Annotated in this window: 55 protein-coding genes and 1 tRNA gene (2 of these 56 running past the window's edge); 29 read left to right on the top strand and 27 right to left on the bottom strand. The window is 62.6% G+C overall.

Translation table 11 applies throughout. From position 1 onward, the window contains the following. On the top strand, positions 1–62 hold the final stretch of the coding sequence (locus GVL52_RS18995; protein ID WP_160009980.1) for an HAD family hydrolase. Its footprint begins 643 nt before the window's first position; only the last 62 of its 705 coding nucleotides appear in the window; the start codon falls outside the window, past its left edge; its stop codon occupies positions 60–62. Between the two features lie 7 nt (positions 63–69). Here the strand turns inward: GVL52_RS18995 and GVL52_RS18990 are convergent, their stop codons facing one another. Both GVL52_RS18990 and GVL52_RS18985 read right to left on the bottom strand, forming a co-directional pair. After that, the gene (locus GVL52_RS18990; RefSeq protein WP_160009978.1) at positions 70–564 is read right to left on the bottom strand and encodes a hypothetical protein; all 495 of its coding nucleotides are present in this window, start codon (positions 562–564) and stop codon (positions 70–72) included. After that, positions 561–1190 carry a DNA-3-methyladenine glycosylase I gene (locus GVL52_RS18985; protein ID WP_160009976.1) on the bottom strand — a complete coding sequence of 210 codons (630 nt, stop codon included), beginning with the start codon at positions 1188–1190 and terminating at the stop codon, positions 561–563. Before GVL52_RS18985 ends, GVL52_RS18990 begins: the two co-directional genes overlap by 4 nt. 210 nt (positions 1191–1400) lie before the next feature. Between GVL52_RS18985 and GVL52_RS18980 the strand changes: the two genes are divergently transcribed. Together GVL52_RS18980 and GVL52_RS18975 are read left to right on the top strand one after the other, a co-directional pair. Beyond that, positions 1401–2141: a L,D-transpeptidase gene (locus tag GVL52_RS18980; RefSeq protein WP_160009974.1), complete on the top strand. Its 741-nt coding sequence runs from the start codon at positions 1401–1403 to the stop codon at positions 2139–2141. Positions 2142–2263: 122 nt separating this feature from the next. Next, positions 2264–2935: a L,D-transpeptidase gene (locus tag GVL52_RS18975; protein ID WP_160009972.1), complete on the top strand. Its 672-nt coding sequence runs from the start codon at positions 2264–2266 to the stop codon at positions 2933–2935. A 117-nt stretch (positions 2936–3052) separates the two neighbouring features. Here GVL52_RS18975 and GVL52_RS18970 read toward each other — a convergent pair whose 3' ends face one another. From GVL52_RS18970 to GVL52_RS18955, 4 genes are all read right to left on the bottom strand, one after another. Continuing rightward, positions 3053–3490, bottom strand: coding sequence for a hypothetical protein (locus GVL52_RS18970; protein WP_160009970.1), 438 nt, complete (start codon positions 3488–3490; stop codon positions 3053–3055). A gap of 37 nt (positions 3491–3527) precedes the next feature. Then, positions 3528–4841 (bottom strand): glycolate oxidase subunit GlcF, encoded by a 1314-nt coding sequence (glcF, locus tag GVL52_RS18965; RefSeq protein WP_160009968.1) that lies wholly within the window; start codon positions 4839–4841, stop codon positions 3528–3530. 266 nt (positions 4842–5107) lie between these two features. Then, a complete protein-coding gene (gene glcE, locus GVL52_RS18960) occupies positions 5108–6307 on the bottom strand; it encodes a glycolate oxidase subunit GlcE (RefSeq protein WP_160009966.1) in 1200 nt (399 codons plus the stop codon). Between the two features lie 2 nt (positions 6308–6309). Continuing rightward, positions 6310–7743 carry an FAD-linked oxidase C-terminal domain-containing protein gene (locus GVL52_RS18955; protein WP_160009964.1) on the bottom strand — a complete coding sequence of 478 codons (1434 nt, stop codon included), beginning with the start codon at positions 7741–7743 and terminating at the stop codon, positions 6310–6312. Positions 7744–7888: 145 nt separating this feature from the next. On the opposite strand from GVL52_RS18955, the gene GVL52_RS18950 reads away from it, so the two are divergent. Beyond that, complete coding sequence (locus GVL52_RS18950) at positions 7889–8785, top strand: LysR family transcriptional regulator (protein WP_160009962.1); 897 nt, start codon at positions 7889–7891, stop codon at positions 8783–8785. Between the two features lie 192 nt (positions 8786–8977). Here the strand turns inward: GVL52_RS18950 and GVL52_RS18945 are convergent, their stop codons facing one another. Then, complete coding sequence (locus tag GVL52_RS18945) at positions 8978–10135, bottom strand: adenosylhomocysteinase (protein ID WP_160009960.1); 1158 nt, start codon at positions 10133–10135, stop codon at positions 8978–8980. 448 nt (positions 10136–10583) lie between these two features. Between GVL52_RS18945 and GVL52_RS18940 the strand changes: the two genes are divergently transcribed. From GVL52_RS18940 to GVL52_RS18920, 5 genes are all read left to right on the top strand, one after another. After that, entirely contained in the window at positions 10584–11096 is a 513-nt protein-coding gene (locus GVL52_RS18940; protein WP_160009958.1) for an NUDIX hydrolase, read from the top strand. 64 nt (positions 11097–11160) lie between these two features. After that, positions 11161–12660 (top strand): inorganic phosphate transporter, encoded by a 1500-nt coding sequence (locus GVL52_RS18935; protein WP_160009956.1) that lies wholly within the window; start codon positions 11161–11163, stop codon positions 12658–12660. Positions 12661–12683: 23 nt separating this feature from the next. Continuing rightward, positions 12684–13421 (top strand): 16S rRNA (uracil(1498)-N(3))-methyltransferase, encoded by a 738-nt coding sequence (locus GVL52_RS18930; protein ID WP_160009954.1) that lies wholly within the window; start codon positions 12684–12686, stop codon positions 13419–13421. A gap of 148 nt (positions 13422–13569) precedes the next feature. Next, the gene (locus GVL52_RS18925; protein ID WP_160009952.1) at positions 13570–14943 is read left to right on the top strand and encodes a glutamate--cysteine ligase; all 1374 of its coding nucleotides are present in this window, start codon (positions 13570–13572) and stop codon (positions 14941–14943) included. 100 nt (positions 14944–15043) lie between these two features. Beyond that, the gene (locus GVL52_RS18920) at positions 15044–15907 is read left to right on the top strand and encodes a DUF937 domain-containing protein (protein ID WP_160009950.1); all 864 of its coding nucleotides are present in this window, start codon (positions 15044–15046) and stop codon (positions 15905–15907) included. 97 nt (positions 15908–16004) lie between these two features. Here GVL52_RS18920 and GVL52_RS18915 read toward each other — a convergent pair whose 3' ends face one another. Beyond that, positions 16005–16304 carry a DUF1127 domain-containing protein gene (locus GVL52_RS18915; RefSeq protein WP_160009948.1) on the bottom strand — a complete coding sequence of 100 codons (300 nt, stop codon included), beginning with the start codon at positions 16302–16304 and terminating at the stop codon, positions 16005–16007. Between the two features lie 203 nt (positions 16305–16507). Between GVL52_RS18915 and GVL52_RS18910 the strand changes: the two genes are divergently transcribed. Further along, a complete protein-coding gene (locus GVL52_RS18910) occupies positions 16508–17464 on the top strand; it encodes a LysR substrate-binding domain-containing protein (RefSeq protein WP_160009946.1) in 957 nt (318 codons plus the stop codon). Positions 17465–17467: 3 nt separating this feature from the next. Here GVL52_RS18910 and GVL52_RS18905 read toward each other — a convergent pair whose 3' ends face one another. Then, complete coding sequence (locus tag GVL52_RS18905) at positions 17468–18100, bottom strand: TetR/AcrR family transcriptional regulator (protein ID WP_160009944.1); 633 nt, start codon at positions 18098–18100, stop codon at positions 17468–17470. 176 nt (positions 18101–18276) lie between these two features. After that, entirely contained in the window at positions 18277–19773 is a 1497-nt protein-coding gene (katA, locus tag GVL52_RS18900; RefSeq protein WP_160009942.1) for a catalase KatA, read from the bottom strand. A gap of 122 nt (positions 19774–19895) precedes the next feature. Between katA and GVL52_RS18895 the strand changes: the two genes are divergently transcribed. Then, the gene (locus tag GVL52_RS18895; protein ID WP_160009940.1) at positions 19896–20801 is read left to right on the top strand and encodes a hydrogen peroxide-inducible genes activator; all 906 of its coding nucleotides are present in this window, start codon (positions 19896–19898) and stop codon (positions 20799–20801) included. Between the two features lie 9 nt (positions 20802–20810). Here GVL52_RS18895 and GVL52_RS18890 read toward each other — a convergent pair whose 3' ends face one another. Next, entirely contained in the window at positions 20811–21233 is a 423-nt protein-coding gene (locus tag GVL52_RS18890; protein WP_160010142.1) for an MAPEG family protein, read from the bottom strand. A 128-nt stretch (positions 21234–21361) separates the two neighbouring features. After that, positions 21362–22135, bottom strand: coding sequence for an SDR family oxidoreductase (locus GVL52_RS18885; RefSeq protein WP_160009938.1), 774 nt, complete (start codon positions 22133–22135; stop codon positions 21362–21364). A 98-nt stretch (positions 22136–22233) separates the two neighbouring features. On the opposite strand from GVL52_RS18885, the gene GVL52_RS18880 reads away from it, so the two are divergent. Beyond that, positions 22234–23148, top strand: coding sequence for a LysR family transcriptional regulator (locus tag GVL52_RS18880; protein ID WP_160009936.1), 915 nt, complete (start codon positions 22234–22236; stop codon positions 23146–23148). Between the two features lie 3 nt (positions 23149–23151). Here GVL52_RS18880 and GVL52_RS18875 read toward each other — a convergent pair whose 3' ends face one another. The 3 genes from GVL52_RS18875 to GVL52_RS18865 form a co-directional block, all read right to left on the bottom strand. Beyond that, positions 23152–23718, bottom strand: a complete 567-nt coding sequence (locus GVL52_RS18875) for a hypothetical protein (protein WP_244619229.1) — start codon at positions 23716–23718, stop codon at positions 23152–23154. Further along, positions 23718–25202 carry an IMP dehydrogenase gene (guaB, locus tag GVL52_RS18870; protein ID WP_160009934.1) on the bottom strand — a complete coding sequence of 495 codons (1485 nt, stop codon included), beginning with the start codon at positions 25200–25202 and terminating at the stop codon, positions 23718–23720. The genes GVL52_RS18875 and guaB overlap by 1 nt, the downstream gene beginning before the upstream one ends. Before the next feature lie 176 nt (positions 25203–25378). After that, positions 25379–26371, bottom strand: coding sequence for an MBL fold metallo-hydrolase (locus GVL52_RS18865; RefSeq protein WP_160009932.1), 993 nt, complete (start codon positions 26369–26371; stop codon positions 25379–25381). Between the two features lie 252 nt (positions 26372–26623). Between GVL52_RS18865 and GVL52_RS18860 the strand changes: the two genes are divergently transcribed. Beyond that, entirely contained in the window at positions 26624–28048 is a 1425-nt protein-coding gene (locus tag GVL52_RS18860) for an MFS transporter (protein ID WP_160009930.1), read from the top strand. Positions 28049–28052: 4 nt separating this feature from the next. Here the strand turns inward: GVL52_RS18860 and GVL52_RS18855 are convergent, their stop codons facing one another. The 3 genes from GVL52_RS18855 to GVL52_RS18845 form a co-directional block, all read right to left on the bottom strand. Then, the gene (locus tag GVL52_RS18855; protein WP_160009928.1) at positions 28053–28436 is read right to left on the bottom strand and encodes a VOC family protein; all 384 of its coding nucleotides are present in this window, start codon (positions 28434–28436) and stop codon (positions 28053–28055) included. Positions 28437–28517: 81 nt separating this feature from the next. Then, a complete protein-coding gene (locus GVL52_RS18850; RefSeq protein WP_160009926.1) occupies positions 28518–29237 on the bottom strand; it encodes an RlmE family RNA methyltransferase in 720 nt (239 codons plus the stop codon). Positions 29238–29245: 8 nt separating this feature from the next. Further along, a complete protein-coding gene (locus GVL52_RS18845) occupies positions 29246–30844 on the bottom strand; it encodes a Ppx/GppA phosphatase family protein (protein WP_160010138.1) in 1599 nt (532 codons plus the stop codon). 261 nt (positions 30845–31105) lie between these two features. Here GVL52_RS18845 and GVL52_RS18840 point away from each other — a divergent pair. Both GVL52_RS18840 and GVL52_RS18835 read left to right on the top strand, forming a co-directional pair. Further along, a tRNA-Gln gene (locus GVL52_RS18840) sits at positions 31106–31179 on the top strand. A 285-nt stretch (positions 31180–31464) separates the two neighbouring features. Next, positions 31465–32154, top strand: a complete 690-nt coding sequence (locus GVL52_RS18835) for a helix-turn-helix transcriptional regulator (protein ID WP_160009924.1) — start codon at positions 31465–31467, stop codon at positions 32152–32154. A 100-nt stretch (positions 32155–32254) separates the two neighbouring features. Here the strand turns inward: GVL52_RS18835 and GVL52_RS18830 are convergent, their stop codons facing one another. From GVL52_RS18830 to GVL52_RS18810, 5 genes are all read right to left on the bottom strand, one after another. Beyond that, positions 32255–32953 carry a DUF6656 family protein gene (locus GVL52_RS18830; protein WP_160009922.1) on the bottom strand — a complete coding sequence of 233 codons (699 nt, stop codon included), beginning with the start codon at positions 32951–32953 and terminating at the stop codon, positions 32255–32257. 225 nt (positions 32954–33178) lie between these two features. Then, positions 33179–33913, bottom strand: coding sequence for a class I SAM-dependent methyltransferase (locus tag GVL52_RS18825; protein WP_160009920.1), 735 nt, complete (start codon positions 33911–33913; stop codon positions 33179–33181). A 108-nt stretch (positions 33914–34021) separates the two neighbouring features. After that, on the bottom strand, positions 34022–34687 hold the full coding sequence (locus GVL52_RS18820; protein ID WP_160009918.1) for an NTP transferase domain-containing protein: 666 nt from the start codon (positions 34685–34687) through the stop codon (positions 34022–34024). After that, positions 34663–35337 (bottom strand): HAD-IB family phosphatase, encoded by a 675-nt coding sequence (locus tag GVL52_RS18815; RefSeq protein WP_160009916.1) that lies wholly within the window; start codon positions 35335–35337, stop codon positions 34663–34665. The genes GVL52_RS18820 and GVL52_RS18815 overlap by 25 nt, the downstream gene beginning before the upstream one ends. 1 nt (position 35338) lies before the next feature. Then, entirely contained in the window at positions 35339–36859 is a 1521-nt protein-coding gene (locus GVL52_RS18810) for a CDP-glycerol glycerophosphotransferase family protein (protein WP_160009914.1), read from the bottom strand. An 81-nt stretch (positions 36860–36940) separates the two neighbouring features. Here GVL52_RS18810 and GVL52_RS18805 point away from each other — a divergent pair, with 81 nt between their 5' ends. The 9 genes from GVL52_RS18805 (at position 36941) to pepT (ending at position 46974) form a co-directional block, all read left to right on the top strand. After that, a complete protein-coding gene (locus GVL52_RS18805; RefSeq protein WP_160009912.1) occupies positions 36941–37204 on the top strand; it encodes a hypothetical protein in 264 nt (87 codons plus the stop codon). Positions 37205–37420: 216 nt separating this feature from the next. After that, a complete protein-coding gene (locus GVL52_RS18800; RefSeq protein WP_111561755.1) occupies positions 37421–37510 on the top strand; it encodes a K(+)-transporting ATPase subunit F in 90 nt (29 codons plus the stop codon). A 35-nt stretch (positions 37511–37545) separates the two neighbouring features. Beyond that, positions 37546–39249: a potassium-transporting ATPase subunit KdpA gene (gene kdpA / locus GVL52_RS18795; protein WP_160009910.1), complete on the top strand. Its 1704-nt coding sequence runs from the start codon at positions 37546–37548 to the stop codon at positions 39247–39249. Position 39250: 1 nt separating this feature from the next. Beyond that, positions 39251–39424, top strand: a complete 174-nt coding sequence (locus GVL52_RS30635; RefSeq protein ID WP_210254108.1) for a hypothetical protein — start codon at positions 39251–39253, stop codon at positions 39422–39424. Positions 39425–39472: 48 nt separating this feature from the next. After that, on the top strand, positions 39473–41560 hold the full coding sequence (gene kdpB, locus GVL52_RS18790) for a potassium-transporting ATPase subunit KdpB (protein ID WP_160009908.1): 2088 nt from the start codon (positions 39473–39475) through the stop codon (positions 41558–41560). A 12-nt stretch (positions 41561–41572) separates the two neighbouring features. Continuing rightward, on the top strand, positions 41573–42142 hold the full coding sequence (gene kdpC / locus GVL52_RS18785) for a potassium-transporting ATPase subunit KdpC (RefSeq protein ID WP_160009906.1): 570 nt from the start codon (positions 41573–41575) through the stop codon (positions 42140–42142). Positions 42143–42262: 120 nt separating this feature from the next. Then, a complete protein-coding gene (locus GVL52_RS18780; RefSeq protein ID WP_160009904.1) occupies positions 42263–44971 on the top strand; it encodes a sensor histidine kinase KdpD in 2709 nt (902 codons plus the stop codon). Then, complete coding sequence (locus GVL52_RS18775) at positions 44968–45696, top strand: response regulator transcription factor (RefSeq protein WP_160009902.1); 729 nt, start codon at positions 44968–44970, stop codon at positions 45694–45696. Before GVL52_RS18780 ends, GVL52_RS18775 begins: the two co-directional genes overlap by 4 nt. 45 nt (positions 45697–45741) lie before the next feature. Further along, complete coding sequence (gene pepT / locus GVL52_RS18770; protein ID WP_160009900.1) at positions 45742–46974, top strand: peptidase T; 1233 nt, start codon at positions 45742–45744, stop codon at positions 46972–46974. A gap of 61 nt (positions 46975–47035) precedes the next feature. Here pepT and GVL52_RS18765 read toward each other — a convergent pair whose 3' ends face one another. After that, complete coding sequence (locus tag GVL52_RS18765) at positions 47036–48658, bottom strand: ABC-F family ATP-binding cassette domain-containing protein (RefSeq protein ID WP_160009898.1); 1623 nt, start codon at positions 48656–48658, stop codon at positions 47036–47038. A gap of 219 nt (positions 48659–48877) precedes the next feature. Here GVL52_RS18765 and GVL52_RS18760 point away from each other — a divergent pair, with 219 nt between their 5' ends. Continuing rightward, on the top strand, positions 48878–50947 hold the full coding sequence (locus GVL52_RS18760; RefSeq protein ID WP_160009896.1) for an ATP-dependent helicase: 2070 nt from the start codon (positions 48878–48880) through the stop codon (positions 50945–50947). 280 nt (positions 50948–51227) lie between these two features. Here the strand turns inward: GVL52_RS18760 and GVL52_RS18755 are convergent, their stop codons facing one another. From GVL52_RS18755 to GVL52_RS18745, 3 genes are read right to left on the bottom strand one after another with little or no spacing between them, the layout of a single operon-like run. Then, positions 51228–52022 (bottom strand): anti-sigma factor, encoded by a 795-nt coding sequence (locus tag GVL52_RS18755; protein ID WP_160009894.1) that lies wholly within the window; start codon positions 52020–52022, stop codon positions 51228–51230. Further along, a complete protein-coding gene (locus GVL52_RS18750) occupies positions 52019–52624 on the bottom strand; it encodes an RNA polymerase sigma factor (protein ID WP_160009892.1) in 606 nt (201 codons plus the stop codon). Before GVL52_RS18750 ends, GVL52_RS18755 begins: the two co-directional genes overlap by 4 nt. 29 nt (positions 52625–52653) lie before the next feature. Beyond that, complete coding sequence (locus GVL52_RS18745; protein ID WP_160009890.1) at positions 52654–53199, bottom strand: tetratricopeptide repeat protein; 546 nt, start codon at positions 53197–53199, stop codon at positions 52654–52656. A gap of 180 nt (positions 53200–53379) precedes the next feature. Between GVL52_RS18745 and GVL52_RS18740 the strand changes: the two genes are divergently transcribed. The 4 genes from GVL52_RS18740 to GVL52_RS18725 form a co-directional block, all read left to right on the top strand. Further along, positions 53380–54432 carry a type III polyketide synthase gene (locus GVL52_RS18740; RefSeq protein WP_160009888.1) on the top strand — a complete coding sequence of 351 codons (1053 nt, stop codon included), beginning with the start codon at positions 53380–53382 and terminating at the stop codon, positions 54430–54432. Next, positions 54429–54932, top strand: coding sequence for an isoprenylcysteine carboxyl methyltransferase family protein (locus GVL52_RS18735; RefSeq protein ID WP_160010136.1), 504 nt, complete (start codon positions 54429–54431; stop codon positions 54930–54932). The genes GVL52_RS18740 and GVL52_RS18735 overlap by 4 nt, the downstream gene beginning before the upstream one ends. Before the next feature lie 75 nt (positions 54933–55007). Further along, on the top strand, positions 55008–56255 hold the full coding sequence (locus tag GVL52_RS18730; protein ID WP_160009886.1) for an FAD-binding oxidoreductase: 1248 nt from the start codon (positions 55008–55010) through the stop codon (positions 56253–56255). 132 nt (positions 56256–56387) lie between these two features. Then, on the top strand, positions 56388–56711 hold the beginning of the coding sequence (locus tag GVL52_RS18725; RefSeq protein ID WP_160009884.1) for a YeeE/YedE family protein. 900 nt of this gene lie beyond the right edge of the window; only the first 324 of its 1224 coding nucleotides appear in the window; the start codon lies at positions 56388–56390; the stop codon falls past the right edge of the window.

Below are 56711 nucleotides of genomic sequence, written 5' to 3'. Positions count from 1 at the left end.
CGCGGTTTCGCAAGATCGAGCATATTGGCGAGCTGCGTGGGGTGATCGACAGCCTCGACTGAGAGGCTGCTACTGGCGCGGCGGGAACAGCGGTGACGGCTTGCTTTCATCGGCAGGTGCCGGCGCCGGTGTTTCGGGTGCTGCCGATGCCGGCTTCGGCTCGACCATGATGCTGTAGTGCGCGCCGAGGCCGCGGCGCGGCGAGGCCTTCGAATAATAGGGCCGCAGCAGCCAGGTGGTGTCCTGCTTGATCGTGGTGTTGTAGCTCTCGCCGTCCTCGTCGGTGCCGAAGATCGCCTCGTCGTCGGGCGATGAAAGATCGAAGATCGCAAGGTAGGCGAACTTGCTCTTGGTGGCGAAATCGATCTTCACGTGCTGACCCGCCTTGACCGGCAACGTGTAGACCCGGCTGTTTCCGAATTTCGTCCAGCCTTTCAGCTCCATCGTCGCGGCCGGAAACTGCAGCTTCTCCAGCTTCTCGCCCTGCTGCAGGTCGGGTGTCTGTGCCCATGCGGCGGTCGCAAGCAGTGCGCCGGCGGCGGCCATTCCCATCAGTTTTTTCATGGACGTATCAATGCGTCGCGCATCGCCTCTACTTCGGTACGGCAGAAACAGCCTTCGATGTGATCGTTGACGAGACCCATTGCCTGCATGAATGCGTAAACTGTGGTCGGGCCGACAAAGGTCCAGCCGCGCTTCTTCAGATTCTTGGAAATGGCGACAGAGGTGGGTGTCGTCGGGTTGGCCATGATGGTGGCGCGATCGACCACCCTGGGCCGCTCATTGTGACCCGGCTCGTGGCTCCAGAAGTAATGGGCGAGCGAACCGAATTCCTCGCGCATCTCGATGGCGCGCCTGGCATTGTTGATGGTCGAGACGATCTTGCCGCGATGGCGGATGATGCCGGCATCGGTGACGCAGCGCTCGATATCCTCATCGCCGAACAGCGCCACCTTGTCGAAATCGAAGCCGGCGAAGGCGGCGCGGAAATTGTCGCGCTTGCGCAGGATGGTCAGCCACGACAGGCCGGACTGGAAACCTTCCAGACAGATCTTCTCGAACAGGCGGATATCGCTGGTGACGGGGCGGCCCCACTCCTCGTCGTGATAGCGCAGATAATCCGGCAGGTTGCCATGCCAATGGCAACGCGACTTGCCGTCTTCGCCGGTGGTGATGCCTGTTTCGCTCATGTGCCCGCTTTGTTTTTCCGCTGCGAATCCGGCTTTACCATTTGCAAACCTTGTTTCCAAACCGAACGATAACCCTGACGAAAAGTTTATTCGCCGGTTCGGCTTTTAATGAATGCGAATTTACCATTCGCTGGCGGGCTGGGTGGCAGCATGATTGGCAGGTGGCGAATGCCGCCCGTCCATTTTCGGCCATTGTAGAGAGTTCGTCCGATGATGAAATCCGTTTTGCTCGCCGCAGCCCTGCTCGGCGTCTTTTCCACGGCCGCCCTTGGCGACGACCGTTACGTATCCCGCCCGCCCGTGGTGCTGAGCCCTGATCTCGCCGCCCCATGGATCATGCAGCTCGGCGGCGGCAATGTTCGCCCCGTCGTCTACCAGCGCCCTGTCATGGTGCAGCAGCGCGGCCTGTTTGCGCCGCGCGTGGTGCGTCGCGCGCCGGCCGCCCAGCCTGTCTCGGCGATCAATCCCGGCATTCCCGTCGTACGCGGCCGGATCGAGCCGCAGTTCCTGCCGCAGATGGTCGAGTACCAGACGAAGGAAGCCCCCGGCACCGTCGTCATCGATACCAACAACCGCTTCCTCTATCTCGTCATGGGCGGCGGCAAGGCGCGGCGTTACGGCGTCGGCGTCGGCAAGCCCGGCTTCGAGTGGGCCGGCGTGCACAAGGTGAGCCGCAAGGCGGAATGGCCGGACTGGACACCGCCTTCGGAGATGATCGGCCGCGAGGCCGCCAAGGGCCACTATCTGCCGGCGCGCATGGATGGCGGACCTGAAAACCCGCTCGGCGCCCGCGCCATGTATCTCGGCTCGACGCTCTACCGCATCCACGGCACCAATGCGCCGTGGACGATCGGCAGTGCCGTCTCTTCGGGCTGCATCCGCCTGCGCAACGAGGACGTCGTCGATCTCTACGAACGCGTCAAGGTCGGCACCCGCGTCATCGTCATCTGAGTTTTTTGCCGGCGGCCGGGATACCCTGGCCGCCGTCACTGCATTTTCACGATTGCTTAAGCTTGAAATCCCGATCAAATCGACTAGCCTTGCCGGCGATCGTGCCTGAGAGGGGAATCGAAATGAAGAAATTGTCACTGCTCGTGACGGCCGCTGCCGTTGCGATGTCCAGCATGGTGGCTGTTGCCAGCGCTGAGCCCGTCATGACGGCAACCGATGCCGTTCGCGGCGTCAAGCACAGCCAACAGATCAAGCCGCAATACAAGAAGCGTGTCGTCCGCCTCATCACCGATGAAGCGCCCGGCACCGTCATCGTCGATACGGTGAACAAGTATCTGTATCTGGTCGAAGGCCGCAACAAGGCGACGCGCTACGGCATCGGCGTCGGCCGCGAAGGCTTCGGCTGGTCCGGCGTGGTGAAGATCGGCCGCAAGGCCGAGTGGCCCACCTGGACACCGCCGGCAGAGATGCGCGCCCGCGAGGCCCGCGCCGGCCACAACCTGCCGGCCTCACAGCCAGGCGGCCCGGACAATCCGCTCGGCGCCCGCGCCATGTATCTCTATGAGGGTGGTCGCGACACGATCTTCCGCATCCACGGCACCAATCAGCCATGGACGATCGGCCTCAACCTGTCGTCCGGCTGCATCCGCATGGTCAATGACGACATTTCCCAGCTTTACGACCGGGTCCCTGTCGGCGCCAAGGTAATCGTCGTCGGTCCCGGCAACAAGCAGGGCAATGTCGCGTTCGACGATCGCGGCGTGGACGTGTTGCGCACGCTGTTCGGCGGCTGAGCCTGTCGCTTGAATGAAGACAAAGGCGGCTGGTTTTCCTGCCGCCTTTTTTGGTTCCGGCAACGCCTGAACGCCAATGCAGACGGGCCCCTGCCTGGCATTTTTGCCGGAATGGCTCTACTTCGAGCCGCAGCTGACCTTGCCGCTCAGCACAACAGGTTCATCACCGCCATCGACCGCCAGATCGTAAACGCCGGAGAAAGCCGTCGCGCCATCGGGCTGTTCTGCGGAAATCGCCAGATTGACTGTCTGCCCGCCTGCTGCCTTGCCACCATCATACAAGACTTCGACCCGCAGTTCGCCGCCATGCAACCAGCGATTGGTCAGGCTGTCGGAATCGAGCGTGATACGGCCGAACGGCTTGGGTGCGGTTTCGTTCTTGAAGATCAGTGCGCCCCGGAAATGATTGAGTTCGTGACCAGGCTCTGCCTTGAAACCGCTTTCGACGGTGAACCGGACGGCCTTGTCGTCGGCGGAACAGAAAAAGCGGCTGTCGGCGTGTGCCACCTGTGCGGCGCCAAGAAAAGCGGTCAGCGCCAGGAAGAAACGATGCATTGCTAAGCTCCAGATGCGGCCGGACGATCCGGCTGCGTCACGCTAGGACAAAACCCTTAAATTTTTCTGGCTTTTCTCCGCCATAGGCCCAATCGAGCAACTGGACCGTGTGCAGGATGGGAATTTCCGTGGCTGACGCAATCTGGGTGATACAGCCGATATTGCCGGTGGCGATGATGTCGGGCCTGGTGGCTTCGATGTTTTTCACCTTTCGGGCCTTCAGCGTATCAGCAATGTCGGGCTGCATGATGTTGTATGTGCCGGCCGAGCCGCAGCAGAGATGCCCCTCTGCCGGATCGCGAACGGTGAAGCCCGCCGCCTTCAACAAAGCCTTCGGTGCCACCGTGATTTTCTGGCCGTGCTGCATCGAGCAGGCCGAGTGATAGGCGACCGTCAGGCCGCGTGGCATGTGGGCGGGCAGATCGAGCGTTGCCAGATATTCGGTGACATCCCTGGCGAGCGCCGAAACGCGGGCAGCCTTTTGCGCATAGGCCGGATCGAGCCTGAGCATGTGGCCGTAATCCTTGATCGTCGTGCCGCAGCCAGACGCGGTGATGATGATGGCGTCGAGCCCACCGGCCTCGATCTCGCGGGTCCAGACATCGACATTGGCCTGGGCGCTCGCCAGGGCCTGCTGCTCGCGTCCCATGTGGTGGACCAGCGAACCGCAGCAGGCCTCGCCTTTCGGCACCACCACCTCGACACCGACACGCGTCAGCAGCCGGATCGCCGCTTCGTTGATCGCCGGGTCAAGGACTTTTTGGGCGCAGCCGGTGAGGATGGCGACGCGGCCGCGTTTTTCCGCGGCCGGCTTGTGGGTTGCCGGTGTGGCGTAGGCAGTGGGCGGCGGCAGTCTGCGAGGTGCCAGCGCCAGCATGGCGGCGAACGGTTTGAGCGCCTGATGGCGCTTGAAGACCTTCGCCAGCGGGCGGCCGAGGCGGGCCAGATGCAGCGCCAGGCGGAAGCGGCCGGGGTACGGCAGGACGGCGGCAAGGATGGCGCGGGTCAGGCGGTCGATGAGCGGGCGTCTGTAGGTGTTTTCGATATGGGCGCGGGCGTGATCGACCAGATGCATGTAATCGACGCCGGAGGGACAGGTGGTGACGCAAGCGAGGCAGGAGAGACAGCGGTCGATATGGGTGACCACTTCGGCATCGGCCGGGCGACCATTCTCCAGCATGTCCTTGATCAGGTAGATTCGGCCGCGCGGGCTGTCGAGCTCGTTGCCGAGGGTGATATAGGTGGGACAGGTGGCGGTGCAGAAGCCGCAATGGACGCATTTGCGCAGGATCTGCTCGGAAGCGGCGACGTGCGGATCGGCGAGTTGGGCGGGGGTGAAGTTGGTTTGCATTTAGGCTGACCTTCCCTTCTCCCCCGCGGGGAGAAGGTGCCCAAAGGGCGGATGAGGGGGGCGAGGAGCGAAAGCGACGAACGCCCGGAGCGGAAGCGACAGGGCAATTGGCGCCATGCCGTGCCGCCCCCTCATCCGCCCCTTCGGGCCACCTTCTCCCCGTGGGGGAGAAGAAGAAAGAATTTGGCCGCGTCCAGCCGATCTCCCCCCTTGTAGGGGAGATCGGCTGGACGGAGGGGGACGTGCGGCACGGCAGAACATCAAACTCACCCCATCTTCCCCGGATTGAAAATTCCAGCCGGATCGAACTTCTCCTTCAGCCGCGCCGACAGCATCGCCACCGCATCGAGCTGCGGTTCGAACGCTGCGAGCGAGGCTCGCATCGGCTCCGGCGCCCGGATCAGCGTGGCGTGGCCGCCGCCCAGCGCGTGGATGAAACGGCGCAGCAGGTCGGCTTCCGCATCGGCCTCCATCCGCATCCAGACGAGACCGCCCTGCCAGTCGTAAAATGCATCGACGCCGGTCTCCAGCCGCAACGCTGCGACCAGCTGGTGGCCGATCGAGGGCGCCACCGAGACGCGCCAGACCGGACGCGGGGTGCCGTCGGCATAGGGCAGCACGTCGCGGATTTCCTGCCAGAGTTTTGCGCTGTCGTTGCGATCGAGACGGGCGATCGGGCCGAAGGCCTCCATTGCCGCCGCCAGCTTGTCGGCCCGGACAGCGACCGAGGCCGGCAGTCCCTCGACGCGCAGCACCGTCGCTTCGCCCGGCGGCAGGGTGTTGTCGAGGAACTTCCAGCTGGCGGTCAGCGGCAGGTGGGCGGCGCCCGAGACTTCGACCGTCATCGCCATTGCCGCCGCCATGGCGTTGGCGGCTTCGGCGTCGTTGAGGCCGGAGATCAGGATGGTCTGTTCGGCCTTCGGGCGCGGTGGCACGCGAAAGGTGACTTCGGTGAGGAAGCCGAGCGTGCCGTGCGAGCCGGCCATCAGCTTGGCGAGGTCGAGGCCGGTGACGTTCTTCATCACCCGACCGCCGGCCTTGATCGCCTCGCCGCGGCCATTGACAAAGCGGACGCCGAGCAGGCTGTCGCGGGCAGCGCCCGATATCAGCCGGCGCGGGCCGGAGACGTTGGCGGCGAAGACACCGCCGATGGTCGGCTCGCCCGATGTGCCCATGACCGGGCGGTGATCCATCGGCTCGAAGGCCATCATCTGGCCGTTTTCGGCCAGGGCCGCCTCGATCTGGGCAAGCGGCGTGCCGGCGCGGGCAGTCAGCACCATCTCGCCGGGGTTATAGGCGACGATGCCGGTGAGATTGGTGGAGCGCAGGCGGCTTGGTGCCGTCACCGCCTGCCCGAAGCCCGAGCGGGTGTTGCCGCCCGATATCGCCATTGCCTTGCCTGTAGCGGCGTGGGCGCGGACAATCTCGGCGGCATCCTCTTCGGTCGTTGGAAACAGGTCGATCATGCCTAGCTGCGTCCCTCGAGCGGGAAGACCTTGGACGGATTGAGCAGCCAGCCCGGATCGAAGGCGGCGCGGGCGGCCATCTGCTGAGCGAGATCGGCGTCGGAAAACTGATGCCGCATCAGGTCGCGCTTCTCGATGCCGACGCCGTGCTCGCCAGTCAGACAACCGCCGGCATCGACGCAGAGCTTGAGGATTTCCATGCCGGCAGCTTCCGCCTTCGCGGCCTCTTCAGGGTCATTGGCGTTGAACAGGATCAGCGGGTGCATGTTGCCATCGCCGGCGTGGAAGACATTGGCGACGCGCAGGCCGTAGCGGGCGATGATCTCGGAGGTCTCAGCCAGCACATAGGAGAGCTGGCTGAGCGGCACGGTGCCATCCATGCAGATGTAATCGGCGATGCGGCCGGTGGCGCCGAAGGCGGATTTGCGACCCTTCCAGATCAGCGCCGCCTCGGTGGCAGACTGGCATTCGCGCACGGTCTTGACCTGATGCCGGCGGGCTATCTCGACGATGCTCCCCAGCATGTCGTCCATCTCGGCTTCCGAACCCTCGACCTCGACGATCAAAAGCGCGCCGACATCGAGCGGATAGCCGGCCTTGGCAAAGGACTCGCAGATCTCGATCGCCGGCTTGTCCATGAACTCGATGGCGACGGGGATGATGCCTGATGCAATGATATCGGCGACGCAGGAGCCCGCCTGCTCCGATGTCTCGAAGCCGAACAGCACAGGCCGCGCGCCCTCGGGCTTGGCGATCAGGCGCACCGTTGCCTCGGTGACGATGCCGAGCTGGCCTTCATGGCCGCAGACGAGGCCGAGGAGATCGTAGCCGCCGGCATCCAGCCCCTTGCCGCCGAGATCGATCACCGTGCCGTCGACCAGCACCATCTTGACGCCGAGCAGGTTGTTGGTGGTGACGCCGTATTTCAGGCAGTGGGCGCCGCCGGAATTCATGCCGATATTGCCGCCGATGGTGCAGGCAAGCTGCGAGCTCGGATCCGGCGCGTAGAAAAAGCCGTCGGCGGAGACCGCTTCGGAGATGTTGAGATTGGTGACGCCGGCCTCGACCACGGCGGCGCGGTTGGGAAAATCGAGATCGAGGATGCGGTTCATCTTCGAGACGCAGACGACCACCGCATCCTCCTGCGGGATGGCGCCGCCCGACAGCGAGGTGCCGGCGCCGCGCGGGATAACGGGGATGCCGTAGCGATGGCAGTATTTCATCACCGCCGATACTTCAGCGGTGCTGCGCGGCAGGGCGACGGCAAGCGGGACGCGGCGATAGGAGACGAAGGCGTCGGTCTCGAACGGCATCAGCTCGCGCGGCTGGTGCACCAGACATTCGGGCGGCAAGAGGTCGATCAGATCGGCGACGATCTGGCGGCGGCGGGCCAGAACATCGGCACGCGGGGCGAGAAACGGAATGGTGTCTGACACAGGCTCTCCTCCCTTCGCCGGCGACCAAGAAACCGGCTGCATCCTCCATGCTACACCGCGTCTCCAGAGGCTTCCGGCTTAACACTTTCCCCGATCTGGGGCAAATGCTAAGCACTTATGACAAAAGGGGAAAGTGTCGCACACAATGACCAATCTGGGTGATCTCGAGATTTTTGCCAAGGTTGCGGCAACCGGCAGCATGTCGCTGGCCGGCCGGGCGCTGGGGTTTTCGCCGGCGGTGGTGTCGAAGCGCATCAAGCGGCTGGAGGACCGGCTGGGGACGCGCCTGCTGCAGCGCACGACGCGGCAGATTTCGCTGACCGAGGCGGGCCAGGGTTTCTATGACCGGGTGCTCGGCATTCTGGCCGGGCTGGAGGAAGCGGAGTTCTACATCTCAGGCCGCTCGGCGCAGATGCACGGGACGCTGAAGGTCTCGGCGCCGACCTCGTTTGGGCGCATGCATATCGCGCCGCACCTCAAGGCTTTCATGGAGGCGCATCCGGATCTCGCCATCAACCTGGTGCTCAGCGACGAGTTCAGCGACATCGTCGGCGGCGGTTTCGACCTCGCCATCCGGATCGCCGAACTGACCGATTCCAGCCTCGTCGCCCGGCGCCTGGCGCCGGTGCGGCGCGTGCTCTGCGCCTCGCCGGATTATCTGGCGGCGCACGGCGTTCCAGCAAGCATCGAGGCGCTGAAGCAGCACCGCTGCCTGCCGGCGCACAACAACGACGTCTGGCGGCTGGAGGGGCCGGAAGGCGCGCTGTCGATCCGGCCGGAGGGGATGCTGATTACCAATTCCAGCGAGGTGATCCGCGAGGCGGTGATTGCCGGGCTCGGCATCGCGCTGCGCTCGACCTGGGATATCGGTGCCGAGCTGAAGAGCGGGCGGCTGGTGCAGGTGCTGCCCGACTACGAGGGGTCGCGCAATGTGACGCTGTCGGCCGTCTATCCCAGCCGGCAGTTTCTGCCGGCGAAGGTGCGGTTGTTCATCGATTATCTGGCGGAGCTCTATGGGCCGGTGCCCTATTGGGAGCGGTAAGGCTTTCGAGGAACGGTGTGCCGTTTGCCCGGTCATCCGCCCCTTGGGGTCACCAGACGGGGTCGAGCCGCTTGTCTCGACCCGTCCTTCGGCCCACGGGGTAGAAGGGGAAGCAATAGGCCTGCTCCGTATCCCTTCTCCCCCCGGGGAGAAGATGCCGGCAGGCAGATGAGGGGGCTGCGGCCGGCAAACCTATCGCGCCAGATCGAGATAGGCGCTTGCCACCATCGCATCGATATCGGCGGGCACCGGCACGATGCAGGCTTCCGGGCCGACGCCGCGTTTCGCCACGCGCTCGAGGCAGCGGACCTGCAGGGTGAAGCCGAGGTCCATGGATTCCACCGAGTTGCCGAGCGGACGCGGGCCGGCGAGGTTGGCCATGTGGCCGCCGCCGAGGATGTGGATGGCGCGGCCGTCGCTCATGTGCAGCGTTTCGATGCTGTCGGCCTGGTAGCGGTCGATGGAGAGCACGTCAGGATGGGTGAGGAAGGCGGCGACGTCGATCTCGTTGGGGAAGTGGCCGCCGTTGAGAAGAATGGCGCCGTGCCTGATCAGCGGCAGGTCGTTTGCGGTGACGATATCGGGGTGGCCGGTGACGGTGATCAACACGTCGGCGGAGCGAATGGCGTCGTCGCGCAGCGGTGTCAGGAAACCGTCGAGATGGGCTTCGAGTACTGTCACCGGGTCGATATCGACAACACTGACCTGGCTGTAGGCATTGCGGAAGCATGCGGCGGTGCCCTTGCCGCAGGCGCCATAGCCGAAGACGGTGACGCGCTTGCCGTTGGTGGATCGGTTGGTGAAGCGCATGTAGCTTTCGAACAGGCTCTGGCCGACGGCATGCCTGTTTTCGGCGAACTGCTTGATGGGGCTGTCGTTGATGACGAGGATCGGCATGGCGAGCCTGTCGCGCAGCGGCAGCAGCCGGGTGCGGCCGGAGGTGGTTTCCTCGGTGCCGCCGAGCAGATTGGCGTAGGGGCGCTCCAGTGCGATGGCGAAGAGATCGCCGCCATTGTCGAGCAGCAGGTCGGGTTTTTCGGCGACGACGGCTTCCAGGCTCTGGTGATGGGCGACGGGATCGGTGGTCTGCGTGGCGAAGACGGTCATGCCCTGGGCGCGGAGATAGTCGACGGTCGCCGGCTGGGTGCTGTTGAGATTGCCGGTGCAGACGAGACGGGCGCCGCCGGCGCGCAGCGTTGCCAGCAGCGCCACGGTCTTCGGTTCGAGGTGAATGCCGGTGCCGATGGTCAGGCCTTCGAAAGGTTTCGTTTGCCGATATTCGGCAGCGGTTTCCTGCAGCAGCCGGCAGCTGTTGCCGATCCAGTCGATGCGTGTCGCGTCTGATGTCATGATCCGTCCTCTTGCTTCCGGCGCATTGTTAAGCCGAATGGCTGATGGCGAACATGGACATATTTCTGCGAAAGACTCAGAAAAACTTCCCCCGGTGATTCTGTGATTGAGCCTGTCGGGACAGGGTTTTCCGGGCCTGAATCCGGCCTTGGGACATTAGCCGGCAATCTTTATTGTGGAGAACCGACGCAGAATTGCCATTGTCCGCACCTATCGGTGCGCGGCACAAAGGCGTGATTGATTAAGACGAAAGTCGAGATCATATTAATTGCCACAGGCTATGGCGGAAACAGAGCATTCGATGGCGGTTTTCTGAAACCGAAACCAAAACGAAAGGCTATATTGATAATATCAAACCCGACCCGAAACCGAACAAGCCACATGGATCGCGCAAGCTTTCCATGAGACACTAATATAAGCGAACAACATATTAAAGGTGACCCGACCGTTGACTCTTCTTGCCCGCCTCGCCTCCGATGTACAGCTGATGTTCCGGCGCCCACCGCGCCAGCAATATGCTGCGCTCTGCTACCGGGTGAAGGGCAAGACCGGCGCTGTCGAGGTTCTGCTCTTGACCAGTCGCGATACCGGCCGCTGGGTCATCCCCAAGGGCTGGCCGATGGACGGCAAGACATCCTACGAGGTGGCTGCCCGCGAGGCCTATGAAGAGGCAGGCGTGCGCGGTACCGTCGAGAGCGGCACGATCGGCTGCTATCACTATCCGAAGGTGCTGAAGAACGGCCTGAAGGTAACCTGCAAGGTGCAGGTCTACGTGCTTGAGGTCTCGACCATCGCCAAGAGCTTCAAGGAAAAAGGCGAGCGCAAGTTCGACTGGGTGTCCTGCGACGAAGCGGCAAAGCGGGTCAACGAGCCAGAACTGCGCGACCTGTTCCTGCTGTTCAAGCGGCGCATGGACGAGGAACTTGCACCCAAGGCATTGAAGCAAATTCCGGCAGAATGAATCCTGCCATCTTGCGCTGCCAAACTTGTCAGCGCTAAAGCAGGATTCAGTCACAAGGAATAGCATGGCCGACCGCCCCACCGTCCTCCAGAAACGAACGCTCGACAAGGATCTCGACCGGCTGATGCAGGTCGAGGATGCGTCGAAATATGTGTCTCGGAAGCTGATGGCGCCGGGTATTAGCCTGATCTTTCTTGGCCTCGCCATGCTGTTTGCGGCGGTCTACGTGTTCGACCGGCCCGGCGCCGGCCTGGTGATCGCGGCTGCCGCCATTGCCGCCTACATGGCGATGAACATCGGCGCCAACGACGTGACCAACAATGTCGGCGCGGCCGTCGGTGCGCGGGCGATGACGATGGGCCAGGCGCTGGTGATTGCCGCCATCTTCGAAATCCTCGGCGCGACGATCGGCGGCGGCGAGGTGGTGAAGACCATTTCGTCGAGCATTCTCGATGCGCGGCAGATCCCGGCGGGGATGCTGGCCTGGATCATGATGGCGGCGCTGATGGCGGCAGCCCTGTGGATCAATCTGGCGACCTGGCTGAACGCGCCCGTTTCCACCACCCACTCGATCGTCGGCGCGGTGATCGGCGCCGGTGTCGGCGCGCTCGGGCCGGGTCCGGTCAACTGGCGGGTGCTGGCCGAGATTTCCTCGAGCTGGGTGACATCGCCGCTGATCGGCGGGGTGCTTGCCGCGGGCATGCTCTATCTGGTCAAAACCTTCATCATCTACCGCCAAGACAAGGTCGCCGCTGCCAAGCGCTGGGTGCCGGTGCTGATTGCGATCATGGTCGGCACGTTCACCGCCTATATGGTGCTGCAACTCGAGACCCGCGGTGCTTTCCCTGCCCTTTATGTCGCGCTGTTCGGTGTCGTGGTCGGATGCGTGACCTGGCTGATCGCCCGGCCGCTGGTGCATCGCAAGGCCGAAGGCCTGGAAAACCGCAACAGCTCGCTCAGGGTGTTGTTCCAGCTGCCGCTGATCGGCTCGGCGGCGCTGCTGTCCTTCGCGCATGGTGCAAACGACGTCTCGAACGCCGTCGGACCGCTTTCTGCCATCGTGCGCGTGTCTGTTGGCCAGCAACTGGGCGACGAGGCTGGCCCGCCGGTCTGGGTGATGCTGATCGGGGCGCTGGGGATTTCCGTCGGTCTCTTGCTGTTCGGGCCGCGGCTGATCCGCCTCGTCGGCGAGCAGATCACCAAGCTCAACCCGATGCGGGCCTATTGCGTGGCGCTGTCGACGGCGTTCACCGTGATCATTGCCTCGTGGTTCGGGCTGCCTGTGAGTACGACGCATATCGCGGTCGGCGCGGTGTTCGGCGTCGGTTTCTTCCGCGAGTGGTACACCCGCAATTCCAAGCGCCGGATCGAATATATGCGCCGCAAGGCCGAGGTCTGGATGCTGAAGGAGCCTGACGATCCGAACACCCACGAGGTTCGCCGCCGCTATCTGGTGCGCCGCTCGCATTTCATGACGATCATCGCCGCCTGGGTCATCACCGTGCCGGCATCCGCCGCGCTTGCGGCGCTGATCTATTGGGCTATGTTCGCGCTCTTTGTCTAATCGGGTTTAATCAGGACGTTTCGATGCGCGCCAATTTCCGGATGCAACGGCTGTTCGTCGCCGCTCCCCTCTCCAAGGGGATTGCGGCAGAGGCGACGCCTGATCAGTACAACTATCTCTCCAACGTGCTGCGCATGACCGACGGCGCCGAGATCCTGGTGTTCAACGGTCGCGACGGCGAGTGGAAGGCCAAGCTCTCCTTTCCGACGCGCAAGCGGATCATGATCGTGCCGGACGAGCAGACGCGTCCGCAACCCGAGGCCTCCGACCTGCGCTATCTGTTTGCGCCGCTGAAAGTCGGACGACTGGACTATCTGGTGCAGAAGGCTGTCGAAATGGGTGCCGGCTTGCTGCAGCCTGTGATGACCCAGCATGTGCAGGGCAAGATCACCAACCTCGACAAGCTGCGCGCCAATGTCATCGAGGCGGCCGAGCAATGCGGCATTCTCGGCATTCCCGAGGTGGCGGAGCCGGTGCGGCTGTTCGACATGCTCGACGGCTGGCCAAGCGAGCGGCGGATCATCTATTGCGACGAGGGCGATGCCGGGCAGAACCCGCTGCCTATCCTCTCAGGCATCAGGGAGCGCAAGCTGGCGCTGCTTGTCGGCCCCGAGGGCGGGTTTTCGGAGGAGGAGCGAGCGCGGCTGCGCAGCCTCGATTTCGTCACCGCCATCCCGCTCGGCCCAAGAATTCTGCGCGCCGATACCGCCGCCGTAGCAGCAATGGCGGTGATCCAGGCGGCTGTCGGCGACTGGAATTGATCGTGATGTTGGCAGGCGACAACATATACTGCTATTTTTTTGACAGCTGGTTGAAACAATTTCACTTGCAACATACCTGCCAGCGGTCCTAATCACCCTTCCAATTGTCCGGAGACTTCCGGGCGTTTCCCGAATACAGGTTACTTGCATGGCTCGCGATACCACCGACCAGACACCGCTCTCTTCGGTACAGGAGCTGACCGATTATCTTGCTGCGGGAAACAAGCCGGAAGAGAAGTTCCGCATCGGCACCGAGCATGAGAAGTTCGCCTTCTTCCGCGCCGACAACAGCCCCGTCCCCTATTTCGGTGACAGCAGCATTTCGGCGCTCCTGAAGGGCATGGAAAAGACCAGCGGATGGGAGCCGATCCTCGACGGCGAAAACATCATCGGGCTGGCAGAGCCGACAGGCATGGGCGCGATCTCGATCGAGCCGGGCGGCCAGTTCGAGCTGTCGGGCGCGCCGCTGGAGACGATCCACCAGACCTGCAAGGAATCCAACGCGCATCTGGCAACATTGCGCGAGATTGCCGAGCCGATGGGCATCCGCTTCCTCGGCATCGGCGGTAGCCCGACATGGACGCTGGCGGAAACGCCTGTGATGCCGAAGTCGCGCTATGGGATCATGAGCCGTTACATGCCGAAGGTCGGCAGCCACGGCCTCGACATGATGTACCGGACCTGCACGATCCAGGTGAACCTCGACTTTTCCTCGGAAGCCGACATGCGCAAGAAGATGCGCGTTTCGATGAAGCTGCAGTCGCTGGCAACCGCGCTGTTTGCCGCTTCGCCGTTTACCGAAGGCAAGCCCAACGGGCTGCAGTCCTGGCGCGGCGAGATCTGGCGCGACACCGACAACAACCGCTCCGGCCTGCTCGACTTCACCTTCCGCGACGATTTCGGTTTCCATGACTATGTCGAATGGGCGCTCGACGTGCCGATGTACTTCATCGTTCGCGACAACCGCTACCACGACTGTACCCACGTGACCTTCCGCCAGTTCATGAACGGCGCGCTGAAGGGCGAAGTGGCCGAGTGGGAGCCGACGATGGGCGACTGGACCAACCATCTCTCGACACTATTTCCCGACGTGCGGCTGAAGCGCTTCCTCGAGATGCGCGGCGCCGATGGCGGCCCGTGGCGCCGGATCTGCGCGCTGCCGGCCTTCTGGGTGGGGCTGCTCTACGACGAAACTGCGCTCGAGGCCGCCGACCTTTTGACCAGGGACTGGGGCTTCGACGAGGTCAACACGCTGCGCAACGCGGTGCCGGCCGAAGGGCTGCAGGCGACGTTCCGCGGGCACCCGCTGTTCGAGACGGCACGCGACGTGATTGCCATCTCCAAGGCCGGCCTGAAGGCGCGCGGCAAGCTCAACAGCGAGGACCAGGACGAGACCATCTTCCTGTCGCCGCTCGACGAGGTGATGGCCAAGAAGGCGACCCTGGCGGAAGATCTGCTGGCGCTCTACAACGGCCGCTGGAACGGCTCGGTCGATCCCGTTTTCGACGAGTATCAATACTAAGTCACGGCTGACTAACCCCTTCTGCAAAAAGCGGTTTGCGCATTCCTTTTTCCGGCTATAGTGACGCGATCATGCGTCGCGAACCGGGAAAGGGATTTCCATGCTGCCACTCTTCGACATGATGATGCAGGCGCAGAACGGCGCGGCGATGGGGGCGATCTCCAAGCAGTTCAACCTGGCGCAGGAGCAGGCGACCCAGGCGATGGCGGCGCTGATGCCGGCGTTTTCCGCCGGGCTGAAGCGCAGCGCCGACAACCCCTACGATTTCATGGGCCTGATGCAGGCGGTCGGCTCCGGCAACTACGCCAAGTATTTCGAGGACATGGGCAAGGCGTTCACGCCGCAGGGGATCTCCGACGGCAACACCATCCTCGGCCAGCTGTTCGGCTCCAAGGATGTGTCGCGGGCGGTGGCGGCGCAGGCAGCGCAGATGACCGGGATCGGCCAGGAAATCTACAAGCAGATGCTGCCGGTGATGGCCGGCACGCTGATGGGCGGGCTGTTCAAGCAATCGATGGGACAGATGAATGCGCCTGTGAACCCGTTCATCAACACGGCAATGGGCGACAGCATCCAGCAATGGCTGCAGGCGACCGGCTTTGCGCCGAAGCAGACGGCGGCACCGGTGCCCAACATCTTCGACAATCCGTTTACGCAGGCGATGCAGCAGATGTTCGGTGCGCCGAAGGCGGAGCCCGAGACGGCACCGGCCAATCCGTTTCTCGACAATCCCTTTGCCAAGGCGTTTCAGGAGATGATGGGCAATTTCGGACAGGCAGGAGCATCAAAGCCAGCCGAGACGCCAAAGGCGGAAGCACCGAAGACCGAGGCATCGGGCTACATGGACATGTTGAACACCATGTTCGACAGCGGGCTGGAAGCGCAGAAGGGCTACCAGAAAAACATGGAAGCGATCTTCGAGACCTACATGCCGAAGACGCCGCCCTCTTCGCCCAAGGGCTAAGGCAACCCATAAAAAAACCCGGAGACGACTGGTAAGTCGGCACCGGGCAAGAGGCAGGGTTATTGGCTATCACCCTGCGGGGAAAACTTGGGTCGGCCTACTCTTCGTGGGTCCGATGAATGGAATTGCGGCCGCGATTGCGCGCGGAACGCGTCAGTTGATCCGACGGGTCTTCAAAAAAGGTCGAGGCCAGGAAGGCCGAGTTGAGATCGGCCCGGGTCAAACCGATATCCTTCAATTGATTGTCGTCGAGATCGCGCAGCGCGTTGATCTCCATACGGTTGCGGAACACGCGCAGTACGGATGCCAGCGTTGCGAAGCCAGAGACGAGACGCTGGGACAGCGTCTGGGTTGTCGGGCTGCATTCGAGTTCGAGTATCCGGTCTGTCGTGCGCATGGGATGATCCTTTCATTGGCGCGCAACAACCCACTCTGCGGGCCGATTCCGGCACGAAGAAGCAAGTTGAAATCCGAGCGGACAGGCAGTGTTGTCTGTCCATCACTTTGATTGATTTGCAGCTACAAGATGCCAAACGGCTATTGATCAGTCCAACGAATGTTTCTAATGATTATCATCAGAGATCGTTATAGGTGGGAACCATGGCCGCGCCTCTTGATATTGACCAGTTGCAGACCTTCATCGCAATCATCGACTCCGGCAGCTTCACCAAGGCCGCCGACCGGGTCTACAAGACGCAATCGGCAGTCTCGATGCAGATGCGCCGGCTGGAAGAGCGTATCGGCAAGCAGCTGTTCATCAAGGACGGACGCGGCAACCGGATGTCGGTCGAGGGCGAGAAGCTGCTGAACTATGCGCGCCGCATCATCCGGCTCAACAACGAAGCGATCGCCGCCTTCGACGACAATCGTCTCGAGGGCACGCTCCGGATCGGCACGCCCGACGACTATGCCGACCGCTACATGCCCGAGATCATCGGCCGATTTGCCAAGACACATCCGAATGTCGAGCTCTATATCGTCTGCGAGCCCTCGGTCGATCTGGCCGAGCGGATGCATAAGGGCGAGCTCGATATCGCGCTGGTGACGCACAATCCGCGCGAGCGGATGTCGGACGTGGTCAGAACCGAGCCGCTCTGCTGGGTGGGCTCCGCCAACCATCCGATCCGCGACGATGCGCCGGTGCCGCTGGCTGTCGGGCGTCGTGACTGCCCCTGGCGGCAGGTTTCGTGCGCGGCGCTCGATGCCGTGGGCCGCGAGCACCAGATCCTGTTCACTAGCTGGTCGTGCACGGTGATCGCTGCCGCCGTTCTTTCGGGTCTCGCCGTTTCGGTGATGCCGGAATCGGCGCTGCGGACCGGCATGAAGGTGCTGACCCAGGCAGACGGCTTCCCTGCCCTGCCGCCGGTGCAGATCGGCATCATGAAACGTCCGGGTGTATCGATCTCGCTGATGAACGCGATCACCGCGCACATCACCGCCTGCCTCGACAACATCACGCCTGCTGTGGTCGATGACAATCTGGAAGCGGACGTGAAGGGCAACTATGTCAGGGCGCAGCCGCGGCTGAAGATCGCCAACACCGTCACCAGCTGGTAGCCATCAGGCCGGAGCGGCCGTGAAGAACGAGGCGCGGATGACGCGCTTCCACTCGTCCAGAATGCGGCCAGCAAGGCTTGGCTCGCTGACCACCGCAAGCCGCACCGACGAGCCGATCAGGTGGCTGAAGAGATAGGTCCGCGCTTCCATATCGAGGGCATCGAGTTCGGGTGCGATGCGATGCACCGTGTCGCGAAAAATCCGGGCGATACGGGTATTGTGCTCGACATTCAGTTGCGCCAGATCCTGATCGGTCTCAGTTCCGCGCCAGATGCCGAGCTGTGCTGCGTCGTTGCGGTAGTCCTCATAGTGCCAGTCCACCGTGTTTGCGAGGACATCGAGGGCCTGATCGACAGACTGCACGGGGGCGAATGCGTCCGTCACCCTTGCGCGCATTGCCGTCGAATGACGGTCGAACAGGGCTTTGACGATCGCCGCCTTTTCCGGAAAATACTGGTAGACCGAGCCGATCGGCACGTTGGCTGCTAAGGCCAGTTCAGTCATGCGCATCGCACCGACGCCCTTTTCGGCGATCAGTTCCGCTGCCGCGGATAGAATCAGATCCAGTCTCTGGATGCTGCGCTCCTGTTTCGGCTTCCTGCGAAGTCCAATGCGATCCAAGCTCCCGACGTTCATGTCGTTCCCCATCCCTCTGTCGCAGACCGGACAATGTCCCAAACCGGCCCTTTTGGCCGATATGACATGCAGGTCTTCATGAGGCGTAAAAGGGAAAGCTTGTATTTTACCGATTGCCAAAACCTCAACCAAACCGGGGCGATGCACCCCGATTTGGTCGGTTTCAGAGGGTAAATTTACTCTGCAGCGGCTGGCTGGGCGCTGATCGTGTCGACCTTGTAGCCGTGCTGCTTTTCGAGGGCTGCGCGGACACCTGCTTCATAATCCGGGTGGACCAGCTTGAAATGAGCCAGCTGGCGCTCGACGATGGCGCCGGGAACACCACCCATGGCGGCGGCGATGTTGGAGAACAGGCGGGCCTTCTGCTCGGTATCGAACAGATTGAACAGCGCTGTCACCTGGCCGTAGTCGTCGTTGCCGTCACGGTGATTGTAGCGGGCGACATCACCCTCGACCTTCAGCGGCGGCTCCATCGCCGACTTGTCCTCGAACGGGCTACCACCAACGGTGTTGGGCTCGTAGTAGGCATCCGGGTTGCCGGTGCGGATGCCGCCATAGGTGTTCATCTGGCCATCGCGATGATAGTGATGAACCGGGCATTTCGGCTGGTTGACCGGGATGTTTTCATAGTGCGTGCCGAGACGGTAGCGGTGCGCGTCGGCATAGGAGAACACACGCGCCTGCAGCATTTTGTCGGGCGAATGGCCGATGCCGGGGACGATGTTCGACGGCGAGAAGGCGGCCTGCTCGATTTCGGCGAAGTAGTTCTCGGCGTTGCGGTTCAGCTCCATCACACCGATATCGATCGGCGGGAATTCGCTGTGCGGCCAGACCTTGGTCAGGTCGAACGGGTTGTAGGAGGTCTGCTCCGCCTGGGCCTCGGTCATGATCTGGACCTGGACGTTCCAGCGCGGGAAGACGCCCTTGTCGATGCCGCCGAACAAGGCTTCCTGATAGCTCTCGCGGGTCTTGCCGATCAGGTTTTCACCTTCGGCATTGGTGTAGTGCTTGTGGCCCTGCTGGGTCTTGAAGTGGAATTTCACCCAGTAGCGCTCGCCGGCATCGGTCCAGAACGAGTAGGTGTGCGAGCCGTAGCCGTTCATGTGCATCGGGTCGATCGGCAGGCCGCGGTCCGACATCAGGATGGTGACCTGATGCAGGCTTTCCGGCGACAGCGACCAGAAATCCCACATCGCCGTTGCCGAACGCAGATTGGTCTTCGGATGGCGCTTCTGGGTGTGGATGAAATCGGGGAATTTCAGCGGATCGCGGACGAAGAACACCGGGGTGTTGTTGCCGACCAGATCCCAGTTGCCTTCTTCGGTGTAGAACTTCAACGCGAAGCCGCGCACGTCGCGCTCGGCGTCGGCGGCGCCCATCTCACCGGCAACGGTGGAGAAGCGGGCGAGCATGGGCGTGACTGCGCCCTTCTGGAGACAGCTTGCCTTGGTATACTTGGAGATATCGCCAGTGATGGTCAGTGTGCCGAATGCACCCCAGCCCTTGGCGTGGACGACGCGCTCCGGAATGCGCTCGCGGTTCTGATGGGCAAGCTTTTCGAGCAGCTGGTAGTCCTGCAGCATGACGCCGCCGCGCGGGCCTGCGGTAATGGAATTCTGATTATCGGGAACCGGCGAGCCAGCTGTCGTCGTCATGGTCGGGCGATCTGACATGAAATCCTCCTCGTTGAATTGGGTCTGCGAAGCCTGTTTTGCTTCCGACCCGGTTGTTGTCCCATTGACCTTTCATAATTTCCAATCGTATTTATTGTATAATTCGATCGGAAAAACCTATCATGCTCACGCTCAGACAAATGCGCTATTTCGATGCTCTGGCGACGACCCGGCACTTTGGCCGGGCGGCGGAACTGGTGCATATCAGTCAGCCGGCGCTTTCCGCCCAGATCATGGACATGGAAGAGTATTTGGGCGCCAAGCTGGTGGAGCGGACGCGGCAGAATACCATTCTAACGCCGAAGGGCGAAGAGGTTCTGCATCACGTCCGGCTGATCCTGCATCAGGTCGATGTGCTGGAGCAGACGGCGCGCAAGGGCGGCGGCACGCTGGAGGGGCTGATCCGCATCGGCATCATCCCGACGGTAGCGCCCTATCTGGTGCCGCAGTTCATTCCGCACCTGCGCCGCACCTATCCCGATGTCGAGGTGGAACTGCGCGAGGCGGTGACCGACCGGCTGATGGCCGATCTTTCGACCGGCAAGCTCGATGCGGTGATCGCAGCGCTTCCGCTCGAGATCGACGGCATCCAGACACGGCCGCTGTTTGCCGACCGCTTCTTCATGGCAGTGGCCGAGAATGGCGATGACGTGCTGATGTCGCCGCTGACCGAGCATGAGGTGAATGTCGATCGGTTGCTTTTGCTTGAGGAAGGACACTGCCTGCGCGATCAGGCGCTGGCGGTGTGCAGCACCAACAAGCGCAGCCTGATCAATTTCGGCGCGACGTCGATGGCGACGCTTTTGCAGATGGTGTCGCACGACATGGGGATGACGCTGATCCCGGAGATGGCGATCGCCACTGAGACCAGCCGCAACTCGATCCGCATCGTGCCGTTTGCCGATCCGCAGCCATCGCGCGAGATCGGGCTTGTCTGGCGGCGCAGCAATCACCGCGGCAAGGAGATGGAGGCACTGGCCGAGGCGATCATCGCGGTCGCCCCTGCCCCATACGACAAGGCCGCGTGAGCAGACCGATCAGCCGTTGGGGAACATCATCCAGACCGCCAGCCAGACCCACATGGCGCCGAGCACGACATAGCCGGCGGCGAACAGCGGGCTGCGATAACGGATCCGATTGCTGGTGACGTGAATGAAGGCGTGCGCATAGCGCAGCGCCACGAAGACCCAGGCGAGAACCAGCGCGATCAGATTGTCGGCTTCGGTCATATAGAGAAGAATGCAGCAGGCGTAGAACAGCATCGGCAACTCGTACTGGTTGGCGATGCTGTTCTTGACGAACAGGCTTTCGGGCGGCTCGCTGCGGTTTTCGCGGTAATCGGAAACGCGGACCTTGCCTGATTTGACCATCTTGTCGCGTCGCAAACCAAGCACCGCGTAGAGCACATAGACCAGCGCCACATGGGCGATGATGGGCCAGAACATCTCGTAGCCTGTCATTCCGGTCATATGGTCTTCTCCCATGCTGCTTCTGCTTTGATGTCAGAGCTTTAGAGGAAACGAACCGGGCTTTCCAGTCCAATGCCCGCCGCGGATGGCGCGGCGGGGAGGCTCGTCTCGGAAGCGTTTCAGACCTGGGCCTGACCGCCATCGGCGAACAGCTCGATGCCGGTGACGAAGCTCGATTCATCCGACGCCAGGAACAGGGCGGCGTTGGCGATCTCGTCGACATGGCCGACGCGGCCAAGCGGTACGAGGCTGGCCATGTAATCCAGCAGTCCCTGCTGTTGCGCCTTGTCGTCGCCGGCCAGTTCGACCAGGCCGGGGGTTTCCGTCGGGCCGGGGCTCAACGTGTTGATGCGGATGCCGCGCTCCTTCAGATCCAAGATCCAGCTGCGGGCGAAATTGCGCACGGCAGCCTTGGACGCACTGTAGACGCTGAATGCGGCCGTGCCTGTCGAACTCGTGGTCGAGCCGGTGAGGATGACGGACGCGCCCTTGCCGAGCAGCGGCAGGGCCTTCTGCACGGTGAACAGCACGCCCCTGACATTGCGGTTGAAGGTGTCGTCGAACTGCTCCTCGGTGATGGCGCCCAATGGCAGCATCGAACCACCGCCGGCATTGGCAAACAGCACGTCGATGCGGCCGGCATCGGCCTTCACCCTGGCAAACAGGCGGTCGAGATCGGCGAGGTTGGCCGAGTCCGCCTGAATGCCCGAGGCACCGTGGCCGATCTCGGCAATCGCGCTGTTGAGGGCTTCAGGGCGGCGGCCGGTGATGAACACCCTGGCGCCTTCGGCCGCGAAACGCTTGGCGGTGGCAAGGCCGATGCCTGTGGTGCCGCCGGTAATGACGGCGACCTTGCCGCCCAGTCTCTGGCTGGAATTCTGTGTGTCGGTCATATCAGTCGTCTCCTGTTGTTCGACTGGACAGGAGATATGGACGGCAAGATCGTTTCGGAATAGAAAGAAATGAAAACCATTATTGCAGAAATGAAACAATGAAGCTGCCCGATTTCGAAGGACTGGCGATGTTTGCCAAGGTGGCGGAGGAGCGATCCTTTGCGCGCGCGGCAAAGGCGCTTGGCGTTTCCGTGCCTACCGTGTCGCGCGGCGTGGCGCGGCTGGAGCAGCGGTTCGGGGCACGGCTGTTCAACCGGACATCGCGGCAACTGGCGCTGACGGAATTCGGCCTGAAACTCGCCGATCGCGCCTCGCAGATCTATTGCGATGCCGAGGAGATCGAGAATGCGGCGCGCGAGCTTTCCAGCCGCCCGCGCGGATTGATCCGGCTGGCGGCGCCGATGACATTCGGGGTGCACTGGATTGCGCCGATTTTGCCCGACTTCTTCAGGCTCTATCCCGACATCAGCATCGACCTGCATATGAGCGATGCGAGCGTCGATCTTGTCGCCGATGGTTTCGATGCGGCGCTGCGCATTGCGGTGCTGCCGGATTCGTCGCTGGTGGCGCGGCGGCTGATGCCGGTCTCGCGGTTCATCCTGGCCTCGCCCGATTATCTGGAGACGCACGGCACGCCGCAGCATCCGCGCGACCTGCCGGCGCATCATTGCCTCGGCTATGCCTACCGGCCGCGGCAGGATGTCTGGCGCCTGACCAACAAGGACGGCGACGAGGAAGTGGTGACGCCGAGCGGGCCGCTCCGGGTGACCAACTCGGAGGCCTTGATCCCGATGGTGCTGAGCGGGCTCGGGATTTGCGAACTGCCCGAGTTCATGGCCAGCGAATATCTGGCCGACGGGCGGTTGAAGGCGATCCTGACGGACTGGACGCTGCCGCAGGGCGCGCTCTACTTCGTGACGCCCTCGGCACGGACACGGCCTGTGAAGGTCGAGGTGCTGGCGGAGTTCATGGCAGCAAGACTGTCGAACGCGCCGTGGCGCTGGCATCAGTGACGCTTACGGCTCGGCGTGATCGACGGGCGGTGCGAAGCGGTAGGCGAGGAAGCGCAGGATGACGATGATGCAGACGCTCAGGCTGGCGAATTTCAGGCTCGATGCCCAGGGCAGGATGGCTTGCGCGAACATCCATTCGGCGCCGCCGCCGAAGAGATTGGTGGTCAGGATGTTTTCGGCATAGTCGGAAAAGCCATAGACGAAGGGCAGCGCGTAAATCGCGGCGATCATCGCCGGATGCATCGGGCGATTGAAATAGTGGCCGCCGGGCTGAAGCCTGATCAGGATCGACAGCAGCAGTGCCGTCAGCGCCGCCGGCAGGATCAGGTCGGGGCCGCGATGCATGGCGAGAAGCAGGTCGCGGGCCTCGGGCTTTCGCTCCAGCAGACCGCGCATGGCATCGATTTCGGTGGCGCCATAGCGGCTCAGCCGGGCCTCCAGCATGGCCGCATGGGTCATGTCCTTGAACGGCAGGACGTAGCCGGTGAGCATCCAGATGAAGACGCCGAGGCAAATGGCCGCGAGCAGCGCGATGCCCCAGGCAGGGATACGGCTGCTCGCGTTGATCATCAGGCGCCGGAGCCCGGGTAGTTCGGGCTCTCGCGGGTGATCGTCACGTCATGCGGGTGGCTTTCGCGCAGGCCGGCGCCGGAGATGCGCACGAAGGTGGCGCGTTCCTGGAACTCCTTGAGATCCTTGCCGCCGACATAGCCCATGGCAGCCTTGAGGCCGCCGGCGAGCTGGTGGAGCACGCCGGAGACCGGGCCCTTGTAGGGAACCTGGCCTTCGATGCCTTCCGGAACCAGCTTCAGCGTGTCGCGCACTTCGGCCTGGAAGTAGCGGTCTGCCGAACCGCGGGCCATGGCGCCGACGGAACCCATGCCGCGATAGGCTTTGAAGGAGCGGCCCTGGTAGAGGTAGACTTCGCCCGGGCTTTCGTCGGTGCCGGCCAGCAGCGAGCCGATCATCACGGCGGAAGCGCCTGATGCAATCGCCTTGGCGACGTCGCCTGAGAACTTGATGCCGCCGTCGGCGATGACGGGAATGTTCTGCGCCTGCGCAGCTTCCACCGCCGACATGATGGCGGCGAGCTGCGGAACGCCGACGCCTGCGACGATGCGGGTGGTGCAGATCGAGCCCGGGCCGATGCCGACCTTGACGGCGTCAGCGCCGGCATCGATCAGCGCGCGGGTGCCATCACCGGTGGCGACGTTGCCGGCCATGATGCGCACCGAGTTGGAGAGCTTCTTGACGCGGGCGACGGCTTCGAGAACGCGGGCCGAGTGGCCGTGGGCGGTATCGACGACGAGGAGATCGACACCGGCCTCAATCAGGCGCTCGGCGCGCTCGAACCCATCTTCACCGACGCCGATGGCGGCAGCGGCGCGCAGGCGACCCTGCAGGTCCTTGGAGGCATTCGGGTTGAGCTGCGACTTTTCGATATCCTTGACGGTGATCAGGCCGACGCAACGACCTTCGCTATCGACCACCAGCAGCTTTTCGATGCGGTTGGTGTGCAGCAGGCGCTTGGCTTCCTGCTGATCGACGTTTTCCTTGACGGTGATGAGGCCCTGATGGGTCATCAGCTCGTGGATCTTCTGGCTGGGATCGGAGGCGAAGCGGACGTCGCGGTTGGTGAGGATGCCGACCAGGCGGCCAGACTTCTCGACGACGGGAATGCCGGAGATGCTGTAGGTCTTCATCAGGCCGAGCGCATCGGCCAGCGTCTCGTCGGGGCCGATGGTAACAGGGTTGACGACCATGCCGCTTTCGAACTTCTTGACCTGGCGGACCTGTTCGGCTTGCTCGATCGGTGTGAGGTTCTTGTGGATGACGCCGAGGCCGCCGGCCTGCGCCATGGCAATCGCCAGACGGCTTTCGGTGACCGTGTCCATGGCCGACGAGATGATCGGGATGTTGAGTTCGAAATCGGTGGCGATACGCGTTGCGACGCTCGTCTGACCCGGCAGAACCTCGGAATGACCGGGCTGCAGCAGCACGTCGTCGAAGGTGAGAGCGTCTAAACCGGTCGGCGTTTCAATGATACGAGCCATGGCCAATTCCTCATGAAAGAAAAATGCTACCTCACCCGGAAGGAAATATCCGCACCGGCGGTGTGCAAGGTTTGCTTTGGAAGTTGGCGAGGGCTGGTACCACGTCCATGGCGTTAAGGGAATAGTAAAAAGCCCGGCGTCGCCGCCGGGCTTGGTATGGCTGCCATGCAGCGGGATCAGAGGTCGAACTGATAGGTCTTCGGCACGAAGCGGTAGCCGCTTTCGTAAACCTCGGCAAAACCAACGGCCGGGAACGGCATGTGGTAGCCGAGGAAGGCGACCTTGTCGGCGGCGATCATGTCGAACACCTTCTTGCGGGTGGCGGCGGCCTGCGCCTTGTCCATGTCGAAACGGACTTCCCAGGTGGGGTTCTGCAGCGACAGGATATAATGGTTGGCGGTGTCGCCGGTGGCGATCAGGCGTTTTCCATCGGACTCGATGTTGAAGATCATGTGGCCGGGGGTGTGGCCGGTCGCCATCATTGCGGTGATGCCTGATGCCACCGTGTCGCCCTCGCCGATGAAGGTCATCTTTTCGGCAAGCGGTACGACATTGGCCAGAACCGCCTTGTGGCCGCCTTCGGCCGGCGAGCCTTCGCGGGCCTTGTCGGTCCAGAAGTCGTATTCGGTCTTGCCGGCGACGTAGCGGGCGTTCTTGAAGGCCGGTGCGCCGCCTTCCATCAGGCCGCCGATGTGGTCGCCATGCAGATGGGTAAGGGCGACGACGGTGATGTCGTCAGCCGAGTAGCCGGCAGCCTTCAGGCCGGCAGCGAGTTGGCCGCTGCCTTTGGCGCGACCATTTTCGCCGAAGCCGGTATCGACCAGAATGACCTCGGAGCCGGTATCGACCACGAAGGGTGCGTAAGTGTTGACGAACTTGTCCGATGGCAGGAAGTTCTTCGCCAGCAATGCCTGCACGGTCTCCGGCGTCTGGTTGGTACCGAAGGTCTCATTGGGCTTTTCGGCCACGCTGGCACCGTCCTTGATGACGGTGAACTTGTATGAGCCGAGCTTGAACTGATTGAACTGGGGCTGCGTCGTCGCATCCATCTTTGTGTTATCTCCGGTTGCGGCCATCACGGCCGTCTCTCTCAAAATCATCGGCGCCGCCAGCAGACCAACGCCTGCCGCTACGAATGTGCGCCTGTTCATCCCCATAGACATCGCCATGTTCCATCCTTCCAATCATGTGCAGCGCCATAGCCGCACACCCCCGTCGTCACTGAGATCGCTGTCTATTGCCATCTACCGGAACAAACATATGTCAATTCCAAGCGTTGAAATCCCTGAACCATCCGCCTCACGCAGACGTGATGCATTCGTGTCGGCCGCGCCTATCCGGGGCTTGGCATATATCGACGCGAGGACTACAGAGCACTGGCTTTCCAAACAGCCTTTGCAAGACCTCCGAGGCATTCGCGCATGAACCGCATCGTTCCCCTGATCCTGGCTGTCGCGCTCTTCATGGAGAACATGGATTCCACCGTCATCGCAACCGCCCTGCCGGCGATTGCCAACGACCTCAATGTCGGGCCGATCACGCTGAAACTGGCGCTGACCTCCTACATGGTGTCGCTGGCGGTGTTCATTCCGATCAGTGGCTGGATGGCCGACCGGTTCGGCGCCAAGCGGATCTTCAGGCTCGCCATCTGCGTCTTCGTCATCGGCTCGATCTTCTGCGCTGCCTCTTCGGGGCTGATCGAATTCGTCTGCGCCCGCTTCCTGCAGGGTGTCGGCGGAGCGATGATGACGCCGGTCGGGCGCCTGGTGCTGCTGAGGACCACCAAGCGCAGCGATCTTGTCTCGGCGATGGCGCTGCTGACCATTCCGGCGCTGGTCGGCCCCCTGGCCGGGCCGCCGCTCGGCGGCTTCATCACCACCTATTTTACCTGGCACTGGATCTTCCTGATCAACGTGCCGGTCGGCATCATCGGCGTGTGGCTGGCAACGATCTTCCTGCCGGATATCGAGGCTTCAGCGCCGCCGAAGCTTGACGTCACCGGCTTCATGCTGACCTCGTTTGCTGCTGCCGGTGTGGTGTTCGGCCTGTCTGTCGCCAGCCTGCCGGCGCTGCCGCCGATCATCGGCATCGCGGCAGCGGCGATCGGGCTGATCTGCGGCGCCCTTTATGTTCGCCACGCGAAAAACCATCCGGCACCGATCCTCAATCTCCAGCTGTTCCGCAACCCGACCTTCCGGGCCTCCACCACCGGTGGAACGCTGTTTCGCATGTGCATCGGCGCCATGCCGTTTCTGACGCCGCTGATGCTGCAGCTCGGCTTCGGGCTGACGCCGTTTCAATCCGGTCTCATCACCTTCGCCGGCGCGATCGGCGCGATCACCACGAAGTTCATTGCCAAGCGGGTGTTTGCGGCCGCCGGCTTCCGCACGACGCTGCTGACGGCTGCCGCGGTGACGACTGCGGTGACTGTCACCACCGGGTTTTTCACACCGGCGACACCGCATCTCGTCATCATCATGGTGCTTCTGGTTGGCGGGTTCTCGCGCTCGTTCTTCTTCACCGGCGTCAATGCGCTTGCCTATGCCGATATCGACGATGCGCAGGCCAGCCAGGCGACCTCGATGAGCTCGGTGATGCAGCAGATCAGCCTGGCGCTGGGCGTTGCAGTGGCAGGAGCGATCCTGGAAACCTCGATCTATATTCGTGGCGAGCCGCTGCAGGTGGCCGATTTCCACGTCGCCTTCTACGTCATCGCCGCCTTGACCGTCGTGGCGACGATCCCGTTCATCAGGATGGACAAGAGCGCCGGACAGCTGGTCTCCGGACACCGCGGCAAGCCGATTGCGGCGGCCGTACTGGAAGCCGAACAACAGGCGGTGAAGTAGCCGCCTATTCCGGCGCTTCGCAGACAGCGCTCAGCTTGTTGCCATCGAGATCACGCACATAGGCGGCGTAGAAGCTGGCATGGAAGGGCCTGAGCCCCGGCTCACCTTCGCTGACGCCACCGGCGGCCACCGCTGCCGCATAGAAGGCATCGACTTCGGCCCGCGTTTCGGCGGCAAGTGCCACCATCGTGCCATTGCCATTGGCGGCCCTGCGCCGATTGAAGGGGGTAACGATCCACAGCCGACAGCGGATATCGCCATCGGCGGCATAACCGATCTCCTCTTCCGAATAGCGCTGGCGGCGGTAACCGATCACGGCAAGAACGACGTCGTAGAAGCGCCGGGCCTGATCGAGGTCATTGGTTCCGAGAGTGACGTAAAGCAGCATTGATATCCGCGGTCATTCTAGTCTCGGCCCGCTGTGGGCCAGTCTTGGGAGTTGCATACTCCACCCAGAACGACCGAAAGATCAAGCGCCCGTTGCCTCCGTCTGCAGTTTGCGGCCCTTGAAGTGCTTGGCAAGCAGGAACATCTCGACCGATTCGGCGCGCGAGGATGCCGGCTTGACGTGGATGACCTGCTTGAAATGCTGCTTCAGCAGGGTCAGCAATTCCTTCTCGGTGCCGCCCTGGAAGGTCTTGGCCAGGAAGTGACCGCCCTCGCCCAACACCTCGATGGCAAAATAGGCCGCGACTTCGCAGAGATGCATGGTGCGCAGGTGATCGGTGCGGTGATGGCCCGTCGTCGGCGAGGCCATGTCCGACAGCACCACGTCAGGCGTGCCGCCGACCGCTTCGATCAGCTTGGCAGGCGCTTCCGGATCGAGGAAGTCGAGCTGCAGGATGGTGACGCCGGGAAGCTGGGTCATCTCCAGGAAGTCGATCGCCGCGACGCGCACGTCATCATCTGTCGAACCGGTGACCTTTGAAGCGATCTGCGACCAGCTGCCCGGAGCGGCGCCCAGATCGATGATGCGGCGGGCACCCTTGAGGATCTGGTGTTTCTCGTCGATCTCCAGGAGCTTGAACGCCGCACGGGCGCGATAACCCTCGAGCTGGGCGCGCTGCACATAGGGATCGTTGATGTGCCGCTGCAGCCACTGCCGCGACGACGACTTCATCTTCTTGTTCTTGACGCGCTGGCCGAGCTTGCGGCCGGTGCGGTTGCCCGCAATGGTTGGCTTGGTCATGCTATCCCCTATTTGCCGCGCTGGCCGCGGCGGTGCCGGTGGCGTCTCCAGACGCCATCATCGGCCATCATGTCTGTCAGCAGGCCTTCTCTCAAGCCGCGATCGGCAACCCGCATGCGCGGGCTCGGCCAACGGCGGCGGATCGCTTCGAGAATGGCGCAGCCGGCGAGCACCAGGTCGGCACGATCCGGCCCGATGCATGGATTGGCGGCGCGGCTGGCAAAATCCCAGGACAGGAGCTTTGCCTGCATCGCCGATACTTCGTCGTCGGACAACCAGATACCATCGACCTTGCGCCGGTCATAGCGGGGCAGATCAAGATGGACGCCGGCCAGCGTTGTGACGGTGCCCGAGGTGCCGATCAGATGGAAATCGCCGAGATGGCCGTCGTCGATGACAGGGCAATCGAAGCTGGACAACATGCCCGCCACTTCGCTCACCATGCCTTCGAAAACGTCAGGCGTCACATCGCGGCCGCCGTGGCGTTCCGACAGGGTGACGACGCCGACCGGCAGCGATGTCCAGTGGGTGATGTGATTGGCAAGCCGGTTGAACCTGGCATCGCCGATGCGGATGACGGCGATTTCCGACGAGCCGCCGCCGATATCGAACAGAACGACCGAGCGGGTCTCGCGGCCGACCAGCGACGAGCAACCGGAGACGGCAAGCCTCGCCTCGGTCTCGCGATCGATGATCTCCAGTTCGAGACCGGTCTCGGCGACGACACGCTGAAGGAACTCGGCACCGTTGGTTGCCTGGCGGCAGGCCTCGGTGGCGATCAGGCGCATGCGCTGGATTTCGCGGTTCTTCAGCTTGGACGCGCAGACGCGCAGCGCATCGACGGCACGATCCATCGCCTCATCCGACAGGCGGCCGCTGGCGGCCAGCCCCTCGCCCAGGCGGACGATGCGCGAAAAGGCATCGACGACACGGAACTGGCCCGGGCGGGTCGGCTGCGCGATCAGGAGACGGCAATTGTTGGTGCCGAGGTCAAGCGCTGCATAGAGCTCGTCCGGCCACGGATGGGCCGAGGCTGGACGCGGCTCGCGATCTTGGTGGCGCTCGGCCGGGCGCTCAAAATGGCGCTCCTGATGTCGCTCCTGGTGGCGGGGGGTGCGATTGTCGTTCTCGCCGCCGCGACCGTCCTGCGCGGGGCCGCGGGCGGCGGGCGGCGAATGCGGTTGCTGCTTGCTTGGCTGATGACCCGTCGGCTTGGCCTGCGCCAGCGGCCGGCCCTGCAGGCCGCGCTTGCCGCGGTTCTTGCGACGGTTGCGCTTGCCGGACGCAGCTTCGCCCTCATGCGCGACGGCATGGGTAACGGCTGCAACGGTGTCGCTCTGCGGCTGTTGCTTGGGAGCACCCTCGGTCGATCCACCGGAACCCCGGCGGCGACGCTTGCGCTTGCGCGTCGATGTCTCGACGGCAGGGTCGGTTGGGCGCGCAGCCTCGCCGGCGATGCCGGAGGGGACATGCGAAGCGGGTTGGCCTGCAGTGCGGGATTGCCCGCCACGCTTGCCTTTGCGACGCCTGGATTTCTTACCATCCTTGCGCGCTGCCGCCGACGCCCCGTCAGATTGCGGCTTGAAACCGCCTTCGGGGTCTTCCACGTTGTTTTTTTCCATCGCGCCGCGCAATTCCTTAGAGAGATCATCCCTGGGGTATGCTGCTGGCGCTCATTCGATTTTGCGTTGCGGCCAGGATACCAGCGCTGGGCCGAAACAACAAATTCTTTTTCCCCCAGCCGGATAACCGGCTTCTGCGGACGCTCCACAGCGCCTTACAATTTTTTTCAAACAGCTATTTGCAATCGCCAAGCTTTTGGTTATAAGCGCCGCACAGCAGCCAAGCCATGCTTCGGCAGCGACTGCTGGGGAATAGTTCAATGGTAGAACGACGGACTCTGACTCCGTTAATCTTGGTTCGAGTCCAGGTTCCCCAGCCAAATTCTCCCAACACCTCAAACGAACCAGCGACTGATTGATGCGTGCTGCTCTTGGCAGCCGTAAGTCGCGCGAAGCCGACTGGCTGCATTGCACGCGTTTTCGGCAAATATACCGGTCGATCGCTTTGCCTCCCGCGCGGGAGCGATTGCATTGTTTGCATTCCCGTACGCTCGTTTTACGTGCGCACTCATAGGGACGTTAATTTTCAAAGCAGCACAACCTTTTGGTAAGGTGTTTGCTATGTATTTGAATCAAATATTATCTTCATATTGAAATGCCCCAGCATGAACCTCTTCAATTCAATTTCGCATGATCTGATCGATGCATGGTTGCAATCCGGTGAGATGGACGGCCCGGAGACGCTCTATTCGAAAATTCTCGCGAGCCTGAGCATCAAGATGGCGGTTGCGGTGGTGACCACTGCGGCAGACGATCCCTATGACTGGCATTTCCGACGCATAAAGGATTTCGGTTTCAAGAGCCGAATGATGGATCGATTGAGAGGACAGTTTCCGAACGCGAGCCTGCGCGACCTCGATCGGCGATTCGTCGATGAGGCAATCGTCCCGACCTATTCCCGGGTGGTGGAAGCGCAGCGCCCGACGATCGATCTGGTCAGGACAAAGCTGTTGGGCATCCGGATCGGCTATGAACGCCTGATCCTGCCACAGAAATGCAGCGGCAAGCCGGGATGGTGCATCAGCCTGACGGAAGGGCGGTACCTGATACCTCCGGCGCAGCAGATGACGGTCGACATGACCGACGAGGGCATCATCCAATTGCTGATCGAAGGCCAGACGGCCCGGGAGATTGCAGACTTTCTCAATCTCTCCCCAAGAACCATCGAGCACAGAATCGACAAAATGAAGCTGAGGCTCGAAGCCAAGAATCTCGTGCATCTGGTGGCGAAGCTCGTTGCCACGCAACTGGATCGCCAGACATCGCCCGAACTGGTCGATGAGGCGGACGCATAGGCCGATCCCTGAAATTCCAGGAAAAGCGCTTACGGTTTTCCTGGAATTGCATAAAAGCAGAAAGACAATGCTCTTCGTGACGCGAACAAAGCTGGGGGTGCTAGCGGGCGGTCTTCCGGGCCGCCGTGGCGCGGGCCACGAGCGCTTCGATCGACAGGCCGGTGCTGGCGGAGGCGATGCTGTAGAGCGCCTTGGTCACGTCTTTGGTCTTGAAGGCGATGCCATTTTCGCCGCGCTCGCGGTCGAAACCGAGCGGGTTGCCTAACCTGTCGACCAAGATGTGCACGCCGTAGAACATCTGGCCGAAATCGCGGCTGACTGGCTTGTAGAAATTGGCGCCTTCCGAGGTGTCGAAATCGCCGTCGAAATTGGCGATGAACATCTGCGTTACGGCGAACTTGTCCTGGCCGCGCTCGGTGACGACCTCACCGAACTTGCAGGTGCCGAGATAGGGGATGCCCGGCAGGAGCGACGAGCGGACGGCCTTGCGCATCTTGTGCCCGGCGGGCAGCTTGGAGGTGAAGAGATCGCTGGCGTCATCGCCGAGAATGGAAAGGTTTCCCTTGGTGGCGGCAGCAACCTCGGCGACGGCCATGTTGGCGGTGATCTTCGTGAACTTGCGGCTCGACGTCGCCATCGGTTCCGGCGTTTCGTCTTCCCCATGGAACCAGCGCGAGTATTTTGCGGTGGCGACCTCGGCATCCGAGGAGGTGGTGGCGACGGAGAGCGATGCACGCGCAATCTTCGTTACCTCGTCACCGAAACGGTCGCCGTACTGGAGTTTCGAAACTGCGGTCATTGATCCCTCACTGTTTTCGTTTTCTGTTGATCAGGAGACTAAGAGGGAACCGTTAACGGGGTACGGGAGGCGGCTCGGTAGTTTTACCCTATATTGTGAGGGACCGTCGCTTTTGCATTTTGTGACGGCGCGAAGGGACCCGGGCATTGGCGATGCCGCCGCCTTTTCACAGCCGCCAGGCCATGAGATGCACGGCGGGTGCTCGCTAAGCAGCTGATTTCATTCTCACCCGCGCCGCAGCGTGAAATAGCGCTGCGCGGTCTCGGCGCGGTTGCGAAGGGCCGGCGGGAAGGCGTAGTCACCGCAGACCTCGAAGGTGAAACCGGCGGCGACAAGGGTTTCGGTCATCACCGCGGTGAGCTCCGCGGTCGTTCGATAGATGGCGTTGTAGACCTCGTGGAGTTCTTCGGAGAAGTGCTCCTTCAGCGTCAGGCGCACATCCATCTCGGAGAGCGATTCACGGACGTAGATCCTGGCCTTGTCAGCTGCGAGCCTGGCGATCAGGGCAAAGGTGTCGTGGACAGCCTCGTCGTTGAGATAAATGAACAGGCCGGTGATCAGGAAGAAATCGAACGGCGGCTGCAGTTTGAAGTCCTCGACTGATATCCTTGGAACTTCGACCACCTGGAACTGGATGTTGTCGTCGGTGGCGATCTCGGCCTTGGCGCGGGCGATCAGTTCGTCGGAGAAATCGAAGCCGAGATACCTGTTGCCGTTGTTGTTGTAGAAGGTTGCGAGCCGGCCGGCGCCGCAGCCGAGTTCGAGAATCGTCGAGGGACGCTCGAGGCGCGGCAGCAGGTGGGTCTTTTCGTGAATGTCGCGATCAACCGCGATCGTCGACCCCTCGGATTGCAGCATCACGGCGTTGACCGCATTGCCTTCCTTCCTGGCCCGACCATTGAAGAAATCCCGGACTTGCCGGCCGTCGATGCTTTCCTGGTCTTTGTATATGCGGCTCATGCGCGTCCCGTTTCGTGACTGTGCGGCGGCTGGCGGCCGAGGCGTTGAAAGAGAGGTCGCATCGCGCCAGCGCAATTGCCGCTGCCTGGTGGACGACACCACCCATTGCTAGCCTGCCAGCGCCTGCAGATTGAAGTGATGCAGGTTTTCCTTGGCGAGCGCCAGATCCTGCTCGCTGTCGATCTCGTAGGCGATCACCTCTTCGGTGCGGATCGGCAGGAACTGTCTCAGATGCTCATAGACGGCGGTGTTGCCGATATCTGCGAAGTAATCGACCGGCAGCCAGGCGATGTTGGCCCATTCGTACTCGGTCGGATCGTAGCGGCGGAAGCTCGTCGCGAGCCCATCCTCGCGCGTCAGGAAGACGGCGTCGCGGGTCTTGGTCCTGGTGATGCCGAGTTGCGCCACGCCTGGCCGGCACGACGCCAGGAAGGCTGCGAAGCTTTCGGGCTCGACCAGCATGTCACCATCCATGAACAGGCAATCGCCCTTTATATAGCGGCCGCCGAGTTCGTAGCTGTGCAGCGTGGTGGTGCTGCGGAAGCCGGGATTGCGCACGATCAGCACATCCGGACGGATGGCGCGGATCGCGGTGATCACCGCTTTTTCCTCGAAGCCGACAATCACCCTGACATCTTCGACATCGGCAAGCAGCGACAGCAGGTGCTTGATGATCTTGACGCCTTCGACCTCGACCAGGCACTTCGGCTTGCCGTGGCCCAGTCGCGAACCCAGGCCTGCGGCTGCGATTACAGCGTGTTTAACAGACGGCATAGCGACTTCCCATCGAGAGCGACATAGTTGGACACCGAGATCAGCGCGTCGGGAGCGCTGTGCAGGCCGTGGAAGGCGATGCCGATATCGGCGACGTCGAACATCGGTACGTCGTTGAAGCCATCGCCGATGGCGACGAGCCGGTCGAACTCGTCCTTCAGTTCAAGACCGGCGACGTTCTTGCGCATCACCGTGTCGAGGCCGGTGATCCGGCCGTCGGCATCGGTCGTGGCCGTCGAGGTGTAGAAGCGGCAGCCGAGACGATCGACCAACGGCGCGATCCAGAGATCGAGATTGCCGGTGACGACGAAGCAACGATCACGGTTTTCGCGGATGAACTGCTCGATATCGGGGTCGAATTCGACTTCGGAGACGATCGAACGGATGCGATCGATGCCGGCGCTGCGCAGGATGGCGAAACGCAGCCGGAAGGAGTCCTCGAAGGGGATCATGCCCGACATGGTGAGTTCGGTCAGCAACCGCATCTCGGCCTCGAGACCGAGTTCCGAGGCGATCATCGGCAGCAGTTCGGCGCGGGTGATGGTGCCGTCGAGATCGAAGGCGAAGCCGGTGCCGCGCTTCTGGCCCTGAACCGCGGTCGGGTCGCGCTCGAGAGGCAATGTCAATGCATGCTGTGGCGCGCGGTACATACTAGGACCTCGGGGACTGGATATCGGCGGCGATGGAATCGAGAATGATGCGGGATGCCGGCTCCTTGTGGGGCAGCAGCACCTTCAAGAGTTCCTGGCGCTCCTTGTCGAGCTTCCAGGTCTTGCCGGCCTTGTAGTCCAGCGCCACCTGGCGCATCTGATTGAATGTCTCGACCCGGTGGGCAGCGCGTTCGGCCAGCCGGCCCAGCGCGTTGAAGGCCGCATGCACGCCGGAATCGATGAAGATCAACGGCTTTTCGAAGAGGTGATATTCCGTCAGGAACGAGACGCCGTCGGTCAGCATCAGGTCGGAGGCTTCGAACAACTCTGCGTATGTTCCTTCGCGGATCGCGCAATTGGGCAGCGACGACCAGCTATTGAGAAAATGCTGATAGCCGCCATCGCCGAAAATGCCGCTCTGCTGGGCATTGAACGCCAGAGCCGGATGCGGCTTGAGCACGAACTGGATGTCCTTGGCGGACTTCGCCCATTCGAGCATCTGCTTGTAGATCTTGTGGAAGACGCCGAAGCCTTCATCGTTGACGGCCAGCGAATGGTGCGGCGCCCAGATGATGCGGAAGGTGCGTCCATGCGGCTCGGCGATTGGCCATTCTCCCTTGCCCCTGGCGCCAGCCAGCTTGTCGAGCTTGGGATAGCCGGTCAGAACGAACTTGTCGGGATCGGAATGATCGAAGGAGCGATAGTAGGACTGCGTCAGTTCGGTCTCGCAGAACACTTTCCAGGCGAAGCGATGATATTGCTGATCGTAATTGTCTGCATAGGCCTCATCGGAGGCATCCTTGGCGTGCGGGTTGGCGAGCACCCCCATGCCATATGGCACGACGCAGATGCGCGCGAAGGTTATTTCCAGCGTGCGCAGACCGGGGGGGACGGGCGAATCCCACTGCTGCTGGCGGAACACCACGTCGGGCATCAGGTTTCTGAGAATATCCAGCGCATCGTATGATTGAACATTGAGACGAAGATGCGGAATATCCTGCACCGTCAGGCTCTTGTGAACCTCATCCTCGCCGCCGAATTGCGATACGCCGAGTTGGCTGGAATCGATCGACACCACCATCGGGTGATAGCGCTCGTCTTCGATCATCGCCCAATAGATGTCGGCAAGTGCATCCCACATCGGGATCGACTGAACGATGAACACGCAGCGGATCTTCGCAGTGGCGGGACCGAGCCTGCGCAGGGTCAAGTGACTGACCTGCTTCATGATATGCGAATTGACGCCCAGGTGGCTGAGGCGCTGATCCAGCCGCGACAGCACTTCCTTGGTCAAAGGAACCTTATCCTGATTGTTCGCATCGATCGCCGTCTTGACGATCTCGGTGACTTGCCGCGGCAGGGCTTCCAGCTGGGCGTGGAATGTCTGCAAAAGCTTGGCAATTTCGAACTGAACCGCACCCTGTACGTCGATGCGTTCGCCGACTTGCTCAAGCTGGGTCTTCAGCGACGCCAATTCAGCCAGCACCTCGGCCGAGCGCGTCGTTGATTCAGTCTGCGGCATCGCATTCGCCTTCATACATTGCAAACGGCATCCCGCTTTTCAGCCGAATGCGGGACAGTTCCTCACGTCGGAACCTTATGGTTGGAACCTTTCGCCAAACTGGCCAGAAACATGGTTGAAACGGCCGAATCGCCGGATTTCGCCTCGAACATCATGGGTGAGATATCGCCATTTCATTGCGATCCCAGGCTGCGTCCGCAAGACACGCGCTCGTTTCCCAATGCCGGCGGCACATATCTTGTCTGCTTTATCCGGGCGCCCGGCATTTATAAGATTTTTATATTGGCACCCCTGCCCGCGTCTCGAACCTTAATGCGCTTCCGCCGCATATTGATGGCCGGGTGATCGAGAGATTTCCCCACACACTGCGAGAACGAGCGCGGGCCATCCGGTCTCCGCGGCTTCTTCCATTCCGAAATGAATGCCCGAAACAACAGCCAGAAACAACAGAAGGAGTGATGGTCGATGATCGACATCGTTCTGCTTGGCATCACGATCGTCTTTTTCGTGCTCTGCGTCGCCTACACCAAGGCCTGCGACAGCCTTTAGCGGAGAACGCCCGTGATATTCGACTATGTCCTCAGCGGTGCCGTGACCGTGTTCCTCACCGTCTACCTCACCTATGCCCTCATCCGCCCTGAGCGATTCTGATCTCTCATAGCGCCGGGTATTGAAAGTTAATCAAGATGACCCTCAACGGATGGCTTCAGATCCTGCTTTACTGCGGGATCGTTCTTGCGCTCGTCAAACCGCTCGGCGGCTACATGACGCGTGTCTTCACGGGCGAGCGCACATTCCTGTCACCGGTCCTCGTTCCGATCGAACGTGGGCTTTATGCCCTTTCCGGCACCAGCGAACGGGAAGAGCAGCACTGGACGACATACGCGATCTCGCTGCTCGCCTTCAACCTCTGCGGCGTGCTGGTGCTTTATGCGCTGATGCGGCTGCAGGCGGTGCTGCCCTTCAACCCTGAAGGCATGCCGACAGTTGGCCCCGAGCTTTCGTTCAACACCGCCGTCAGCTTCGTCAGCAACACCAACTGGCAGAACTACGGCGGCGAAAGCACCATGTCGTATCTGACCCAGATGGCCGGGCTTACGGTGCAGAACTTCCTGTCGGCGGCCACCGGCATTGCGATTGCCATGGCCCTCATCCGCGCCTTTTCGCGCGCATCCGGCAAGGCGGTCGGCAATTTCTGGGTCGATATGACCCGCGCCACCTTCTACATCCTGCTGCCGCTCTGCATCGTCCTGACGCTGGTGTTCGTCTATCTCGGCGTGCCGCAGACGATGGGCGCCTATGTCGATGCCACCACGCTCGAGGGTGCCAAGCAGACGATTGCCGTTGGCCCGGTTGCCTCGCAGCTGGCGATCAAGATGCTCGGCACCAATGGTGGCGGCTTCTTCAATGCCAACTCGGCGCACCCGTTCGAAAACCCGGATGCGATCTCCAACCTGATCCAGATGGTGGCGATCTTCGCGATCGGTGCGGCACTCACCAACGTCTTCGGCCGCATGGTCGGCAATCAGCGTCAGGGCTGGGCAATTCTCGCCAGCATGTTCGTGCTGTTTCTGATCGGCGTCGGCGTCACCTACTGGGCGGAAGCTGCCGGCAATCCGCTGATGCATGCCTTCGGTCTTGAAGGCGGCAATATGGAAGGCAAGGAAGTCCGGTTCGGCATCACCTTGTCGTCGCTGTTTGCCGTCATCACCACGGCGGCCTCGTGTGGCGCGGTCAATGCCATGCATGGCTCGTTCACGGCGCTCGGCGGGCTGATCCCGCTGATCAACATGCAGCTCGGCGAAGTGATCGTCGGCGGTGTCGGCGCGGGCTTCTACGGCATTCTCCTGTTCGTCATCATCGCCATCTTCGTGGCCGGCCTGATGGTCGGGCGTACGCCTGAATATCTCGGCAAGAAGATCGAGGCGAAGGAGATGAAGATGGCGGTGCTTGCCATTCTCTGCCTGCCGCTGACGATGCTGACCTTCACGGCGATTGCGAGCGTGCTACCGTCTGCGGTGGCATCGGTCGGGACTGCCGGTCCGCATGGCTTCTCGGAAATCCTCTACGCCTACTCGTCGGCTGCCGCCAACAACGGCTCGGCCTTCGGCGGGCTGACCGGGAATTCGCCCTGGTACAACATCACGCTCGGCATCGCCATGCTGGCCGGCCGCTTTCTGGTGATCATTCCAGCCCTTGCAATCGCAGGCTCGCTGGCCGCCAAGAAGACGGTTCCCGCCTCCAACGGCACCTTCCCGACCGATGGCCCGCTGTTCGTCGGCCTTTTGACCGGCACCATCGTCATCGTTGGCGGCTTGACCTTCTTCCCGGCGCTGGCACTCGGCCCTGTCATCGAGCACCTGATGATGATCTCCGGCCAGAGCTTCTGAGGTGACGATGCTGATCCGGCATTTCAGGCGCCTCAGGCACAATTCCCGCTCCGGTTTTCCGGGGCGGGCGACGAGCGGAGGTCCGGGACGGTCGATCCGCGCCTCAGACGTCATTCTCCTCATGCTGGCCGCCCTTCTGGTCGCGGCCGCCGCCTACAAACTGATTTCGGGCTGACCGGTCTGCCGGTCGCCACACCCTCGTCTCAAACGCTGGAGTTCTCTTATGAGCCAGGCAAAATCCGTGAGCATCCTCGATGCCCGCATTCTCATTCCGGCCGTGGGCGGCGCTTTCAAGAAGCTGAACCCGCGCGCGCTTGCCAAGAACCCCGTGATGTTCGTCGTTGCCACCGTCTCGGCGCTCACCACGGTCCTGTTCGTCCGTGACCTGATGATGGGCGGCAGCAATCTCGGCTTCTCCTTCCAGATCAACCTCTGGCTCTGGTTCACCGTGCTGTTTGCCAACTTCGCCGAAGCCGTCGCCGAGGGCCGCGGCAAGGCGCAGGCGGATTCGCTGCGCAAGGCGCGCACCGAAACGCAGGCCAAGCTTCTGACCGGCAACAATGGCACTGGCTATCGCATGGTGCCGGGCACCAGCCTGAAGGTCGGCGATATCGTGATGGTCGAGGCCGGCGATATCATTCCGTCGGATGGCGAAGTGATCGAAGGCGTCGCCTCCGTCAACGAGGCGGCGATAACAGGCGAATCCGCACCGGTCATTCGTGAATCCGGCGGCGACCGCTCGGCTGTCACAGGCGGCACGCAGGTGCTGTCCGACTGGATCCGCGTGCGCATCACCGCGGCTGCCGGCTCGACCTTTATCGACCGGATGATCGCGCTGGTGGAAGGTGCGGAACGGCAGAAGACGCCGAACGAGATCGCGCTCAACATCCTGCTGGCCGGGATGACGCTGATCTTCGTGCTGGCCACCGCGACGATCCCGAGCTTTGCCGCCTATGCCGGCGGCTCGATCCCGATCATCGTGCTGGTGGCGCTGTTCGTGACGCTGATACCGACGACCATCGGTGCGCTTCTCTCGGCCATCGGTATTGCCGGCATGGACCGACTGGTGCGCTTCAACGTGCTGGCGATGTCCGGCCGCGCCGTGGAAGCGGCCGGCGACGTCGATATCCTGCTGCTCGACAAGACCGGCACAATCACGCTCGGCAACCGCCAGGCGACCGCATTCCACCCGGTGCGTGGCGTCTCCGAGCAGGAGCTGGCCGATGCGGCACAGCTGGCATCGCTCGCCGACGAGACACCGGAAGGTCGCTCGATCGTGGTGCTTGCCAAGGAGAAATACGCGCTGCGTGGCCGCGACATGACCAGCCTGAAGGCGACTTTCGTGCCGTTTACCGCGCAGACGCGAATGAGCGGTGTCGATGTCGAGGGCTCGTCGATACGCAAGGGTGCGGTCGATGCGGTGCTTGCCTATGTCGATGGTGGCGCGGTGCTGGCGTCCGGGAATACCGCCGTGGCGCTGCGTTCCAACTCGGACACGGTGCGCGAGCTGCAGGCCATTGCTGACGAGATCGCCAAGGCTGGCGGCACGCCGCTGGCGGTTGCCCGCGATGGCCGTCTGCTTGGCGTCATCCAGCTGAAGGATATCGTCAAGGGTGGCATCCGCGAACGCTTTGCCGAGCTGCGCCGCATGGGCATCCGCACCGTGATGGTGACCGGCGACAACCCGATGACGGCGGCAGCAATTGCGGCCGAAGCCGGTGTCGACGATTTCCTGGCGCAGGCAACGCCCGAAAACAAACTGGCGCTGATCCGCGAAGAACAGGCCAAGGGCAAGCTCGTCGCCATGTGCGGCGACGGCACCAATGACGCGCCGGCGCTGGCGCAGTCCGATGTCGGCGTCGCCATGAACACCGGCACGGTTGCAGCGCGTGAAGCGGGCAACATGGTCGATCTCGACAGCGATCCGACCAAGCTGATCGAGATCGTCGAGATCGGCAAGCAGCTGTTGATGACCCGCGGGGCGCTGACGACGTTTTCGATCGCCAACGACGTCGCCAAGTATTTCGCCATCATCCCGGCGATGTTCCTGTCGTTCTATCCACAGCTGAAGGTGCTGAACGTGATGGGACTGGCCACACCGCAGAGCGCCATCCTGTCGGCAATCATCTTCAACGCGCTGATCATCATCGCGCTGATCCCGCTGTCGCTGCGCGGCGTGCGTTACCGCCCGGTCGGCGCAGGCGCCCTGCTGTCGCGCAACCTGCTCATCTACGGCCTCGGCGGCATCCTCGTTCCGTTCGTCGCCATCAAGGCGATCGACATGCTGATCACCACAATTGGCCTGGTATAAGGAAACACGACCATGTTGAAACAACTCCGTCCGGCGATCGTGATGATCGTCGCCACCACCGTGATCACCGGCCTCGTCTACCCGCTTGCCATGACCGGCGCCGCCCAGGCGCTGTTCCCCGCCAAGGCCAATGGCAGCCTGATTGAGAAGGACGGCAAGGTGATCGGCTCGACGCTGATCGGCCAGGCGTTTACCGGCGAAACCTACTTCCACGGCCGGCCATCGGCTGCCGGCGACGGCTACAATGCGGCCAGCTCCAGCGGCTCCAACCTCGGGCCAACCAGCCAGAAGCTGCTCGACCGGGTGAAGGCCGACTATGCGGCGGCGAAGACGACCAATCCCGATGCGGCGGTGCCGATCGATCTGGTCACGGCATCGGGCAGCGGTCTCGATCCTGACGTTTCGCCGGAGGCTGCCTATTTCCAGGTGCCGCGCGTCGCCAAGGCACGTGGCTTGGACGAGGCCAAGGTGAAAGCGCTGGTGGATGGTGTGGTCGAGAACCGCGAGCTCGGCTTTCTCGGCGAGCCTGTCGTCAATGTTCTCGCATTGAACCAGAGGCTTGATGCTTCTATGAGTCAGTAAAAGCAGGGGGTTGGCCACCACTTTGAGCACCCCTCATTCCTTTGACGAGCACAGGGATGAGGGAGAACTTGAGGTGATGCCGAGCCCTGTATCCGGCCTCGTCAGAAAGAACCGAACCGCATGCCAGACGACAATCGCGAGCAGGCCGGCAGGCCATCGCCCGATGCGCTGCTTGAGAAAGCGCGGGCGGAGACGCGTGGGCGGTTGAAGATCTTTCTGGGGGCGGCACCCGGCGTCGGCAAGACATACGAAATGCTGGCCTCCGGCCATGCAAAGATCTCCGACGGTGTCGATGTCGTGGTCGGCGTGGTCGAGACCCACGGCCGCAAGGAAACGCAGGCGATGCTGGCCGGTTTCGAGATCGTGCCGCGGGTGACTGTGGACTACAAGGGCCGGCGGCTGGAGGAGATGGATATCGATGCCATCCTCGCCCGCAAGCCGGATCTGGTGCTGGTCGATGAACTCGCCCACACCAATGCCGAGGGCAGCCGGCATCCGAAGCGCTATCTCGATGTGAAGGAACTGCTCGACCGCGGCATCGACGTCTATTCGACGCTGAACATCCAGCATGTCGAGAGCCTGAACGACGTGGTCTCGCAGATCACCCGCATCCGGGTGCGCGAGACGGTGCCGGATTCGGTGATCGACATGGCTGACGATGTCGAGATCATCGACCTGACGCCCGATGACCTGATCAAGCGGCTGCATGACGGGAAGGTCTATGTGTCGAAGACCGCCGAGAAGGCGCTGACCAACTATTTCACCCCGGGCAACCTGACGGCGCTGCGCGAACTGGCGCTGAGGCGCACCGCCCAGCGGGTGGACGACCAGCTGCTGACGCACATGCAGGCGCATGCGATCTCCGGGCCGTGGGCCGCCAGCGAGCGGGTGCTGGTGTCGGTCGATCATCATCCTGTTTCGGCGTCGCTGGTGCGCTATGCGGCGCGGATGGCCTCGCGGCTGCGTGCGCCTTGGGCGGCGGTCTATGTCGAGACCAATCGCTCGATCAATCTGTCCGAGGCAGAGCGCGACACGCTGGCCGCCAATCTCAGGCTCGCCGAACAGCTCGGCGCCGAGGCGATCACCGTTCCGGGTCGCGAGACCTCGGAAGAGCTGGTCCGCTATGCGGCCTCAAACAACGTCACCCACATCGTCATTGGCGCGCCGAAACAGCCGGCGTGGCGGGAGTGGTTCTCGCCATCCTCCGCCAGCCAGCTGATCCGCAAAGCCGGCGATATCAGCGTTCATGTGATCTCTGGCGACGAGACGCGGGCAACGTCACAGCGCGGCGTGAAGACGGCTACGGCCACGCCTGCCTTCGAGATCCGCGCCTATCTGCTGGCGACACTCTACGTGGCGATTGCGCTTGTTGTCGGCATCGTGCTCGATCAGGTGCTCGACGTGCGCAATCTGGCGCTGGTGTTCCTGATGGCGGTGCTGACCTCCGCTGTGCTGCACGGGCTGCGGCCGGCGCTGTTTTCGTGTCTGCTCGGCGCCTTCTCGTTCAACTTCTTCTTCCTGCCGCCGCGCTATACGCTGACGATCAGCGATCCAGAAAGCGTGCTGGCGCTGTTCTTCTTCCTCGGCGTCGCCATCGTTGCCAGCAACCTGACGGCCACCGTCCAGCGGCAGGCCTCGGCCGCGCGGCAAAGAGCGCGGACAACCGAAGACCTCTACCTGTTTTCCAAGAAGCTCGCCGGCACCGGCACGCTCGACGACGTGCTGTGGGCGACAGCGTTCCAGCTGGCCTCGATGCTCAGGGTGCGGGTGGTTCTGCTTCTGCCCGAGGACGGGACGATTGCGGTCAAGGCCGGCTATCCGCCTGACGATACGCTCGATGATGCCGATATCGCCGCGGCGCGCTGGGCCTGGGAGCACAATCACGCTGCCGGCCGTGGCGCCGATACGCTGCCCGGCGCCAAGCGCCTCTATGTGCCGCTGCGCACCGGTCGCGCCGCCGTCGGCGTCATCGGCCTCGACAGCGACCGGCGGGACGGGCCGCTTTTGACACCGGAGCAACAGAGGCTGCTCGATGCGCTGGCCGACCAGGCAGCCCTTGCAATCGAGCGCATCCAGCTGGTGGCCGATGTCGACCAGGCGAAGCTTGCGGCAGAGGCCGACCGGCTGCGCTCGGCGCTGCTGACCTCGATCTCGCACGACCTGAAGACGCCGCTGGCTGCCGTGCTCGGTGCATCGACAACACTGCGCGACTACTTCGCCTCGATGACCGAGGAGGATCGCAAGGATCTGCTCTCGACCGTGGTCGATGAATCCGAGCGGCTCAACCGCTTCATTGCCAATCTGCTCGACATGACCCGGATCGAGTCAGGGGCGATGGAGCCGAATTATGCGCTGCACGATGTCGGCGATATCACCGGCAGCGCGTTGCGTCGGGCGGCGAAGATCCTGGCGCATCATGGCGTGCATGTGACGATCCCAGCCGATCTGCCTGTCGTGCGCGTCGATCCCGTGCTGTTCGAGCAGGTGCTGTTCAACCTGCTCGACAATGCCGCCAAATATGCGCCGGAGGGATCGACCATCGAGATCAGGGGGTGGACCGGGACCGGCAATGTCATGGTGCAGGTATCGGACAGCGGACCGGGCATTCCGCCCGGCGATCTCGACCGGGTGTTCGACACGTTCTACCGGGTGCGCAAGGGCGATCAGGTGCGGGCCGGCACCGGGCTTGGCCTGTCGATCTGCCGCGGCTTCATCGAGGCGATGGGTGGCACGATCACTGCCGGAAACCGCACCGACCGATCGGGCGCCGTGTTCACCATCCGGCTGCCCAGACCCAACGACGTTGCGAGAATGGAAGATTTGAGATGACCGGTTCGCCCGTAAAAATCCTCGTCGTCGATGACGAGCCACCCATCCGCAAGCTGCTGCGCGTCGGGCTGACGGCGCAGGGCTACGAGGTGCACGAGGCGCCGAATGCCGCGACCGCGCGTGATGTCGCCAAGCAGGCCGCGCCCGATCTGATCGTGCTGGATCTCGGCCTGCCCGACATGCCGGGCTACGAGCTGTTGCGCGAATGGCGCGAGCAGGGACTGGCGACGCCCGTCGTCATCCTGTCGAGCCGCACCGACGAGGCAGGGATCGTCAAGGCGCTGGAGACCGGGGCCGACGACTATGTGACCAAGCCGTTCGGGATGAACGAGCTTGGCGCCCGCATCCGCGTGGCGCTGCGCCACCGGCTGCAGCAGCAGGGCGAGAAGGCGGTGTTTCGCACCGGCGGGCTGTCGATCGATCTGGTCAAGCGGATGGTCAAGGTCGATGACCGCGAGATCAAGCTGTCGCCGAAGGAATACGATATACTCAGGGTACTGGCCCAATATTCCGGCAAGGTGCTGACGCACCAGTTCATGCTGAAGCAGATCTGGGGACCGGCCGCCGACGTGCAGTATCTTCGTGTCTATGTGCGCCAATTGCGGCAGAAGATCGAGGCGGCGCCGGATCAGCCGCAATACATCACCACCGAGACCGGCGTTGGCTACCGGCTGCGCGAGGCTGATCTGCCGGCCAGCGAAAATGCTTCACCGAATGGCGGATGAGGTCTACACCAGTCGGTATTTGATAGATCTGAATTGGACCGCGCCATGACCGATACCGTTACCGATCGTTTCCTCCGCTACGTCGTCATCGACACCCAATCCGACCCGCAATCGCCAAGCCAGCCCTCCACCGAGAAGCAGAAGGACCTCGGCCGGGTGCTGGTCGAGGAGCTTTTGGCGATCGGGCTTTCGGACGCGCATCTCGACGAGCATGGCTATATCTACGCGACCATCCCTTCCAACACGAGCAAGCCGGTTCCGGTGATCTGCTTCTGCTCGCACATGGATACGGCGCCCGACTTCAGCGGCACCAATGTGAAGCCGCAGATGGTGAAGAGCTATGACGGCGGCGATATCCGGCTGATCGGCGATCCCGCGCAGGTGATCCGGGTCAGTGAGCATCCGGAGCTGAAGAACCAGATCGGCAACGACATCATCACCACCGACGGCACGACGCTGCTTGGCGCCGACGACAAGGCGGGCATTGCCGAGATCATGACGGCGGCACAGTTCCTGGTCGCCCATCCAGAGATCAAGCACGGGACGATCAAGATCCTGTTCACGCCTGACGAGGAGATTGGCCGCGGGGTCAACAAGGTCGATCTCGTGAAGCTCGGCGCGGCCTTCGCCTATACGATGGATGGCTCGACCGCGGGGCATATCGAGGACGAGACGTTCTCGGCCGATGGCGTGGAGATCACGATCCAGGGCGTCGCCATCCATCCGGGCTTTGCCAAGGACAAGATGGAGAATGCCATCAAGATCGCCGGCGCGATCATCGACCGGCTGCCGAAAGACATGGGGCCGGAGACGACCTCGGGGCGAGAGGGCTTCATTCATCCGACCGGCGTGACCGGATCGATGGAGAAGGCGGAGATCGACCTGATCATCCGCGATTTCGACAATGACGGGCTCGCCACCAAGGAAGCCATGCTGGAAGCGATCGTGAAAGAGGTGATGGCCGGCTATCCGGGCTCGAGCTACAGCTTCAAGGTCACCCAGCAGTATCGCAACATGAAGGACGTGGTCGACCAGCATCCGGAGATTGTCGAGCACGCCGTCGAGGGCATCCGCCGGGCCGGGATGGAGCCGGTGCGCGGCAGCATTCGCGGCGGCACCGATGGATCGCGACTGTCGTTCATGGGCCTGCCCTGCCCCAACATCTTCGCCGGCGGCCACGCCTTCCACTCGCCGCTCGAATGGGTGAGCCGGCAGGACATGGAAAAGGCCGCGAAGACGATCGTCGAGATCGCCAGGGTTTGGGAAGAGCGCGCTTAGCGATTTCGCATAAAAAATGCCGGGCTTTGCGGCCCGGCATGATTATCTAGCTGCTACAAACTTAGCTGCGCAGACCCGGCGCTTCCTGGCCGGTGCGCTCGACATATTCGGTGTAGCCGCCGCCATACTGGTGAATGCCCTCGGGCGTCAGTTCGAGAACGCGGTTCGACAATGCGGCCAGGAAGTGGCGATCATGCGAGACGAAGAGCATGGTGCCCTCGTATTGCGACAGCGCCTTGATCAGCATTTCCTTGGTGTCGAGATCCAGGTGGTTGGTCGGCTCGTCGAGGACGAGCAGGTTGGGCGGGTCGAACAGCATCTTGGCCATGACCAGACGCGCCTTCTCGCCACCCGACAGCACCCGGCACTTCTTCTCGACGTCATCGCCGGAAAAGCCGAAGCAGCCGGAGAGCGCGCGCAATGGCGCCTGGCCGGCCAGCGGGAAGCTGTCCTCCAGCCATTCCAGAACCGTGCGCTCGCCATCGAGCAGGTCCATGGCGTGCTGGGCGAAATAGCCGAGCTTGACGCTGGCACCGAGCGCAACACTGCCCTGATCCGGATCGGTGGAACCGGTGACCAGCTTCAGCAGCGTCGATTTGCCGGCGCCGTTGATGCCCATGATGCACCAGCGCTCCTTGCGGCGGACCATGAAGTCGAGGCCTTCATAGATCGTGCGGCTGCCGTATTTCTTGTAGACGTTCTTCAGGTTGATGACGTCTTCGCCGGAGCGCGGTGCCGGCAGGAAGTCAAAGGCCACCGTCTGGCGGCGCTTCGGCGGCTCGACGCGGTCGATCTTTTCCAGCTTCTTGACGCGGCTCTGCACCTGCGAGGCATGCGAGGCACGGGCCTTGAAGCGCTCGATGAACTTGATTTCCTTGGCCAGCATTGCCTGCTGACGCTCGAACTGGGCCTGCTGCTGCTTTTCGTTCTGGGCGCGCTGCTGCTCGTAGAAGCCGTAGTCGCCGGAATAGGAGGTCAGCTGGCCGCCGTCGATCTCGATGATCTTGCTGACGATGCGGTTCATGAACTCGCGGTCATGCGAAGTCATCAGCAATGCGCCGTCATAGTTCTTCAGGAACTCTTCGAGCCAGATCAGGCTTTCCAGATCCAGATGGTTGCTCGGTTCGTCGAGCAGCATGACATCGGGGCGCATCAGCAGGATGCGGCCGAGCGCCACGCGCATCTTCCAGCCGCCCGACAGGCCGCCGACGTCGTTGTCCATCATCTCCTGGGTGAAGCTGAGGCCAGCCAGCACTTCGCGGGCGCGGCCTTCCAGCGCGTAGCCGTCGAGCTCCTCGTAGCGCGCCTGGACTTCGCCGTAGCGCTCGATGATGCGGTCCATCTCGTCGAGCTTGTCGGGGTCGACCATCTCGGCTTCGAGTTCGCGCAGCTCGGCTGCGACGATGCTGACGGGGCCTGCCCCTTCCATGACTTCGGCGGCGGCGCTGCGGCCTGCCATTTCGCCGACATCCTGGTTGAAGTAGCCGATCGTCACGCCCTTCTCACCCTGAACATTGCCCTCGTCGGGCTGTTCCTCGCCGGTGATCATGCGGAAGAGCGTGGTCTTGCCGGCGCCGTTCGGGCCGACGAGACCGATCTTCTCGCCCTTGTTGAGCGCTGCCGAAGCCTCGATGAAGAGGATGCGGTGGCTGTTCTGCTTGCTGATATTTTCGATGCGGATCATGGTGGGGAGCGGTCCAAAAACAGGTTTTCGGCGCCCTTATGCCATGCAACACCCGATATGTCGCCCGTTTTCCGCACTGCACCAAATCAATGACTGCAGGCGTTTGCCTGTGGTGACAGCGGTTCGGGACTTCCAAACATCAGCAAGCGCTGTTACGTTCCACCTTTGTTCCGAGTCGCGCTATGTCACGCGATGGCGATGCGAGAGGCTGGAGAATCAATGCAGGCGGCGGCCTATCTTGAGAAACTGAACGAGCAGCAGCGTCTGGCCGTCGAGCACGGCGTCGGTCCGGGACCGGACACCACAGGCGGGCCACTGCTGATCATCGCCGGCGCCGGATCGGGCAAGACCAACACGCTGGCGCACCGGGTGGCGCATCTGATCGTCAACGGAGCCGATCCGCGTCGCATCTTGCTGATGACATTCTCGCGGCGGGCGGCATCGGAGATGGCGCGGCGGGTCGAGCGGATCTGCAAGCAGGTGCTCGGCGCCAATGCGGCGGTGATGACCGATGCGCTGACCTGGGCCGGCACCTTCCACGGCATCGGCGCAAGGCTGCTTCGGATCTATGCCGAGCAGATCGGCCTGAACGTCGATTTCACCATTCACGACCGCGAAGACAGCGCCGACCTGATGAACCTGATCCGGCACGAGCTTGGATTCTCGAAGACCGAAAGCCGGTTTCCGACCAAGGGGACGTGTCTCGCCATCTATTCGCGCACGGTCAATTCCGAGACGCCGCTCAACGAGGTGCTGAAGACCTGGTATCCCTGGGTTGCCACATGGGAGGCGCAGCTGCGCGAGCTGTTCGGCTGCTATGTCGAGGCCAAGCAGGCGCAGAACGTGCTCGATTACGATGACCTGCTGCTCTACTGGGCGCAGATGGTCAGCGATCCCGAGCTGGCCGAGGATATCGGCGGGCGGTTCGACCATGTGATGGTCGACGAGTATCAGGATACCAACAGGCTGCAATCCTCGGTGCTGATGGCGCTGAAGCCTGGAGGCCGCGGGCTGACCGTGGTCGGCGACGATGCGCAGTCGATCTACTCGTTCCGGGCTGCGACGATCCGCAACATTCTCGACTTCCCGAAGACCTTTTCGCCGCCGGCCGACATCATCACGCTCGATCGCAACTATCGCTCGACGACGACGATCCTGGCTGCCGCCAACGGCGTGATCGATCTGGCGCGCGAGCGGTTCACCAAAAACCTCTGGACCGACCGGCAATCGGAGGAGCGGCCGAAGCTCTTGACGGTCAAGGACGAGAACGATCAGGCCGGCTATATCGTCGAGCAGGTGCTGGCCAACCGCGAAGTCGGCATGACGCTGAAGCAGCAGGCGGTGCTGTTTCGCACCTCCAGCCATAGCGGGCCGCTGGAGGTCGAGCTGACCCGACGCAACATTCCCTTCGTCAAGTTCGGCGGGCTGAAGTTCCTCGATTCAGCGCATGTCAAGGACATGCTGGCGATCCTGCGGTTTGCACAGAACCCGCGCGACCGGGTTTCCGGCTTCCGGCTGCTGAAGATGCTGCCGGGGATCGGGCCGCAGACGGCAGGCAAGATCCTCGAGACGATCGCTGTCGACCCCGAGCCGCTGATGGCGCTGGCCGAAATCCCGCCACCGGCAAAGACCGGCGAGAGCTGGCCGGCGCTGGTGCAGCTGCTGGAAGGCCTGCGCCGCTCCGGCTCGCAATGGCCAGCCGATATCGCCCAGGCGCGGGAATGGTATGAGCCGCATCTCGACCGCATCCACGAGGATGCCGACACCCGCAAGGCCGACCTCTTGCAACTCGAGCAGATCGCGTCGGGCTATGCCAACCGCGAACGCTTCCTCACCGAACTGACGCTCGATCCGCCGGATGCGACCAGCGACCAGGCCGGCGTACCGCTGCTCGACGAGGACTATCTGATCCTCTCGACGATCCATTCGGCCAAGGGGCAGGAATGGCGGGCGGTGTTCATGCTGAATGTCGTCGATGGCTGCATTCCGTCCGATCTTGCGGTGGGCACGACGCACGAGATCGAGGAAGAGCGGCGGCTGCTCTATGTCGGGATGACGCGTGCCAAGGACAATCTGACGCTGATCACCCCGCAGCGCTTCTTCACCAGCGGCCAGCACGGCCAGGGCGACCGGCATGTCTATGCCTCCAGGACGCGGTTCATTCCGGTGACGCTGCTGCAGTATTTCGAGACGGCGGCCTGGCCTGTGGTGAGCGCTTCGGCTTCGGAGCGGAGCACGAAGCAGATCCGGGTGGATGTGGGCGCGCGGATGCGGACGATGTGGCGGTAGGGGTTTGCGGGCCGGTGTGGTGGTGCCGTCTGGCGGTCAATGCGGTGCCGTGTGGCCCCCTCATCCGACCCTTCGGGCCACCTTCTCCCCGTTGGGTAGAAGGGGAAGCAAGAGGCGAGCTTCTCGCACTATCTTTAGCGTTGGAGCATGCCGTAGCAACATGCCTCTTCTCCCCAACGGGGAGAAGGTGCCGGCAGGTCAGGTGCAACTCGTTGCACCGGGGATGAAGGGGCTGCGCCCGCCGACAGCAGCGAATCCAGCCACGACGCAGCACACCGCGTCAAACCGCCAGCCGCGTCCTCGCATCCTCGGCAATCGCCTGCATCCGTTCCAGCGGCGCATGGCCGATCAGCATGAAGGCGTGCGCGGCGTTCGACCAGTAGACCACGTTCATGCCCCTGCGGCCCTCCACCTGCGGGCCCTTCACGCCACCATCCGAGCGGACGATGCAGAGCGCCATTGGGCCAGTCTCCGGGTCGAGATAGGCGATCTGGGCGAGCGGCTGGTCATCATACTGCAACAGCAGAGCCCGCTTGAAATCAACACCTGGCAACGAGACCGCTTCCGGCGACAACGATAGGCCAAGCTTACTTTCGAGCACCGCCAGTTGCGCCGCCTGCACTTCGCTCGAGGGAACGGGACCGGCCAAAGTATCGGGGGTATAGAGCGCGATGTATTCGGCAACGACGGCGCGCCACTCGCTGCCTTCGTCCCTGGCAGTGAGACGCCTGTGCAGGCCGATGAAGGCGCGGTCGGCGACCACGCCGGCAACCAGGCATGCGGCAAGTGCGCCGAGGAAGCCGCGTCTGCCGGCGCGAACCGGGGCGGGCAGTTGTTGTTCGCTGGGGAGGTCAGGCAGCATCGCCTCGAGTTTGGCTTTCGGCGCCTCTGCAAGCAAAGAGGCGAAGGCCTGCGTGAAGGGCAGGTTGCTGCGCGACAGGAATTCGAGCCGTTCGGCAACACGCTCGTCCGTCTCCAAAATCACGTCGAGCCGGGCCACCTGATCCGGTGTCAGCTCGCCGTCGAGATAGGCGGTCAGCTGTTCGTCGGAGGGGAAGATCTGGTCTTCGCTCATCGGGCGCCCTCCTCTGCAATGTTGCCGGCGAGCTTTGCCCGGGCGGCGGCAAGGCGGCTCATCACTGTTCCGATCGGGATATCCAATATGCCGGCCACTTCCTTGTAGGACAGGCCTTCCACATAGGCCAGAAACACCGCGGCGCGCTGGGCGTCGGGCAGCGCATTGACCAGTCGCAGCACCTGGTTTGCCATCACATGGGTCTCCGTCTCATTGGCGCCATCGACGACGAGTACCTCCTCGGCATCGACGAAGCCCTGCCCCTGGCGCACCCGGCGCGCGCGGATTTCGTTCAGCCAGATCGAATGGAGGATCGCAAACAGCCAGCGATCGAGCCGCGTGCCGGCCTGAAACTGCGCGGATCGCTCCAGCGCCCGGACGCAGGTCTGCTGCACCAGATCATCGGCCACGTCGCGGCGGTGCGACAGGACCAGGCCATAGCGCCAGAGCCGCGACAGGTTCTCCGTCAGGCCGCTCCTGATGTCTGCTTCGCTTGCGATGGCCGCCTCCGCCACAGGGGATCTATCAGACCGCGCCGGGTTTACCGGCGGGGTCTGTTGGGTGTGACTATAGGCAGGAATCGTGGTGTAGGCGACCGTCATCGGCATGTCCTCACGCGCCCGCCGGTCACTCAGATCTTCGACGGATCGATGATCGCTTCGTTGAGATCCTGGTATTCCTCGCAGCCGGTGCCGCACAGCGTCTTGATGGTGTTCAGCTGATCCCTGGCCAGATCGATCCGGCCTTTCACCACATAGGCTTCGCCGAGATATTCGCGGACCTTGGCATATTTCGGATCGAGCTCGACCGACTTCAGGTAATAAGAAATCCCTTCATCGGTGCGTCCGAGCTTACGCGTGGCATAGCCGCGATAGTTCAGCGCCTCAGCCGTGTTCTGGTCCTTCAGCGTGTCGAGCATGGCCAGCGCCTCGTCATAGCGGCCGGCCTTGGCCAGCGAGTAGGCGTATTCGGTGCGGTTGTCCTCGGTGATGTTGGCACTCGACTGCTTGACGCATTTCTGCGCCTTCTTGTCGTAGACCTGGCCATTCTTGCAGACCGGTGTGGTCGTATCGCCATTGCTGTCGCCACCGGCAGCGAAGACAGGGGTCGAAAGAGCGAAAGCAGCGATGGTGCCGCCGAGCAGCAGGGATGCGATCCGTAAAGTTGCTGATGTCATGAGATATCTCCTTCAGGGATAGTTGGGACAACGGGGTTGCGGCGGATGAACACCGTGGCTGCGAGGTTTATTCGGTGGGCGTGCTGATTTTTTCGATCACGATGTTGTGACAATGGCAGACTGAATTAATTGGCGCTTCGCGTGTTGTCCCTTGGCGTCGGGAGCAAAGAGGAGCATTCCGTGAATGACACTGTGAAGTTACTGAGCCTTGCGGTTGCCGCGCCCGACAACATCATCACCCAGAAGGAAGCCGTTGAGACTTCCGCGCGGCTGTTTTCAGAGCGCCTGAGGGACTTCGCACGTCTGGCGCCGGTCTTCGACAATGCCGGCATCCGCACCCGCCATGCGGCGCGGCCGCTTTCCTGGTTCACCGAGCCGCATGGCTGGCAGGACCGCATGGAAGCCTATGGTGAGGTGGCGCGCAGCCTGTTTCTGGAGACAACGACGAAGGCGCTCGATCGGGCCGGCCTGAAGGGATCGGATGTCGACTGCATCGTCACGGTCTCCTCCACCGGTATCGCGACACCGAGCCTCGATGCGCAGCTGGCCGGCATGCTCGGGTTACGCCCCGACATCGAGCGGGTGCCTGTGTTCGGGCTCGGCTGTGCTGCCGGCGTGTCGGGCCTTGCGATTGCCGCGCGGTTTGCCAGGGCAAGGCCCGGCGCCACGGTGCTGTTCGTTTCGATCGAACTCTGCACGCTGGCGTTCCGGCTGGATGAGCTGACGCGGGCGAACATCATTGCCACGGCTCTGTTCGGCGATGGCGCTGCCGCCTGCGTGCTGCGGGCCGGCGAAGGCGGGATCGCCGAGGTGGAATCGACCGGTGAGCATCTGTTTTCCGATACGCTCGGGATCATGGGCTGGAAGATCGACGACAACGGCTTTGGCATCGTGCTTGATCAGGCGCTGCCACCGTTTGCCGAGAAGGAGCTGGGGCCGGCGGTCGATGGCATTCTCAAGCGCAACGGGCTCTCCCGAAACGATATCGACCGCTTCATCTGTCACCCGGGCGGTACCCGTGTGCTGGCGGCGCTGGAAAGCGCATTGTCTATCCCATCGGAGGCGCTCGATCATGAGCGCGCGGTGATTGCCGAATACGGCAACATGTCGTCTCCAACAATCCTGTTCGTGCTGGAGCGGGTGTTGCGTGACGGACTGCCGGCGCGCGCGGCGATGATCGCGATGGGACCCGGTTTCTCCGCCAGTTGCGTGACGCTGAAAAGGATCGGCTGATGGAACCGTCGATCGCGCTGCTCGGTTTCGTCACGCTGCAGCGACTGGCCGAGCTTGTGATCGCCCGCCGCAACACCCGTGCGCTGCTGGCGCGGGGCGCAACCGAGGTCGGGGCGGCGCATTATCCTGTTATGGTGGCGCTGCACAGCTGCTGGATTGCCGGGCTGTGGGTGCTGGGGTTCGGACAGCCGGTCGAGGCGGTGTGGGTTGCGATCTTCGCCGTGCTGCAGCTGGCTCGGCTGTGGATTCTGGCGACGCTTCGGGAACGGTGGACCACCCGGATCATCGTGCTGCCGGGGGCGCCGCTGGTGCGCAGCGGGCCGTACCGCTTCGTGACGCATCCGAACTATGTGGTGGTGGTCTGCGAGATCGCGGTGCTGCCGCTGGCGCTGGGCCTGCCGATCTTTGCCGCCGTTTTCTCGGTGTTGAACGGGCTGATGCTCGCCGTTCGCATCTCCGCCGAGAACCGCGCGCTGAGCGGTGCAATGTTTTTGAAATGAATGCGATTTTTCGTTTGCGTGCAGCGCACTGGAAGAGCATTTTCGCCGCATAATCAGCTTGGGTTTCGCGGGAAAATGACGAAGAACGTAATTGTGCTTGGCGCCGGCATCGTCGGTGTATCGACGGCCATTCATCTGCAACGACGCGGGCGGCAGGTGACGCTGATCGACCGCCATCAGCCCGGCAACGGCACATCCTTCGGCAATGCCGGCCTGATCCAGCGCGAGGGCGTCGTGCCCTATGGCTTTCCGCAGCAACTGGGGCTGCTCGCCCGTTATGCCTTCAACAATCGTATCGATGCGCATTATCATCTGAAGGCCCTGCCGGGGCAGCTGTCGTTTCTGGCGCGCTACTGGTGGAACTCCAATGCCAAGCGGCATGCGATGATCTCCAAGGCCTATGCACCGCTGATCGAGCACTCGATTTCGGAGCATCACGACCTGATCGAGGCGTCGCAGGCCGAGCATCTGATCCGCAAGAATGGCTGGATGGAGATATTTCGCACGGCCGAGAAGCGCGATGCGGAATTTGCCGAAGCAGAGCGGCTGCAGAAGGAATTCGGCCTCGGCTTCGAACCGCTGACCGCCAGCGACCTGGCGCGGCAGGAGCCCGATCTCAACCTCGGTTTCGTCGGCGGGCTGAAGTGGCGCGATCCGTGGTCGGTTCTCGATCCGCAGGCGCTGACGGCGGCCTATCGCCGCTATTTCGAGAGCATCGGCGGCCGGTTCGTCCATGGCGATGCCAACTCCTTCGGCCGGTTCGGCGCCGGCTGGAAGATCGCCACCGATGACGGCCCAGCCGAGGCAGACGAGGCGGTGATTGCGCTCGGGCCCTGGGCTGCCACGGCCACGCGGCGGCTCGGCTATGCCTTGCCGCTCGGCGTCAAGCGTGGCTACCACATGCACTATTCGGCCAAGGGCAATGCGGTGCTGAACAACACCATGATGGATGCGGAAAAGGGCTACGTGATGGCGCCGATGAACCAGGGCATCCGGCTGACGACGGGGGCGGAGTTTGCGGCGATGAATGCGCCGAAGACGCCGGTGCAGCTCGACCGTGCCGAGGCTGTCGCCCGCACCGTTTTTCCGCTCGGCGAGCGGCTCGATCCCGAACCCTGGATGGGCGCCCGCCCCTGCACGCCGGACATGATGCCCGTGATCGGCAAGGCACCGCGCCACGAGGGGCTGTGGTTCGCCTTCGGCCATGCGCATCACGGGCTGACGCTCGGGCCGGTGACCGGCAGGCTGGTGGCGGAGCAGATGACCGGCGAAAAGCCGTTGATCGACATCTCGGCCTATTCGCCGCAGCGTTTCAACCCGTGAACCCTCTCGGGTTTCGTAATTAAGGAGACAATGAGAACGGGAATCCGCAGGCAGGGCGGATTGCGCAAACTCATTCCTACACGAGAGACCTGACATTTATTATAAGATGCGGGAAACACTAGGAAATCTCCCATGTCCATCGCTTCCTCCTCCCCTGCTCTCGATACACGCGAGCCATCGCTCGGCACGCCCGGCCTCGGTTCGCTGCTGGTGCTGGTTCTCGCTACGCTGCTGCTCGGCTATTTCTATGGACCGGCGCAGGGTGCGCTGTTCCTCGTTGGCGGCGCGCTCGGTATCGCGCTCTATCATGCCGCCTTCGGCTTCACCTCGGCCTGGCGCGTGTTCATCATGGATGGGCGCGGGCGCGGCCTGCGCGTGCAGATGATCCTGCTTGCCATTGCCGTCGTGCTGTTCTTCCCGTTTCTGGCCAGCGGCACGCTGTTCGGCCATGAGGTG

The organism is Rhizobium sp. 18055 (assembly GCF_902706285.1).
Classification (GTDB): domain Bacteria; phylum Pseudomonadota; class Alphaproteobacteria; order Rhizobiales; family Rhizobiaceae; genus Rhizobium.
Note: the sequence above shows the minus strand (reverse complement) of the source record. Positions and strands in the feature narration are given on the sequence as shown.

Coding starts and splice junctions, on each gene's coding strand:
- GVL52_RS18990 (WP_160009978.1), bottom strand. CDS start 564: ATGAAAAAACTGATGGGAATGGCCGCCGCCGGCGCACTGCTTGCGACC.
- GVL52_RS18985 (WP_160009976.1), bottom strand. CDS start 1,190: ATGAGCGAAACAGGCATCACCACCGGCGAAGACGGCAAGTCGCGTTGC.
- GVL52_RS18980 (WP_160009974.1), top strand. CDS start 1,401: ATGATGAAATCCGTTTTGCTCGCCGCAGCCCTGCTCGGCGTCTTTTCC.
- GVL52_RS18975 (WP_160009972.1), top strand. CDS start 2,264: ATGAAGAAATTGTCACTGCTCGTGACGGCCGCTGCCGTTGCGATGTCC.
- GVL52_RS18970 (WP_160009970.1), bottom strand. CDS start 3,490: ATGCATCGTTTCTTCCTGGCGCTGACCGCTTTTCTTGGCGCCGCACAG.
- glcF (WP_160009968.1), bottom strand. CDS start 4,841: ATGCAAACCAACTTCACCCCCGCCCAACTCGCCGATCCGCACGTCGCC.
- glcE (WP_160009966.1), bottom strand. CDS start 6,307: ATGATCGACCTGTTTCCAACGACCGAAGAGGATGCCGCCGAGATTGTC.
- GVL52_RS18950 (WP_160009962.1), top strand. CDS start 7,889: ATGACCAATCTGGGTGATCTCGAGATTTTTGCCAAGGTTGCGGCAACC.
- GVL52_RS18945 (WP_160009960.1), bottom strand. CDS start 10,135: ATGACATCAGACGCGACACGCATCGACTGGATCGGCAACAGCTGCCGG.
- GVL52_RS18935 (WP_160009956.1), top strand. CDS start 11,161: ATGGCCGACCGCCCCACCGTCCTCCAGAAACGAACGCTCGACAAGGAT.
- GVL52_RS18930 (WP_160009954.1), top strand. CDS start 12,684: ATGCGCGCCAATTTCCGGATGCAACGGCTGTTCGTCGCCGCTCCCCTC.
- GVL52_RS18925 (WP_160009952.1), top strand. CDS start 13,570: ATGGCTCGCGATACCACCGACCAGACACCGCTCTCTTCGGTACAGGAG.
- GVL52_RS18920 (WP_160009950.1), top strand. CDS start 15,044: ATGCTGCCACTCTTCGACATGATGATGCAGGCGCAGAACGGCGCGGCG.
- GVL52_RS18915 (WP_160009948.1), bottom strand. CDS start 16,304: ATGCGCACGACAGACCGGATACTCGAACTCGAATGCAGCCCGACAACC.
- GVL52_RS18910 (WP_160009946.1), top strand. CDS start 16,508: ATGGCCGCGCCTCTTGATATTGACCAGTTGCAGACCTTCATCGCAATC.
- GVL52_RS18905 (WP_160009944.1), bottom strand. CDS start 18,100: ATGAACGTCGGGAGCTTGGATCGCATTGGACTTCGCAGGAAGCCGAAA.
- katA (WP_160009942.1), bottom strand. CDS start 19,773: ATGTCAGATCGCCCGACCATGACGACGACAGCTGGCTCGCCGGTTCCC.
- GVL52_RS18895 (WP_160009940.1), top strand. CDS start 19,896: ATGCTCACGCTCAGACAAATGCGCTATTTCGATGCTCTGGCGACGACC.
- GVL52_RS18890 (WP_160010142.1), bottom strand. CDS start 21,233: ATGACAGGCTACGAGATGTTCTGGCCCATCATCGCCCATGTGGCGCTG.
- GVL52_RS18885 (WP_160009938.1), bottom strand. CDS start 22,135: ATGACCGACACACAGAATTCCAGCCAGAGACTGGGCGGCAAGGTCGCC.
- GVL52_RS18880 (WP_160009936.1), top strand. CDS start 22,234: ATGAAGCTGCCCGATTTCGAAGGACTGGCGATGTTTGCCAAGGTGGCG.
- GVL52_RS18875 (WP_244619229.1), bottom strand. CDS start 23,718: ATGATCAACGCGAGCAGCCGTATCCCTGCCTGGGGCATCGCGCTGCTC.
- guaB (WP_160009934.1), bottom strand. CDS start 25,202: ATGGCTCGTATCATTGAAACGCCGACCGGTTTAGACGCTCTCACCTTC.
- GVL52_RS18865 (WP_160009932.1), bottom strand. CDS start 26,371: ATGGCGATGTCTATGGGGATGAACAGGCGCACATTCGTAGCGGCAGGC.
- GVL52_RS18860 (WP_160009930.1), top strand. CDS start 26,624: ATGAACCGCATCGTTCCCCTGATCCTGGCTGTCGCGCTCTTCATGGAG.
- GVL52_RS18855 (WP_160009928.1), bottom strand. CDS start 28,436: ATGCTGCTTTACGTCACTCTCGGAACCAATGACCTCGATCAGGCCCGG.
- GVL52_RS18850 (WP_160009926.1), bottom strand. CDS start 29,237: ATGACCAAGCCAACCATTGCGGGCAACCGCACCGGCCGCAAGCTCGGC.
- GVL52_RS18835 (WP_160009924.1), top strand. CDS start 31,465: ATGAACCTCTTCAATTCAATTTCGCATGATCTGATCGATGCATGGTTG.
- GVL52_RS18830 (WP_160009922.1), bottom strand. CDS start 32,953: ATGACCGCAGTTTCGAAACTCCAGTACGGCGACCGTTTCGGTGACGAG.
- GVL52_RS18825 (WP_160009920.1), bottom strand. CDS start 33,913: ATGAGCCGCATATACAAAGACCAGGAAAGCATCGACGGCCGGCAAGTC.
- GVL52_RS18820 (WP_160009918.1), bottom strand. CDS start 34,687: ATGCCGTCTGTTAAACACGCTGTAATCGCAGCCGCAGGCCTGGGTTCG.
- GVL52_RS18815 (WP_160009916.1), bottom strand. CDS start 35,337: ATGTACCGCGCGCCACAGCATGCATTGACATTGCCTCTCGAGCGCGAC.
- GVL52_RS18810 (WP_160009914.1), bottom strand. CDS start 36,859: ATGCCGCAGACTGAATCAACGACGCGCTCGGCCGAGGTGCTGGCTGAA.
- kdpA (WP_160009910.1), top strand. CDS start 37,546: ATGACCCTCAACGGATGGCTTCAGATCCTGCTTTACTGCGGGATCGTT.
- kdpB (WP_160009908.1), top strand. CDS start 39,473: ATGAGCCAGGCAAAATCCGTGAGCATCCTCGATGCCCGCATTCTCATT.
- kdpC (WP_160009906.1), top strand. CDS start 41,573: ATGTTGAAACAACTCCGTCCGGCGATCGTGATGATCGTCGCCACCACC.
- GVL52_RS18780 (WP_160009904.1), top strand. CDS start 42,263: ATGCCAGACGACAATCGCGAGCAGGCCGGCAGGCCATCGCCCGATGCG.
- GVL52_RS18775 (WP_160009902.1), top strand. CDS start 44,968: ATGACCGGTTCGCCCGTAAAAATCCTCGTCGTCGATGACGAGCCACCC.
- pepT (WP_160009900.1), top strand. CDS start 45,742: ATGACCGATACCGTTACCGATCGTTTCCTCCGCTACGTCGTCATCGAC.
- GVL52_RS18765 (WP_160009898.1), bottom strand. CDS start 48,658: ATGATCCGCATCGAAAATATCAGCAAGCAGAACAGCCACCGCATCCTC.
- GVL52_RS18760 (WP_160009896.1), top strand. CDS start 48,878: ATGCAGGCGGCGGCCTATCTTGAGAAACTGAACGAGCAGCAGCGTCTG.
- GVL52_RS18755 (WP_160009894.1), bottom strand. CDS start 52,022: ATGAGCGAAGACCAGATCTTCCCCTCCGACGAACAGCTGACCGCCTAT.
- GVL52_RS18750 (WP_160009892.1), bottom strand. CDS start 52,624: ATGACGGTCGCCTACACCACGATTCCTGCCTATAGTCACACCCAACAG.
- GVL52_RS18745 (WP_160009890.1), bottom strand. CDS start 53,199: ATGACATCAGCAACTTTACGGATCGCATCCCTGCTGCTCGGCGGCACC.
- GVL52_RS18730 (WP_160009886.1), top strand. CDS start 55,008: ATGACGAAGAACGTAATTGTGCTTGGCGCCGGCATCGTCGGTGTATCG.